The sequence below is a fragment of the Kaistia sp. UC242_56 genome, from assembly GCF_044452255.1.
GTDB lineage: Bacteria > Pseudomonadota > Alphaproteobacteria > Rhizobiales > Kaistiaceae > Kaistia > Kaistia defluvii_A.
The window spans coordinates 56,681-111,552 of sequence record NZ_JBIOAN010000001.1; the positions used below are offsets into that span (position 1 = coordinate 56,681).

At 66.2% G+C, this 54,872-nt stretch carries 55 protein-coding genes and 1 tRNA gene (1 of these 56 cut by a window edge); 23 read left to right on the forward strand and 33 right to left on the reverse strand.

Features of this window, described 5'->3' with window-relative positions; translation table 11 throughout:
• Nucleotides 1–145: 145 nt before the first annotated feature.
• From ACHMWQ_RS00260 to ACHMWQ_RS00305, 10 genes are all read right to left on the reverse strand, one after another.
• The gene (locus ACHMWQ_RS00260) at nt 146–931 is read right to left on the reverse strand and encodes a sugar isomerase domain-containing protein (RefSeq protein WP_396305939.1); all 786 of its coding nucleotides are present in this window, start codon (nt 929–931) and stop codon (nt 146–148) included.
• Nucleotides 932–991: 60 nt separating this feature from the next.
• Nucleotides 992–1,735, reverse strand: a complete 744-nt coding sequence (locus ACHMWQ_RS00265; RefSeq protein WP_396305940.1) for a GntR family transcriptional regulator — start codon at nt 1,733–1,735, stop codon at nt 992–994.
• The gene (locus tag ACHMWQ_RS00270; RefSeq protein WP_396305941.1) at nt 1,732–2,634 is read right to left on the reverse strand and encodes an ROK family protein; all 903 of its coding nucleotides are present in this window, start codon (nt 2,632–2,634) and stop codon (nt 1,732–1,734) included. Before ACHMWQ_RS00270 ends, ACHMWQ_RS00265 begins: the two co-directional genes overlap by 4 nt.
• Nucleotides 2,631–3,398: a PIG-L deacetylase family protein gene (locus tag ACHMWQ_RS00275; RefSeq protein WP_396305942.1), complete on the reverse strand. Its 768-nt coding sequence runs from the start codon at nt 3,396–3,398 to the stop codon at nt 2,631–2,633. Before ACHMWQ_RS00275 ends, ACHMWQ_RS00270 begins: the two co-directional genes overlap by 4 nt.
• Nucleotides 3,395–4,234: a carbohydrate ABC transporter permease gene (locus tag ACHMWQ_RS00280; RefSeq protein WP_396305943.1), complete on the reverse strand. Its 840-nt coding sequence runs from the start codon at nt 4,232–4,234 to the stop codon at nt 3,395–3,397. The genes ACHMWQ_RS00275 and ACHMWQ_RS00280 overlap by 4 nt, the downstream gene beginning before the upstream one ends.
• Nucleotides 4,234–4,998 (reverse strand): carbohydrate ABC transporter permease, encoded by a 765-nt coding sequence (locus ACHMWQ_RS00285; protein ID WP_396305944.1) that lies wholly within the window; start codon nt 4,996–4,998, stop codon nt 4,234–4,236. Before ACHMWQ_RS00285 ends, ACHMWQ_RS00280 begins: the two co-directional genes overlap by 1 nt.
• A 241-nt stretch (nt 4,999–5,239) precedes the next feature.
• Nucleotides 5,240–6,490 carry an extracellular solute-binding protein gene (locus ACHMWQ_RS00290; RefSeq protein WP_396305945.1) on the reverse strand — a complete coding sequence of 417 codons (1,251 nt, stop codon included), beginning with the start codon at nt 6,488–6,490 and terminating at the stop codon, nt 5,240–5,242.
• 139 nt (nt 6,491–6,629) lie between these two features.
• Complete coding sequence (locus tag ACHMWQ_RS00295) at nt 6,630–7,424, reverse strand: carbohydrate ABC transporter permease (protein ID WP_396306312.1); 795 nt, start codon at nt 7,422–7,424, stop codon at nt 6,630–6,632.
• 68 nt (nt 7,425–7,492) lie between these two features.
• The gene (locus ACHMWQ_RS00300) at nt 7,493–8,380 is read right to left on the reverse strand and encodes a carbohydrate ABC transporter permease (protein ID WP_396305946.1); all 888 of its coding nucleotides are present in this window, start codon (nt 8,378–8,380) and stop codon (nt 7,493–7,495) included.
• A gap of 296 nt (nt 8,381–8,676) precedes the next feature.
• Nucleotides 8,677–9,969: an ABC transporter substrate-binding protein gene (locus ACHMWQ_RS00305; protein ID WP_396305947.1), complete on the reverse strand. Its 1,293-nt coding sequence runs from the start codon at nt 9,967–9,969 to the stop codon at nt 8,677–8,679.
• A gap of 336 nt (nt 9,970–10,305) precedes the next feature.
• Between ACHMWQ_RS00305 and ACHMWQ_RS00310 the strand changes: the two genes are divergently transcribed.
• The 3 genes from ACHMWQ_RS00310 (at nt 10,306) to ACHMWQ_RS00320 (ending at nt 13,333) form a co-directional block, all read left to right on the forward strand.
• Nucleotides 10,306–11,742 (forward strand): pyridoxal-phosphate dependent enzyme, encoded by a 1,437-nt coding sequence (locus ACHMWQ_RS00310; protein WP_396305948.1) that lies wholly within the window; start codon nt 10,306–10,308, stop codon nt 11,740–11,742.
• On the forward strand, nt 11,739–12,908 hold the full coding sequence (locus ACHMWQ_RS00315) for a cystathionine gamma-synthase (RefSeq protein ID WP_396305949.1): 1,170 nt from the start codon (nt 11,739–11,741) through the stop codon (nt 12,906–12,908). The genes ACHMWQ_RS00310 and ACHMWQ_RS00315 overlap by 4 nt, the downstream gene beginning before the upstream one ends.
• Nucleotides 12,909–13,003: 95 nt before the next feature.
• Nucleotides 13,004–13,333, forward strand: a complete 330-nt coding sequence (locus ACHMWQ_RS00320) for a hypothetical protein (protein WP_396305950.1) — start codon at nt 13,004–13,006, stop codon at nt 13,331–13,333.
• A 113-nt stretch (nt 13,334–13,446) separates the two neighbouring features.
• Here the strand turns inward: ACHMWQ_RS00320 and ACHMWQ_RS00325 are convergent, their stop codons facing one another.
• The 6 genes from ACHMWQ_RS00325 to ACHMWQ_RS00350 all read right to left on the reverse strand — a co-directional run bounded on the left by ACHMWQ_RS00325 (nt 13,447) and on the right by ACHMWQ_RS00350 (nt 18,452).
• On the reverse strand, nt 13,447–13,818 hold the full coding sequence (locus tag ACHMWQ_RS00325; protein ID WP_396305951.1) for a cytochrome C oxidase subunit IV family protein: 372 nt from the start codon (nt 13,816–13,818) through the stop codon (nt 13,447–13,449).
• 9 nt (nt 13,819–13,827) lie between these two features.
• Nucleotides 13,828–14,559 carry a heme-copper oxidase subunit III family protein gene (locus tag ACHMWQ_RS00330; protein WP_396305952.1) on the reverse strand — a complete coding sequence of 244 codons (732 nt, stop codon included), beginning with the start codon at nt 14,557–14,559 and terminating at the stop codon, nt 13,828–13,830.
• A 9-nt stretch (nt 14,560–14,568) separates the two neighbouring features.
• Entirely contained in the window at nt 14,569–15,273 is a 705-nt protein-coding gene (locus tag ACHMWQ_RS00335; RefSeq protein WP_396305953.1) for a cytochrome c oxidase subunit 3, read from the reverse strand.
• Nucleotides 15,270–17,081, reverse strand: coding sequence for a cytochrome c oxidase subunit I (ctaD, locus tag ACHMWQ_RS00340; RefSeq protein WP_396305954.1), 1,812 nt, complete (start codon nt 17,079–17,081; stop codon nt 15,270–15,272). Before ctaD ends, ACHMWQ_RS00335 begins: the two co-directional genes overlap by 4 nt.
• Before the next feature lie 101 nt (nt 17,082–17,182).
• Nucleotides 17,183–17,998, reverse strand: coding sequence for a cytochrome c oxidase subunit II (locus tag ACHMWQ_RS00345; RefSeq protein ID WP_396305955.1), 816 nt, complete (start codon nt 17,996–17,998; stop codon nt 17,183–17,185).
• A gap of 52 nt (nt 17,999–18,050) precedes the next feature.
• Complete coding sequence (locus ACHMWQ_RS00350) at nt 18,051–18,452, reverse strand: c-type cytochrome (RefSeq protein ID WP_396305956.1); 402 nt, start codon at nt 18,450–18,452, stop codon at nt 18,051–18,053.
• Nucleotides 18,453–18,728: 276 nt separating this feature from the next.
• Here ACHMWQ_RS00350 and ACHMWQ_RS00355 point away from each other — a divergent pair, with 276 nt between their 5' ends.
• Nucleotides 18,729–19,055: an NIPSNAP family protein gene (locus ACHMWQ_RS00355; protein ID WP_354554399.1), complete on the forward strand. Its 327-nt coding sequence runs from the start codon at nt 18,729–18,731 to the stop codon at nt 19,053–19,055.
• Between the two features lie 17 nt (nt 19,056–19,072).
• On the opposite strand, the gene ACHMWQ_RS00360 is transcribed toward ACHMWQ_RS00355, so the two are convergent.
• From ACHMWQ_RS00360 to ACHMWQ_RS00375, 4 genes are all read right to left on the reverse strand, one after another.
• Nucleotides 19,073–20,671, reverse strand: a complete 1,599-nt coding sequence (locus ACHMWQ_RS00360; protein WP_396305957.1) for a copper resistance CopC/CopD family protein — start codon at nt 20,669–20,671, stop codon at nt 19,073–19,075.
• 107 nt (nt 20,672–20,778) lie between these two features.
• Nucleotides 20,779–21,324 carry a YcnI family protein gene (locus tag ACHMWQ_RS00365; protein WP_396305958.1) on the reverse strand — a complete coding sequence of 182 codons (546 nt, stop codon included), beginning with the start codon at nt 21,322–21,324 and terminating at the stop codon, nt 20,779–20,781.
• A gap of 78 nt (nt 21,325–21,402) precedes the next feature.
• Entirely contained in the window at nt 21,403–21,795 is a 393-nt protein-coding gene (locus ACHMWQ_RS00370) for a DUF2946 family protein (RefSeq protein WP_396305959.1), read from the reverse strand.
• Nucleotides 21,796–22,462: 667 nt separating this feature from the next.
• Nucleotides 22,463–22,612, reverse strand: a complete 150-nt coding sequence (locus ACHMWQ_RS00375) for a hypothetical protein (RefSeq protein ID WP_396305960.1) — start codon at nt 22,610–22,612, stop codon at nt 22,463–22,465.
• 31 nt (nt 22,613–22,643) lie between these two features.
• Between ACHMWQ_RS00375 and ACHMWQ_RS00380 the strand changes: the two genes are divergently transcribed.
• From ACHMWQ_RS00380 to ydiK, 3 genes are read left to right on the forward strand one after another with little or no spacing between them, the layout of a single operon-like run.
• Nucleotides 22,644–23,153 (forward strand): hypothetical protein, encoded by a 510-nt coding sequence (locus ACHMWQ_RS00380; protein ID WP_396305961.1) that lies wholly within the window; start codon nt 22,644–22,646, stop codon nt 23,151–23,153.
• A 3-nt stretch (nt 23,154–23,156) separates the two neighbouring features.
• A complete protein-coding gene (locus ACHMWQ_RS00385; protein WP_396305962.1) occupies nt 23,157–24,389 on the forward strand; it encodes an HlyD family secretion protein in 1,233 nt (410 codons plus the stop codon).
• 51 nt (nt 24,390–24,440) lie between these two features.
• Nucleotides 24,441–25,496 carry an AI-2E family transporter YdiK gene (ydiK, locus tag ACHMWQ_RS00390; RefSeq protein WP_396305963.1) on the forward strand — a complete coding sequence of 352 codons (1,056 nt, stop codon included), beginning with the start codon at nt 24,441–24,443 and terminating at the stop codon, nt 25,494–25,496.
• Between the two features lie 35 nt (nt 25,497–25,531).
• On the opposite strand, the gene ACHMWQ_RS00395 is transcribed toward ydiK, so the two are convergent.
• From ACHMWQ_RS00395 to ACHMWQ_RS00405, 3 genes are read right to left on the reverse strand one after another with little or no spacing between them, the layout of a single operon-like run.
• Nucleotides 25,532–25,837 (reverse strand): antibiotic biosynthesis monooxygenase, encoded by a 306-nt coding sequence (locus ACHMWQ_RS00395; protein ID WP_354553626.1) that lies wholly within the window; start codon nt 25,835–25,837, stop codon nt 25,532–25,534.
• Between the two features lie 59 nt (nt 25,838–25,896).
• Entirely contained in the window at nt 25,897–27,462 is a 1,566-nt protein-coding gene (gene lsrK / locus ACHMWQ_RS00400; RefSeq protein ID WP_396305964.1) for an autoinducer-2 kinase, read from the reverse strand.
• Nucleotides 27,463–27,472: 10 nt separating this feature from the next.
• Nucleotides 27,473–28,420, reverse strand: coding sequence for a sugar-binding transcriptional regulator (locus ACHMWQ_RS00405; protein ID WP_396305965.1), 948 nt, complete (start codon nt 28,418–28,420; stop codon nt 27,473–27,475).
• A gap of 241 nt (nt 28,421–28,661) precedes the next feature.
• Here ACHMWQ_RS00405 and lsrA point away from each other — a divergent pair, with 241 nt between their 5' ends.
• The 6 genes from lsrA (at nt 28,662) to ACHMWQ_RS00435 (ending at nt 35,504) form a co-directional block, all read left to right on the forward strand.
• Complete coding sequence (lsrA, locus tag ACHMWQ_RS00410) at nt 28,662–30,158, forward strand: autoinducer 2 ABC transporter ATP-binding protein LsrA (protein WP_396305966.1); 1,497 nt, start codon at nt 28,662–28,664, stop codon at nt 30,156–30,158.
• Nucleotides 30,151–31,194: an autoinducer 2 ABC transporter permease LsrC gene (locus ACHMWQ_RS00415; RefSeq protein ID WP_396305967.1), complete on the forward strand. Its 1,044-nt coding sequence runs from the start codon at nt 30,151–30,153 to the stop codon at nt 31,192–31,194. Before lsrA ends, ACHMWQ_RS00415 begins: the two co-directional genes overlap by 8 nt.
• Nucleotides 31,191–32,192 carry an autoinducer 2 import system permease LsrD gene (locus ACHMWQ_RS00420; RefSeq protein WP_396305968.1) on the forward strand — a complete coding sequence of 334 codons (1,002 nt, stop codon included), beginning with the start codon at nt 31,191–31,193 and terminating at the stop codon, nt 32,190–32,192. Before ACHMWQ_RS00415 ends, ACHMWQ_RS00420 begins: the two co-directional genes overlap by 4 nt.
• A 13-nt stretch (nt 32,193–32,205) precedes the next feature.
• Complete coding sequence (gene lsrB / locus ACHMWQ_RS00425) at nt 32,206–33,237, forward strand: autoinducer 2 ABC transporter substrate-binding protein LsrB (RefSeq protein WP_396305969.1); 1,032 nt, start codon at nt 32,206–32,208, stop codon at nt 33,235–33,237.
• Between the two features lie 73 nt (nt 33,238–33,310).
• Complete coding sequence (locus ACHMWQ_RS00430) at nt 33,311–34,558, forward strand: class II aldolase/adducin family protein (RefSeq protein WP_396305970.1); 1,248 nt, start codon at nt 33,311–33,313, stop codon at nt 34,556–34,558.
• Between the two features lie 154 nt (nt 34,559–34,712).
• Nucleotides 34,713–35,504: an SDR family NAD(P)-dependent oxidoreductase gene (locus tag ACHMWQ_RS00435; RefSeq protein ID WP_396305971.1), complete on the forward strand. Its 792-nt coding sequence runs from the start codon at nt 34,713–34,715 to the stop codon at nt 35,502–35,504.
• 9 nt (nt 35,505–35,513) lie between these two features.
• On the opposite strand, the gene ACHMWQ_RS00440 is transcribed toward ACHMWQ_RS00435, so the two are convergent.
• Genes ACHMWQ_RS00440 through ACHMWQ_RS00450 form a run of 3 tightly spaced genes read right to left on the reverse strand, consistent with a single transcriptional unit; the run spans nt 35,514 to nt 38,885 of the window.
• A complete protein-coding gene (locus ACHMWQ_RS00440) occupies nt 35,514–36,734 on the reverse strand; it encodes a class I SAM-dependent methyltransferase (RefSeq protein ID WP_396305972.1) in 1,221 nt (406 codons plus the stop codon).
• Complete coding sequence (locus tag ACHMWQ_RS00445; protein WP_396305973.1) at nt 36,721–37,530, reverse strand: DUF1365 domain-containing protein; 810 nt, start codon at nt 37,528–37,530, stop codon at nt 36,721–36,723. Before ACHMWQ_RS00445 ends, ACHMWQ_RS00440 begins: the two co-directional genes overlap by 14 nt.
• Complete coding sequence (locus ACHMWQ_RS00450) at nt 37,527–38,885, reverse strand: NAD(P)/FAD-dependent oxidoreductase (protein ID WP_396305974.1); 1,359 nt, start codon at nt 38,883–38,885, stop codon at nt 37,527–37,529. The genes ACHMWQ_RS00445 and ACHMWQ_RS00450 overlap by 4 nt, the downstream gene beginning before the upstream one ends.
• A gap of 233 nt (nt 38,886–39,118) precedes the next feature.
• On the opposite strand from ACHMWQ_RS00450, the gene ACHMWQ_RS00455 reads away from it, so the two are divergent.
• The 3 genes from ACHMWQ_RS00455 to ACHMWQ_RS00465 are packed head-to-tail and all read left to right on the forward strand — an operon-like array spanning nt 39,119 to nt 40,788.
• The gene (locus ACHMWQ_RS00455) at nt 39,119–39,697 is read left to right on the forward strand and encodes a sigma-70 family RNA polymerase sigma factor (protein ID WP_266331199.1); all 579 of its coding nucleotides are present in this window, start codon (nt 39,119–39,121) and stop codon (nt 39,695–39,697) included.
• The gene (locus ACHMWQ_RS00460) at nt 39,694–40,350 is read left to right on the forward strand and encodes a ChrR family anti-sigma-E factor (RefSeq protein WP_396305975.1); all 657 of its coding nucleotides are present in this window, start codon (nt 39,694–39,696) and stop codon (nt 40,348–40,350) included. Before ACHMWQ_RS00455 ends, ACHMWQ_RS00460 begins: the two co-directional genes overlap by 4 nt.
• Nucleotides 40,351–40,371: 21 nt before the next feature.
• Nucleotides 40,372–40,788, forward strand: coding sequence for a DUF2177 family protein (locus ACHMWQ_RS00465; protein WP_396305976.1), 417 nt, complete (start codon nt 40,372–40,374; stop codon nt 40,786–40,788).
• Here ACHMWQ_RS00465 and ACHMWQ_RS00470 read toward each other — a convergent pair whose 3' ends face one another.
• The 3 genes from ACHMWQ_RS00470 to ACHMWQ_RS00480 are packed head-to-tail and all read right to left on the reverse strand — an operon-like array spanning nt 40,789 to nt 43,100.
• On the reverse strand, nt 40,789–42,150 hold the full coding sequence (locus ACHMWQ_RS00470) for an MFS transporter (RefSeq protein ID WP_396305977.1): 1,362 nt from the start codon (nt 42,148–42,150) through the stop codon (nt 40,789–40,791).
• A complete protein-coding gene (locus tag ACHMWQ_RS00475; RefSeq protein WP_396305978.1) occupies nt 42,150–42,548 on the reverse strand; it encodes a hypothetical protein in 399 nt (132 codons plus the stop codon). Before ACHMWQ_RS00475 ends, ACHMWQ_RS00470 begins: the two co-directional genes overlap by 1 nt.
• Nucleotides 42,549–42,596: 48 nt before the next feature.
• Nucleotides 42,597–43,100, reverse strand: coding sequence for a DUF3833 family protein (locus tag ACHMWQ_RS00480; protein ID WP_396305979.1), 504 nt, complete (start codon nt 43,098–43,100; stop codon nt 42,597–42,599).
• A gap of 197 nt (nt 43,101–43,297) precedes the next feature.
• On the opposite strand from ACHMWQ_RS00480, the gene greA reads away from it, so the two are divergent.
• Nucleotides 43,298–43,780, forward strand: a complete 483-nt coding sequence (gene greA, locus ACHMWQ_RS00485) for a transcription elongation factor GreA (protein WP_396305980.1) — start codon at nt 43,298–43,300, stop codon at nt 43,778–43,780.
• A 43-nt stretch (nt 43,781–43,823) separates the two neighbouring features.
• Here greA and ACHMWQ_RS00490 read toward each other — a convergent pair.
• A tRNA-Arg gene (locus ACHMWQ_RS00490) sits at nt 43,824–43,900 on the reverse strand.
• A 419-nt stretch (nt 43,901–44,319) separates the two neighbouring features.
• Between ACHMWQ_RS00490 and ACHMWQ_RS00495 the strand changes: the two genes are divergently transcribed.
• Entirely contained in the window at nt 44,320–45,063 is a 744-nt protein-coding gene (locus ACHMWQ_RS00495) for a thermonuclease family protein (RefSeq protein ID WP_396305981.1), read from the forward strand.
• A 3-nt stretch (nt 45,064–45,066) separates the two neighbouring features.
• Complete coding sequence (locus ACHMWQ_RS00500) at nt 45,067–46,569, forward strand: M48 family metalloprotease (protein ID WP_396305982.1); 1,503 nt, start codon at nt 45,067–45,069, stop codon at nt 46,567–46,569.
• Between the two features lie 110 nt (nt 46,570–46,679).
• Here ACHMWQ_RS00500 and ilvD read toward each other — a convergent pair whose 3' ends face one another.
• Nucleotides 46,680–48,536 carry a dihydroxy-acid dehydratase gene (gene ilvD, locus ACHMWQ_RS00505; RefSeq protein WP_396306313.1) on the reverse strand — a complete coding sequence of 619 codons (1,857 nt, stop codon included), beginning with the start codon at nt 48,534–48,536 and terminating at the stop codon, nt 46,680–46,682.
• A gap of 260 nt (nt 48,537–48,796) precedes the next feature.
• Here ilvD and ACHMWQ_RS00510 point away from each other — a divergent pair, with 260 nt between their 5' ends.
• Complete coding sequence (locus tag ACHMWQ_RS00510; protein WP_396305983.1) at nt 48,797–49,816, forward strand: TerC family protein; 1,020 nt, start codon at nt 48,797–48,799, stop codon at nt 49,814–49,816.
• On the opposite strand, the gene ACHMWQ_RS00515 is transcribed toward ACHMWQ_RS00510, so the two are convergent.
• The gene (locus ACHMWQ_RS00515) at nt 49,774–50,943 is read right to left on the reverse strand and encodes a M20 aminoacylase family protein (protein ID WP_354553654.1); all 1,170 of its coding nucleotides are present in this window, start codon (nt 50,941–50,943) and stop codon (nt 49,774–49,776) included. The genes ACHMWQ_RS00510 and ACHMWQ_RS00515 overlap by 43 nt on opposite strands.
• An 87-nt stretch (nt 50,944–51,030) precedes the next feature.
• Nucleotides 51,031–51,738 (reverse strand): urease accessory protein UreE, encoded by a 708-nt coding sequence (locus ACHMWQ_RS00520; RefSeq protein WP_396305984.1) that lies wholly within the window; start codon nt 51,736–51,738, stop codon nt 51,031–51,033.
• Nucleotides 51,739–52,109: 371 nt separating this feature from the next.
• Here ACHMWQ_RS00520 and ACHMWQ_RS00525 point away from each other — a divergent pair, with 371 nt between their 5' ends.
• From ACHMWQ_RS00525 to ACHMWQ_RS00535, 3 genes are all read left to right on the forward strand, one after another.
• Nucleotides 52,110–53,429: a D-alanyl-D-alanine carboxypeptidase family protein gene (locus ACHMWQ_RS00525; RefSeq protein WP_396305985.1), complete on the forward strand. Its 1,320-nt coding sequence runs from the start codon at nt 52,110–52,112 to the stop codon at nt 53,427–53,429.
• Between the two features lie 5 nt (nt 53,430–53,434).
• Nucleotides 53,435–54,616 carry a CobW family GTP-binding protein gene (locus ACHMWQ_RS00530; RefSeq protein WP_396305986.1) on the forward strand — a complete coding sequence of 394 codons (1,182 nt, stop codon included), beginning with the start codon at nt 53,435–53,437 and terminating at the stop codon, nt 54,614–54,616.
• 123 nt (nt 54,617–54,739) lie between these two features.
• Nucleotides 54,740–54,872, forward strand: the 5' end (the start) of a protein-coding gene (locus ACHMWQ_RS00535) for a hypothetical protein (protein WP_354553658.1). It continues 134 nt past the right edge of the window; the window shows 133 of its 267 coding nt (coding positions 1–133); it begins with the start codon at nt 54,740–54,742; its stop codon lies off the right edge, out of view.

The window sequence follows — 54,872 nt, forward strand, 5'->3', positions numbered from 1 at the left end:
AGGCTTCGCTGGCGCGAAGCGCCTCAGGATGAGGGGTAGAGACTTTTAGAACCGCATGCGACCCCGGATCGCGCCGCCGCATAAAAAACGCCGCGAACCCTGGGGCTCGCGGCGTCCATAGACAGACTCGATGAAGCGGCCGAAATCAGCCCTTCATCGTGTCCTGGAACGTCTTGAGGTGCTTCTGCTGCGCTTCCAGCATCTTCTCGCGGTAGATGCCGTAGATGATGTCGGTGTCGTGCAGCGTCACGCCTTCGATCGTCGGCGAGGCGAAGACCGGCAGCTCGACGCCCTGCTTCGACAGCGCGTCGGCGGTGCGGGCGATCAGCTCATGCGTCAGGATCATCGCCAGCACGGTCGAGGAACCCGAGACCGGACGGCTCCAGCCCTCGATCGGGACGATGGCGTCCTCGACCGGCGAGTTGGTGTCGATGACGATGTCGGCGACGTCCTTCAGGCGCTTGCCGGACGAATGCTTCGCCGGCTTGTCGTTGGCCTTCGAGGTGACGGCCACGACGAACAGGCCGCGCTTCTTGGCGTAGAGCGCGGTCTCGATGCCGGCCGAATTGGTGCCGGAATGCGAGTAGATGATGATCGAATCGCCGGCATTGAGCGGCTGGTGGTCGAGGAACTTGTCGATGTAGTTCTCGGTCCGCTCCAGCCAGAGCAGCTCGCGCACGCCGCCGGCGCCAAGCACGTTGTGCCACATGACGCGCGGGTCGGTCAGCGGGTTGAAGCCGACGAACGAACCGTATCGCGGAAAAGCTTCCTGCGTCGGCAGGACCGAATGGCCCGAGCCGAACAGGTGGATCAGGCCGCCCTTCGCAAGCGATTCCGAAAAGCGCTTGGCCGCTTCGGTGAGCGCGGCGTCATTGGCGCTGCCGGCGGTCTCGATCAGCTTGATCAGCCTGTGCAGGTAGAAATCGGACATGGGTCGTCTCCTTGAGGGATGGTGTGGGGGAAAGGGGATGGGAGCTGCGGCTGCCGGCCGTCAGATCCGCAAGGTGGAACGGATCTCGTAGCGGTCGCCCCGCATGATCGAGAGGGTGAACTCGAAGGGCCCGCGCGGATCGATCGCGAGGCGCTCGACGATGAAGGCGGGGCTGCCGACGGCGATTTCCAGCAGCTCGGCATCTTCCGGGCCGACGGCGCCGACGCGGTAGATTTCCGTCGCCTCAGATGGCTTGATGCCGTAGCGCCGCTCGAGCTGGCCATAGAGCGAGCCGCCCGAGAGGTCCTCGTCGAGCAGGCCGGGGACGCGGTCGAGCCGCAGATGCGCGGTCTGCACGCCGATCGGCGAACCATTGCCGAGCCGGAGCCGGCGGACCAGCGCGACCGGCTCGCCTTCCTCGATCTCCAGCGCCGCCGAGACCCGGGCGTTGGCCGGCACGATCTGCTGCTCCAGCATGCGCGAGCCGACGGTCAGGCCCAGCGCCGCCATTTCGTCGGAGAAGCTGGTGAGGCCGCGCGCGCCCGCCACCACGGTGGCGCTGCGCACGAAGGTGCCGCGGCCATGCTCGCGTCGCAGCAGGCCGAGTGCTTCAAGATTGCGAAGAGCGTGCCGCACCGTGATGCGGCTGACGCCGAGCAGGTCGCAGAGCCGGTCCTCGGCCGGGATCTGCGAGCCGGCCGGCCATTCGCCGGCTTCGATCCGGGCGCGGATGGCGCGCTCGGCCTGGTGCCAGAGCGGCTCCGGGCGGCGGCGGTCCAGCGATGTCATCGCAGATTCGGTCATCGCACTCTCCACCATTCCGCACCGAGGCCGGCGGCCACGGCAGCACCCACAAGACCGGCGCGCGGGCCGAAATGGCCGGGCCGGATTTCGATTGACCGCAGATGCGGCGGCAGGTTTCGCGTCAGCGCCGCGCGAAGCGGCGGCCCGAGCACGTCGATCGCCTCGGAGACGCCGCCGGCGAGCAGCACCGCCTGCGGGTCGAGCAAAGCCACGGCGCCGGCAAGCGTCGTGCCGAGCGCCGCGCCGACCTGATGGATCGCGAGGCTCGCGACCTGGTCGCCGGCCCGCGCCGCCTCGATCAGCGTCGCGCCATCGGCAAGGCCGGCGTCGCGGCCAAGCCGGTCGAGCGCCCGTCCCGCCGCCTGCCGCTCCAGCCAGCCGGAACGGTCCTCGCCGGGATCGGACGGGTCGGCCGAGGCCCAGCCGAACGAGCAGGCAGCGCCACGCCCGCCGCGCACGATGCGGCCACCGGCGAGCACGGAGGAACCGATGCCGGTGCCGATGGCGAGCAGGATGGCGTCGTCGAGCCCGTTCGCTGCACCGAGCGTCGCCTCGGCGAGCATCGCCATCTGCGCGTCATTGCCGGCGGCGACGGGCACGCCCGCCTCGCCCAGGAGTTCGGCGAGATCGATGCCGTCGAGGAAGGGCAGGTTCGGCACCCAACGCGACACGGTGCCGTCGACGAGGCCTGGAATGGTGATGCCGATGCCGGCGAGCGCCGCGGATTGGCGGCGCGCGGCGACCAGCGCGAGCACCTTGTCGCGCAGCGCACCGGCGCTTTCCGGCGCCGCCCAGCGCTCGACGGCATCCAACCCGGCCGGCGCATCGAGCGGCGCAAACCCGGCGCGCAGGCTGGTGCCGCCAAGATCGAGCGCGAGGACGTGGGCTGCTGCGCTCATTCATGCGCTCCGCAGCCGCAGCCGGAAAGGCGCGGCTTGGTCGAGGATTTGGCATTGAACATGCCGCCGCCGGCATTGAAGGAATGCGATGTCGTGGAGAAGGCTTGCGCGTACATGGACCCGTTCAGGCAGCCGCGCATCCGGTAGAGCGCGGAATAGTAGTCGACATAGGGGAAGGACGAGAGGCCACGGGCCAGCTCATATTCGGTGATCGCTTCGCGCCAGGCGTCAAAGCCCTCGCTGACATCGACCAGCTCGGACGGCGCAAAACCCTCGTCGTCTTCCCAGTTCTCGCCGAACAGAAGCAAGCTGGGGCTGAAGGCCGGGTGGGCACGCTCCAGCGTCGGCAGCGCGGCATAGAGCACGGCGGATTTCGTCGCGTTGGCGGCGGCGCGGTGGTCCTTGTGCCAGCTGCCCTGCCAATGCGTCACGATCGTATCGGGGCGAAGCTCGCGGATCACATCAGCGATCTTCAGCGCCACCTCGTCATCGTCGGGCAGGAAGGCGTCGGGATAGCCGAGCTCGCGCCAGGAGATTCCGAGCTTCGCGCAGAAGCGGCTCGCCTCATCGCGCTTCTGCTCGGCATAGGCGGCCGGCGACAGCGAGGTGTGGCCCTGCTCGCCCATGGTCAGGTGCAGGAAGGTGACGTCGAGGCCGCGCTTCGCCGCTGTCGCGGCCAGCGGCCCGGCGATCACCTCGGCGTCGAAGGCGTGCGCCCCGATGACCAGCAGGCTACGGCCGCCATAGATGCGTTCGTCGATCATTTCAGTCCTCCGGTGGCGCCCACGCCTTCGCGAATCTGGCGGGCCAGCAGGAGATACATGACAAGCACCGGCATCATCGAGATCGCGAGGGCTGCGAACACCATGCCCCAGTCGGTGCGGAACTGGCCGATGAAGGTGGTGATGGCGAGCGGCACGGTCTTGTAGGCGTCGTCGAAGATGAAGATCAGCGGGAAGAAGAAGTCGTTCCAGACGGCGATCGCCGTGAAGATGGCGACGATCGCCACCGCCGGCTTGATCGTCGGCAGGATGATGCGGAACAGGATGCGCCATTCCTTGGCCCCGTCGAGCCGGGCCGCCTCTTCCAGCTCGCGCGGCAGCACGCGCATGAAATTGGCCAGGATGAAGACGGCGAAGGGAATGCGGATCGCCGAATAGACGAGGATTAGGCCGAGCCGGCTGTCGAGCAGGTCGAGCGTTTTCATCAGCGAGAACAGCTCGACCGAGGCGAGGCGGATCGGAAGCATGACGCCGGCGAGGAAGAAGGCCAGCACCGGCGACGACCAGCCGAGCTGGTAGCGGGAGAGCGGAAACGCCGCCATCGCCGAGACGACCAGCGTCAGGACCACCGCGCCGCCCGTGACGGCGAAGGAGTTCCACATGTAGCGGGCGAATTGTGCCTGGGTCCACGCATTGGCGAAATTGTCGAATGTCCAATTCGTCGGCAGGCCGAAGCGATCACCATAGATCTCGGCCGTCGTCTTGAAACAGGAGACGACCAAGATGTAGAGCGGGACGGCGACGACCAGCGCCCAGAGCGCCAGCACGATCCAGCCCGGCAATTGCCGGATGCGTTGCGAGATGTCGAGATTGGTCATCAGAACCGCACCGTCCGGCGTTCGAAGAAGCGCAACAGGCCGATGGTCACGACCGTGAGCAACAGGAAGAGCAAGGTGCCAAGCGCGAGCGCCAGTCCGATATCGGTGATGCCGACCGCGCCCTCCGCGCCAAAGGCGAGGCGGAAGAAGTAGGTCACCAGTGTATCGGTGGCGAAGTTCGGGTTCCCCTGCACGCCCTGCATCACATAGACGAGGTCGAACTGGTTGAAGGTGTTGATGAAGGTCAGCGTCGTCAGTGACGAGATCGAGGGCATGAGTTGCGGCAGCGCGATCGACCAGAGGATGCGGCCATTGCCGGCGCCATCGAGCCGCGCCGCCTCGAACACTTCCGGCTGGATCTGGCGGAGGCCGGCGGTGAAAATCAGCACCGGCAGCCCCATCCAGTTCCAGGCGTCGACGGCGACGAGAACCCAGAGCGCCCAGGTGGAATCGCCGAGAATGGTGAGCCGGCCTTCGAGCAGGCCGAGATTGTGCAGCAGCGTCTCGACCGCGCCGTCCGGCGTCAGCAGCAGCCGCCAGAGTGCACCGACGATGACCGGCGAAAGCACGGCCGGGAAGAAGAACACCGATTGCAGGAAGGCCGTGCCGCGCCGACGCAGGAACAGCAGATAGGCGAAGATCAGGCCGAGGCCGTTCTGCAGCACCATGATGCCGCAGAACCAGAAGACGTTGTGCGTGAAGGCGCCAGAAAGCTTTCCTCCAGCTCGGGTCGACGAACAGGCGGGCGAAATTGTCGAGCCCAACGAAGCCGCGCATGCGGAAGCCGCGCCATTCGAACAGCGAGCCCCATAGCGAGCTTGCCAGCGGATAGACGACGAACAGGCAGTAGATGACCAGCGCCGGCAGCACGAACAGGATCGCGGCGCGGTGCTTTTGCCACTCGATGGGCGCACGCCGAAGGCGGCTTGCAGACATGGTCGCCTCCTTCGGCGCGGGGAGAATATCGGGAGGAATGCGCCCGGGCGCTGCCCCCGGGCCTTGCGACTACGGCTTCGGCTTGAACCAGGTCGACACGGCCGCATCGACGTCGGCGGCGAGCTTTTCCGGCGCGATCTTGCCTTCGACCATGTCGATGATCTCGGCCTGGACGACCGAGGAAGCCGTCGGCGTCTGCCAACGGAAACCGACCAGCGTCAGATAGGGCGTGGCGTTGGCCTGCATTTCCAGCATCGACTTCAGCACGGGATCGTTGGCGGTGGCGCCGGAACGGGCCGGCGGCCAGCCGAGATTGTCGGCGAAGAGCTGGGCGAATTCGGGCGAGGCGATGAAGGAGAGAACCTTGGTCGCTTCTTCCTTGTTCTCGCTGTCGGATACGAGGCCGTAGGAACCGTCCGAGAAGGCGGACACCGCCGGCTGCGCTTCGGCCTTGTCGCCCGGGAACGGGAAGATCGAAAACTTCAGGTTCGGATTCTGGGCCTTGAAGCTGCCGTTCTCCCAGGCGCCGCCGAAGAACATCGCAGCCTTGCCGGAGATGAACTGCTGGGTCGCCGTGGTGTAGTCGACGCCGGCAAAGCCATCCGAGTAGTAGGGCTGCAGCGCCTTGATCTTCTCCAGCGCCTTGACGTAGCGCGCATCTGTGAACTTGGCCTTGCCACTCATCATCTCGTCATAGAAGCCCGCGCCATAGACGGACGGGCCCACGACGCCGGCATTGATCTCGAGCGCCCAGCCGGAACCGTTGGCGCCGCCGGCGGCGATCGGCAGCACACCGGCCGCCTTCAGCTTCTCGCAGGCGGCGACGAATTCGTCATAGGTCTTCGGGACGGCGATGCCGTTCTTCTCGAAGATCTCGGTGTTGTAGAATACTCCCATCACCGGCGTCGAATAAGGGACGCCATAGATCTTGCCGTCGGCGATGCCGACCGAGCCGCCAAGCGCCGCGGGCGTGAAGTCCTTCAGTTCCGGCACGCTTTCGTTCAGCGCATCGAGATAGCCGCCATCGACCAGCGGCTGAAGCTCGCCATAGGCCTTGAGCTGGGCGATATCGGGCCCCTTTCCGCCGCGCAGCGCCGTCGACAGCCGGTTCTGGTAATCGGCGTCGGGCGTGAACTGCAGCTTGACGGTGATGTCAGGGTTCTTCGCGGTAAAGGCGGCGAAGATCTTCTCCATCGCGGCCTGGTCCTCGGTGCGCCAGCTCCAGAGCGTGACCTCGCCGGCCGAGGCCGAAAGCGCGGTGGCGGTCAGGGCAAGCACGCCGATGGCGGCGGATTTCAAACGACTGCGTACGTTCAACATAACCGGTCTTTCCCTCTGCGACAGTGCTTATGTCGTTATAACGTCGTAATCACTTTAGCTGGATGCGATAGGCTGACAAGTGGGTTTCTGTGGCGGCGCGGCGGAATTTCAGGCCGTTCCCGCCGGTGGAATGGCGTGCTCATTGGCCCGTCATTCCCGAGGCGGTGATGGTGCGGACGAAGAAGCGCTGCAGGAGCACGAACAGGATCAGCGGCGGCAGCACGGCGAGCGTCGCGCCGGCCATGACGAGGCCCGTGTTCACCGCCGACCGATTGTAGGAGAGCAGGCGTGAGAGGCTGATGACGATCGGATACTGGCTCGAATTGCCCTGCAGAACGGTCAGCGGCCAGAGATAGCTGTTCCAGTGATAGACAAAGGCGAACAGCGCCAACGCCGCCAGCGCCGGGGCGACGGCCGGCGCCACGATCGTGAACACGATGCGGAATTCCGACGCGCCGTCGAGCCGCGCCGCCTCAACCAGTTCGTCCGGCACGCCGGCGATGAACTGGCGCATCAGGAAGATGCCGAAGGCGTTGGCGAGGTTCGGCACGATGACGCCGGCGAGGCTCGCATTGAGGCCGATCGAGCCGACCAGCCGGTAGAGCGGGATCAGCGTCACGATCGGCGGCAGGAACATCGTCGCGATGGTGATCGCGAACAGCACCTCGCGGTAGCGGAAGCGGTATTTGGCGAAGGCGTAGCCCGCCATCAGCGAGGTGACGAGGATGCCGGCCGTGGTGATGCCGGCGATCAGGGCCGAGTTGGCGAAGGAGCGGCCGACGCTGATCAGCTCCGACACCTTGCTATAGGCGTCGAGGCTGGGCGTGCCGGGAATCCAGACCGGCGGGGTCTGCATCGCCTCGGCCGGGGTCTTCAGGCTGGAGAGCACCATCCAGACCAGCGGGAAGGCCGAGACAACGGCGATCGCGATCATCAGCAGATAGAGGATGCCGCGCCAGGCGGGCGAGGCGGCGCCGGGCGCCGGCGTGGTGGCGGGAAGGCTCATCGCCGGTCCTCCCTGCGCGCCAGGGCGAAGACGGCGGTCACCGTGACGACCAGCGCCAGCAGCAGCGTCACCGACATGGCCGAGCCGAGCCCGCCCTGGGCCCGCTCGATGCCGACGCGGCGGATGTGATAGGTCATGACGTTGGTCGAGCCGACGGGGCCGCCCTGGGTGACCAGCGCCACCGGCTCGAACACCTGCACGGCGTTGATCAGCGCGATGACGGCGGAGAACAGCAGCGTGCGCTTCAGGAGTGGCAGGGTGATGAAGCCGAACAGGGCCGGGCCGCGAGCGCCATCCATCTTCGCCGCCTCGTAGATCGATTGGGGGATCTGGGTCAGGCCGGCGATGATCAGGATGGTGAAATAGCCGACCTGCTGCCAGACGTTGAGCAGCACCACGGAAACCAGCGCCGTATCGGGCGAGGAAAGCCAGGGCAGCGGGCCGATGCCGACCCAGCCGAGGATCTGGTTGATGGGGCCTTCCGACGGCGAATAGAGCTTTGAGAACACCAGCGCCACGGCGATCATCGGCACCATGTAGGTGGCGAACAGGATGGTGCGCAGGATGTTGGCGCCCTTGAGATCCGCCTGGTGGATCAACATGCCGAACAGCACCGAAAGCGGCAGGATCAGCGCGATCGACATCAACGAATAGAGCGCCGTGTTAGCGAGCGCGCCCTTGAAGTCGCGCCCCACGGAACCCGCGCCGAAGATCTCGCGAAAATTGTCGAGGCCGATGAAAGTCGCGGTCGAGAACGGCGTTTGCGACGACCATTTGGTGAAGGCGAGCCAGACCGTGAGCGCGATCGGCACCAGGATGAAGATCGCGATCAGCCCCAGGCTGGGCGCCAGCATGGCCACGATCGATTTTCGGAAGCCGCTCATCGGTATGCGTGTTCTCTGTTCATGGCCGTCTGGGGGCGTGGCTCGACCGGCTCCCTCTCCCGGTCACGGGAGAGGGTTGGGGTGAGGGTCTTCGGATGGCGCTCGGTCGGGCTTGGGCGCTGCAAGCAAGGCCCTCACCCCAGCCCTCTCCCGCTTGCGCGGGCGAGGGAGCAGGAGGCAGCCCGCTGCCACCTCCCGCGTCATCCCCGCGAAGGCGGGGATCCATTCAGCTCCCCAAGGCCGTCGGCTGGATGGATCCCGGGTCAAGCCGGGATGACGACGGAGGGGGGCGGCTTTTACTGCGCAGCCTTTTCGAGGATGGCCGCGGCGTCGGCCTGGGCAGCGGCGGCGGCCTCGGCGGCCGTTTCCTTGCCGAACTGCACCGCTTCGATATGGCCCTGCAGCGATTCCGTGAATTCCTGGCCGCCCAGCACGGTCGGGAACGGACGCGCCTCGGACAGGGCCGAGACATAGCCGGCCAGGAACGGCGTCTTCAGCCGCTCGGAGAAGGCCGCGACGTCGGAGGTGCGCGACGGCAGGATGCCCATGGACTGCAGCAGATCGCCCATGGCGGAAGCGCCGTTCTCGCCCGAGGTCGGGCCGTTGAACCAGGCGAGGAAGTCCCAGGCCGCCTTCTTCTCCGCATCCGTGGCGCCGTCCGAGACGACGGTCATCCAGGAATAGGAGATCGAGTGCGGTCCGTCGCCCTTCGGGCCGACCGGGATCGGCGCGGTGGCGATGTCGGCGAAGCGGTCGCCCATGCCGGCCTTCAGCGCCGATTCCCACCAGTTCGCCATGATGATCATGCCGGTCTTGCCGGAGACGAAATTATCGAGGAACGGGCCGGTGGTGTTCGCGTCGGCGGTGCCCATGGTGGCGACCGAGGCGCCGGATTTAATCAGCTTCTCATAGAGCTCGAAGGTCGCCTTGGCATTCTCGCTGTCGAGCTGCGGCTTGCCATCGACCACCAGCGCGCCGCCATTCGAGGCGAGCAGCGAGGCGAAGGGATGGACGACGCCCGCCGCCCAGGAGTTGATCATGCCGAAGCCCTGCTGGCCCTTGTCCTTGTTGGTCAGCTTTTCGGCAGCGGCGTAAAACTCGTCCCAGGTCTTCGGCGCTTCCTGGATGCCGGCTTCCTCGAACAGCTTCTTGTTGTAGTTCAGCGCGTAGACGTCGATCTCGTTGGGATAGCCATAGACCGTGCCGCCGACGCTGGCGGCGGTCGCCACGCCTTTCGGCCAGTTGGTCGTCACGTCGCTGGCATTGGTCTCCGGCGCCGCGTTGACGAGCTTGTCGCGCGCCAGTTCCGGCAGCCAGAGATCATAGATGCCGGTGATCGTCGGTCCGCCCGACTGGCCGGCCTGCGAGCGCAAGGTCGTCAGCAGGTCCCCGAACGGCACGGCGCGAACCTCCACCTTCACGCCCGGATGATCCTTGGCGTAGGTGGCGGCGGCGGCCTCCAGCTTGGCGACCGTCTCCGGCGGCCAATGCGTCAGGAACGATACGGTCACGTCCTCGGCCCAGGCGACACTCGAGAAAGCGGCCAGGGCGGAACCCAGGAACAAGCCCATCAAAGGTCTGATCGTCACGGAACCCCTCCGTTCAATGCCGACGGTCCGATGGTGTCTCGGCCGCCTTTCTTCATTATGACGTAAGGACGTTATAATGACTTTTTCGGATCGGCAAGCCGCCTTTTGCGTCGTTGGATAAAACGCACTGCCCAAACGGGCGGCATTCCAGGCGATGGAATGCGCAGGCCTGCCAAACGGCCCCTTCTCGGGCTTGGCAGGGGCGAAGCCGGCCCGGCTGTGGCAAGGCAGGATTTTGCCGGGAACCGGGCGGCGGGGGAACGGACAGCCTTGTTGCGGCCCGTCACAAGCTTACATGCTGTTGGCCGCATCGCGACCCGCGCGTGGAGATCTTCGATGACCGACCCAGCTTCGACCCGGAACGACAAGGCAAGCGAAGCCTGCGCCAAGGCGCCCCTGCCCCGTCCGGTCCGCTCGAGCCTCGACCTGATCGGCCGCACGCCGATCGTCGAGCTGACGACCTTCGACACCGGTCCCTGCCGGCTTTTCGTCAAGCTGGAGAGCCAGAATCCCGGCGGCTCGATCAAGGACCGCATCGCGCTGTCGATGATCGCCGCCGCCGAAGCCGACGGCCGGCTGCAGCCGGGCGGCACCATCGTCGAGGCGACGGCCGGCAATACCGGGCTCGGCCTGGCGCAGGTGGCGCTGCCCAAGGGCTACAAGCTGATCCTGATCGTTCCCGACAAGATGTCGCGAGAGAAGGTGCAGCATCTGCGCGCCATCGGCGCCGACGTGCGCACGACCCGCTCCGATGTCGGCAAGGGCCACCCGGACTATTACCAGGACATGGGCGCCCGCATCGCCGAGGAAACTGGCGGCTTCTTCGTCAACCAGTTCGCAAACCCGGCCAATCCGCGCGCGCATGAGACCACGACAGGCCCGGAGATCTTCGAGCAACTGGACGGCGACGTCGACGCGGTGGTGGTCGGCGTCGGCTCGGGCGGCACGCTGACCGGCATCGGCCGCTATTTGCAGCGCGTCTCGCCCAAGACGAAGATGGTGCTGGCCGACCCGAAGGGCTCGATCCTGGCGCCGCTGGTCAATACCGGCGAAACGATCGAGCCGGGAAGCTGGGCCGTCGAAGGCATTGGCGAGGATTTCGTGCCGCCCAATGCCGACCTTTCGCTGGTGTCGCGCGCCTATACGATTACCGATCGCGAGAGCATCGCCGCCGCCCGCGCCCTGCTGGCGCAGGAAGGCATTCTCGCCGGCTCGTCCTCGGGCACGCTGCTGGCCGCGGCGCTGCGCTATTGCCGCGAGCAAAAGGAGCCGCAGCGCATCGTCACGCTGGTCTGCGACAGCGGCAACAAATATCTCTCCAAGGTGTTCAACGATGTCTGGGTCGCCGAACAGGGCCTGATCGAGAAGATCCGGCACGGCAATCTGCGCGATCTCGTCGCCCGCAGCTTCGCCGAGGGCGGCACGGTCACGGTCGCCCCGGACGACACGCTCTCCACCGCCTATGCGCGGATGCGCTCGGCCGACGTCTCGCAATTGCCGGTGATCGAGCATGGCGAACTGATCGGCCTGATCGACGAGAGCGACGTGCTGGGCGGCCTCCGCCCGCAGGCCCGCGACGGGCGCAGCGATTTCGGCGCCTCGGTGCGCGATGCCATGGTGACCGCGCTCAACACGCTGCAGGCGGACGAGCCGGTCGAGGCGCTGCTGCCGGTGTTCGAGCGCAACGAGGTGGCGATCGTCATGGACGGCGACGAATTCGTAGGCCTCATCACCCGGATGGACCTGATCAATCATGAGAGGTTAGCGTTTTGAACAAGCCCGTGAAGCCGAACCGCCTCGCCTTCGAGACGCGCACCATACATGGCGGCCAGAGCCACGACCCGCTGACCGGGGCGGTGATGGTGCCGATCTACGCCACCTCGACCTTCGCGCAGGAAAGCCCCGGCGTGCACAAGGGCTTCGAATATGGCCGGTCGCAGAACCCGACCCGCTTCGCCTTCGAGCGCGCCATCGCCGATCTCGAAAGCGGCACGGCCGGCTTCGCCTTCGCCTCGGGCCTGGCGGCGATCGCCACCACGCTGGAGTTGCTTTCGGTCGGCGACCACATCATCGCGACCGACGATCTCTATGGCGGCACGTTCCGCCTGCTCGACAAGGTGCGCAAGCGCACGGCCGGACTCGAGGTGAGCTTCGTCGATTTCACCGACCTCGCCGCCGTCGAGGCCGCGATCCGGCCGGAGACCAAGCTGCTCTGGGTCGAGACGCCGACCAACCCCTTGCTGCGCATCATCGATCTCGAAGCCGTGGCGGCGCTCGCCAAGCGGCGCGGCCTGATCACGGTCGCCGACAACACCTTTGCCAGCCCCTACATCCAACGCCCGCTGGAGCTTGGCATCGACATCGTCGTGCACTCGACGACCAAATATCTGAACGGCCATTCCGACATGATCGGCGGCACGGTGGTGGTCGGGCCCAAGCAGGAGATCGTCGACCAGATCCGTTTCCTGCAGAATGCGGTCGGCGCCATTTCCGGCCCGTTCGACAGCTTCCTGGCGCTGCGCGGGCTGAAGACGCTGGCGCTGCGGATGCAGCGGCATTCGGAGAATGGCCTTGCCATCGCCCGCTGGCTGGAGGCGCGCCCGGAAGTTCGGCGCGTCATCTATCCCGGCCTCGAAAGCCATCCGCAGCACGCCATCGCGAAGCGGCAGATGCATGCCTTTGGCGGCATGATCAGCGTCGAGTTCGATCGCGATCTCGCGGGCACCAAGCGCTTCCTCGAACGAGTGCGGCTGTTTACGCTCGCCGAGAGCCTGGGCGGCGTCGAAAGCCTGATCGAACATCCGGCCACGATGACCCATGCCTCGATCCCGCTGGCGCAGCGCCAGGCGATCGGCATTTCGGACGGGCTGGTGCGGTTCTCGGCCGGCATCGAGGCGGCGGAGGACCTGATCGCCGATATCGAGCAGGCACTGCTCTAGCTGAAACTGTTCGCTCTGTGATCTAGATCACTGTGCGGAACATGACGTTACGTTATCTTTGGTGTAGAAGAAGAAACTTCGACACCAGGATGATCATGTCCAGTTCGACAAAATCCTCAGACTTCGAGACCGTTCCGGCCCCTGATGGAGCCGGAACGGACCTGTTCCCCCTCCCGAATGGCGAGGCCATCCCCGCCCGGCGGCGCAAGGCCGCTGCGGAAGCGGAGATCGTCACCGTGGTGACGCTGCCGCTCAGCAATCGGGTGATCGACTATTTCGGCTCGGATGGCGGCGACTGGCGGGCGCGCGTCAACGAATCGCTGAACCTGATCGTCAACCGCCACCAGGCGCGCGAAGCCAAGAAGCGGGCCCGCCTGCGCGCCCGGAATTCGGTCCGCCGCCGGCCGCCCGGCGCCCGCACCTGACCGGTTCACGTGAAACAATGCCGAACGGAGGATGGCTGCCAAAAGGCGCCACCACCGGCGCTGTCACGGGGGCGCCTTTCCGGCACGTACCGAATTCCCCGCTCCAGGCAGCTCTAATTGCCGCCGCCATAATAGAGCACCCGCGTCAGCAGCGTGTAGTTCGCTTCCGACGCCATGATGCCGACGAAGACCATCACCAGCAGCGGCGGCAGCAGGATGGCGTAGATCAGCGTCAGCCGCTCCCACGCCATGTGCATGAAGATGGCGACGATCAGGCCCGCCTTCAGCAGCATGAACAGCACGATCAGCGTCCAGCGCAGCCAGCCGTGCAGGCCGATATAATCGACCAGGTAGGAACAGGCGCTGAGCACGAACAGCCAGCCCCAGACGGCGAGATAGAGTTTTATCGGGTGATGCGGCGTGTCGGCATGCCCCGGCGCGGCGGCGGGGGCGCCGACCTCGGCATGAGCGGTCGTATCGGCCATGCGAACCTCCTACCAAAGGTAGAAAAACGCGAAGATGAAGACCCACACCAGATCGACGAAGTGCCAGTACAGGCCCATGATCTCGATCGCTTCGTAGCGGCCGCGGCGGCTGGTGAAGAAGCCGCGCCGGCCGGTCTCGTAGTCGCCGCGCAGCACCTTTCGCGCCAGCACCAGCAGGAAGATCACGCCGATCGTGACATGGGTGCCGTGAAAGCCGGTGATCATGAAGAAGGTCGAGCCGAACTGCGGCGCGCCCCATGGATTGGCCCAGGGCCGGACGCCCTCGCGGATGAGCTTCGTCCACTCAAACGCCTGCATGCCGACGAAGCACGCGCCGAACAGCGCCGTCACCAGCATCAGCCGGCCCGCCTTGCGGCGGTCGCGCAGATAGCCGTAGTGGACGGCCAGCGCCATCGTGCCGCTGCTCGAGATCAGCACGAAGGTCATGATGGCGATCAGGATCAGTGGCACCTCGGTGCCGCCAATCTCGAGCGCGAACACCTCGCTCGGATTGGGCCAGGGCACGGTGGTCGACATGCGCGCCGTCATGTAGGCGACCAGGAAACAGCCGAAGACGAAGGTGTCGGAAAGCAGGAACACCCACATCATGGCCTTCCCCCAGGAGACGCCCTTGAAGGAGGTCTGGTCGGAAGCCCAGTCGGCGACGAAACGGCGCCAGCCGGTGCTGGGCATCGCTTCGGCAGACGGGGCGGCGGCGGGATGGAGCGACGGTTCGGTCATGCGCGCCTCCTAGGTCAGCAGTTGGCGGCAGATGGCGACGAAATCGCCGACCCAATTGGTGAGCAGGCCGAGCAGCACCAGCCAGATCAGCAGCAGCGCGTGCCAGTAGGTGGCGCAAAGATCGATGCCGAGCCGTAGCTGCGCGATGCCGGCGCCGCGCTCCATCCGCCAGCCGACGCGTCCCAGCACCGCCAGCCCGCCCGCGACATGCAGCCCATGCAGCCCGGTGACGAGATAGAAAAAGGCCGTTGCCGGATTGCCGGCAAGGAAATAGCCCTCGGCATGCAATTGCCGCCAGGCGAGCAACTGGCCTACGAGGAACAGCAGCGCGGTGAACCCTCCCGCCCGCACGCCGGCGCGTACTCCCTCCATGTCGTCGCGCCGGGCGGCCAGCCGTGCGGTCTCCAACGCGATGCTGCTCAGCGCCAGCACGCCGGTATTGACCCAGAGGATGCCCGGCATGCGCACGGCTTCCCAATCCCCGAGGCCGGCGCGCATGAGATAGGCGCTGACGGTGAGCGCGAACAGCGAACCCACCACCGCCAGGAACACGGCGAGCCCGACCCTGGCGCCCAGCGCCGCGGAGCGATCGGGCGGCGCCGACGGGCCGACGACGCCGACCTCGAGCCAGGGCTTCGTCAGGATGCCCTGGCGCCAGAGCCAGCCAAAGGCGATGGCAAGGATCACCACGAGGAAAACGAGGATGGCGCTCATCGCGCGCCCTCCGCGACCGGTTCGCCTGATGTGGCGAGATCCGTCCCTGGATCGTTCTGCGGCAGGAAGTCCTGGCGGGCGCCCGGCACGGAATAATCATAGGCCCAGCGATAGACCACCGGCCGCTCGGCGCCCCAATTGCCATGCGCGGGCGGTGTCTCCGGCGTCTGCCATTCCAGCGTCGTCGCCCGCCACGGATTGCCGCCGGCCTCGCGGCCATGCCGCAGGCTCCAGGCGAGATTGAACAGGAACAGCATCTGCGTCGCGCCGACCACCAGCGCGGCGATGGTGATGAAGATGTTCAGCGTCGTCGCCGAATGCGGCACGAAGGCCGTCTCGCCCATCTCGTAATAGCGGCGCGGCACGCCGAGCAGGCCGAGATAGTGCATCGGGAAGAAGATCAGATAGGCGCCGAGGAAGGTGACCCAGAAATGGATCTTGCCCAGAGTCGTGTTCAGCATCCGGCCCGTGATCTTCGGATACCAGTGATAGATCGCGCCCAAGATGACGAGGATCGGCGCGACGCCCATCACCATGTGGAAATGCGCCACCACGAACATCGTGTCGGAGAGCGGCACGTCGACCACGACATTGCCGAGGAAGAGGCCGGTCAGCCCGCCATTCAGGAAGGTGACGATGAAACCGAGCGCGAACAGCATCGGCACGGTGAAATGGATGTCGCCGCGCCAGAGCGTCAGCACCCAGTTGTAGACCTTGAGCGCGGTCGGGATGGCGATGATCAGCGTCGTCGTGGCGAAGAAGAAGCCGAAGCCCGGATTCATGCCGCTCACATACATGTGGTGCGCCCAGACCACGAAGGAGAGCGCGCCGATGCCGACAATCGCCCAGACCATCATGCGGTAGCCGAAGATGTTCTTGCGGGCATGGGTGCTGATGAGGTCGGAGACGATGCCGAAGGCCGGCAGCGCGACGATGTAGACCTCGGGATGGCCGAAGAACCAGAACAGGTGCTGGAACAGGATCGGGCTGCCACCGCCATAGGGCGCCTGTTCACCCGTGACGACAATCGCCGGCATGAAGAAACTGGTGCCGAGCAGCCGGTCGAACAGCATCATCACGGCGCCGACGAACAGCGCCGGGAAGGCAAGCAGCGCCATCACCGTGGCGGTGAAGATGCCCCAGATCGTGAGGGGCATGCGCATCAGCGTCATGCCGCGCGTGCGCCCCTGCAGCACGGTGACGACATAATTGAGCCCGCCCATGGTGAAGCCGATGATGAACAGCATCAGCGAGGCGAGCATCACGACGATGCCCCAGGACTGGCCCGGCGTGTTGGCGAGGATCGCCTGCGGCGGATAGAGCGTCCAGCCCGCGCCGGTCGGCCCGCCCGGCACGAAGAAGCCGGCGACCAGCAGCAGCACGGCGGCGAGATAGATCCAGTAGCTCAGCATGTTGAGATAGGGAAACATCATGTCCCGCGCGCCGAGCATCAGCGGGATCAGGTAGTTGCCGAAGCCGCCGAGGAAGAGCGCGGTCAGCAGGTACACCACCATGATCATGCCGTGCATGGTGATGAACTGGTAGTAATGGTCGGCGTCGATGAAGGGCAGCAGCCCCGGAAAGGCGAGTTGCATCCGCATCAGCCAGGACAGCACCAGCGCCACGAGGCCGATCGCCATCGCCGTCAGCCCGTACTGGATGGCGATGACTTTGGCGTCCTGCGAGAAGACGTATTTCGTCACCCAGCTCCTGGGGTGGTAGAGGTCCGGCTCGCCGATCTCGAAGGCCGGCGCCGCGCCGGAAGCCGTTCCGTCCGATATGGATCCGCCATGCGTGACATCGACCATGAGCCGCCACCCGCTGCGTTGCGGGGCGGCGCCGCGCGCCGTCCCGGCCTAGCTTGCCTCGTCCCTGCCTGCGCCGACCGTCCGGCCGCCGGAAGAATCCTCTAGTTCAGGGCGCCGGTCTGGGCCGGCGCCCGCATCTGTTCGAAGGTCTGCTGCTGCGCGAGCCAGGCCTGGTAGTCGGCCTCCGCCTCGATCACGACCGTGCCGCGCATATAGGGATGGCCGACGCCGCAAAGTTCGGCGCACAGCACCTCGAAACTGCCGGTACGGGTCGGCGTCAGCCAGTAATAGGTGACCGAGCCCGGGATCATGTCCATCTTGGCGCGGAACTCCGGCACGAAGAAATCATGCACGACGTCGAGCGAGCGCAGCAGCAGAGCCACCAGCTTTCCGACCGGCAGATGCAGTTCGCCGCCCTGCACGATGACGTCGTCGCGGCCGTTCGGGTCATTCGGATCGATGCCGAGCGGATTGGTGTCGTTGACCTCGCGCGTATCGGCGGCGCCGAGCTTGCCGTCCTTGCCGGGCAGCCGATAGGCCCATTGCCATTGCTGGCCCACCACCTCGACCGAGGTGGCCCCGGCCGGCACGCGGATGAAATGCGCCCAGACGACCAGCCCCGGCGCCAGCATCGCGGCGACGCCGACCGCGGTGCCGATCGCCAGCCAGCTTTCCAGCCGGCGGTTCTCCGGCTCGTAGGCGGCGCGGCTTCCGGGCTTGTGCCGGAAGCGCAGCAGGCAATAGGCCATGAACAGCACGACGGCGGCGAAGACCGCACCGGTGATCCAGAAGGTGATGTTGATGGTGTCGTCGATATAGCCCCAGTTCGAGGCGATGGGCGTGAACCACCACGGGCTCAGAAAGTGAAACAGCACCGAGCCGACGACCACCAGAGCCAGGACTATCGCAATCGGCATGCCTTTTTATCCCTGCCACGACGATGGGCGCGAGCGCCCCTGTCCTCCGCGCCTACATCTTTTTGCCGTCCGGACCGAACTGCTTGAGATAGGCGACGATGTTGTCGATATCCTTCGGGTTCTTGAGCCCCGGGAAAGTCATCTTGGTGCCGGGAATCTTGCCCTTCGGATTCTGGATGTATTCGCGGAAGATCGTCTCGTCCCAGACGATGCCCGAATTCTTGTTGGCCGCCGAATAGGTGTAGCCCGGCACCGAGCCGGTCTTGCGCCCGAACAGGCCGTTCAGCTCCGGCCCGACGGCGTTCTTGGCGCCCTCGCCGATCTGGTGGCAGGACTTGCACTTCAGGAAGACTTTTTCACCCAGGGCCGGGTCGCCATCCGCCAGCGCCGCCACCGGCAGCAGGACGAACATCGCACCGGCACCAAGCCACGCTGCACAGCCCCGCAAGATCATGGAAACCTCCCAACAATCGCCGGAATCGCAACCAGACGGCATCGCGCGGCGGCGTTTTGGCCTCATGACGGGACCAAAGCGCCCGACGCGGGGTCAGTTTAGCACATTTACGTCGCGTCATCTCACTTTAGAATGACTATGATAAAGCGCAGCATACAACAGCGCGCGAGCCCGGATGGGCAAACCGCCCTTGCCTTGGCCGAGCGAACAGGCTTGTCTTCGGACAACCGCCTTCCGCCCCACAAGACAACGCCAACCCAACCGGTCGAGACGCGAATGATCTATGAACTGCGAGTCTATTCCTGCCTGCCCGGCCGCATGGCCGCCCTTCAGAACCGTTTCCAGAACCACACGCTGCGGATCTGGGAAAAGCACGGCATCCGGCAGGCCGGATTCTGGACCACGCTGATCGGTCCGGCCAACAACGACCTGACCTACATGATCGCCTGGGACAGCCTGGCCGACCGCGAAGCGCGCTGGAACGCCTTCATGGCCGACCCGGAATGGATCGCCGCCCGCGCCGACAGCGAAAAGGATGGCCTGATCGTCGCCAATGTCGCGAGCTCGTTCCTGCAGCCGACCGCCTTCTCCTCGGTTCGCTGAGGCAGCACCGCCCCTCTTCAGGGGCGGATCTCGATGACGTCCTCGAGCTTCACCAGTTCGAAGTCGGAGACGAGGATATCGATCCGCGCATGCCAGCGGCCGGCGACCGGCAGGGTCAGGTCGTCGATGCGCCAGGTTCCGTCGCCGGGCTTCTTCGCCTCGCGACGGATCGCCTCGATGCCGGCATCGGGATTTGACAGGACCAACGTCACGCTCTGGGCGTCGAGCGGGCCGAAATCGCCCGTCATGACGGAAATGGTGGCGCTGGCGACGCCGGCGCGGCCCGGCGCGATTTCCAGATCGGCCATCGCCTGGGCGGCATGGATATGGATCGCGGCCGGCGCGGCAGCCGCCCCCGCCAGCGCGCGCGGCGGCGGCGTGAAGCGCCAGAGCGCGGCGACCGCGAAGATCACGACGACCAGCAGCAACTCGGCGGCGATCGACCGGCGCAGATGCGCGATCGCCCACGCGTCCCCCTTGCCGGCGGGCTCGGTCAGGCGGAGGCGATTGAACAGGGCCAGCCCGAACAGCGGGATCAGCAAGGCGAGCTTGGCGAGGAGAACGAGACCGTAGTTCGTGGTCCAGAGCGCCTCCGGCACCCGCACCTGCACCAGCGCCAGCAGCAGCCCGGCACCGACCAGCGGCAGGACGAACCAGGGCGCGAGCTTCGAAAATCGGCGGAGCGCCTGCGCGGCTTCAGGCGATGCGAGCGCCAGGCCAAGCGGAAACAGAGCCCCAGCCCAGAACGCGATGCCCACGCCATGCAGGAACACCGCCGGCCGCGTCAGCCAGCCCGGATAAGCGGCGCTGGCATGGCCGCTGGAGGCCAGCGCGACGCCGGTGAGCGCGAGCGCGACGATTGAGAGGAGCCTCGCGACAACCCCACCTGTCGAAAGAGCCGCGAAGGCTGCGATCAGCGCCGCCAGCGCCAGGCAGGCGAGCGTGCCCAGGCTGGTGCCGAACCCGGTTTTCCAGACGACCGGCTGCAGGATGCTGCCAATCGGGAGGCCCAGCGCATCCAGCCCCTGGAAACCCAGCGAAAGCGGCACCGCGACGAAGCCCGCCAGGATCCATCCGGCGCAGAACCGGCGAGATCGGGCCTCACCGCCGGCAAGGCTGACAAAGAAGGCGCCGCCGACGCCGAGGAAGAGTCCGGCATAGGTAACGAGCTTACCAAGCCAGATCGCCCCGCGGACCGGCACGTCGATGGCCTCTAGGGCGGCCTTCGATCCCCCCGCGCTCGGCGCGCCGATCGAAAACACGGCGGAGCCGCCGATTGGGTGGCCATCCTCCGAGACGACGCGCCAGCTCAGCACATAGGTGCCGTCGCCAAGCCCGGCCGGCGCCGGGATCTCGACGGTCGCGTCCCGCAGCGTGAAGCGATCGAGCGCGACGGTCGAGCCATCCGGACGAACCAGTTTGAGGGAAAGCGGCGAGGTGGGCTCGCTGAAGGTGAGCGAGAAAGCCGGCGGCGCCGTCGCCACGACCGAGCCATCGACCGGGCTGGCGCGGATCAGCGAGGCATGCGCCAGGGCTTCACCGGCCGCCAGCAAGCCCGACACCAGCACCAGCACCGTCAGCAAAACGCGTGTCCATCCGGTCGCGATGGTGACCATCGTCCCGCTCCTGTCCGGCGATCCCATGCGACGGATCCGGCACGCCCACATGGGCGGACCGGATCCGTGTAGGAAATCGCGATTCTTCTATCTTGCGGAAACGCGCTTTATTTCTTCGGCAACAGCGTCACGCCGGGCGCCGGCTGCTCATAGTCGTCGGCGCTCTTGCCGGCGGCGGGGATCTCGATCCAGCGTTCGACGGCGCCGTCCGGGCATTCCTGGACGACCGGGAAGTAGAGCGTCGTATCGGCCTTCAGATCGCCAGTCAGATAGGCGCGCAGGACGAACTCGTCATATTCGTCATCCGGCAGGCTGCCGCCGCTCCAGACGATCTCCTTCACGCCTTCGGTCGTCGGCGTGCCGTAATAGTCATAGGCCTTGTCATAGGCGCCCTTGACCTTCTCGATCTTCCAGCCCGCCTTGGGCTGCGGCTTGACGGCGATGACGCCATCCGGGATCCGGACGCGGACCTTGATGGTCGGCTTGCCTTCGCAGCCATGGCCGACGCGGAACACGGCCTTGTAGGTCGAGGCGACCGGCGCCTGCTGGGTTTCCAGCGTGATGTGGGCGGAGGCGGCGGAAGCGCCGAGCGCCACCAGCGCGGCGGTGGAAACCAGGGTCGAAAGGCGCGTCGAGAAACGGTGAACAAACATGGGTTCGCTCCAAAAGGGCAGATCCACCCGAAAGGGCGGAAAGGATCGGATGAGCCGGCTCGGCGAGCCGGAAACAGATCAGACCTGCCCGGGAGGCGCCCTTGGATTTTGCGGTTTGCGTTCGACATGCGCGACCAGCCGGGGCGATGCCGGCGCGGGCTTGGTCACGAAGCGCAGCCGGTTGATCAGCGCGGCGCTTTCGTCCGGCGCCGTCGGCACGGCGCCGCCGACCATGCTGCAGCCGAAGGTGCAGCAATCGATGGCGTGGGCGATGGGCGCGTCATCGGTTGAGGAGCCGGCTGCGACCGTGCGACCCTCGCTGGTGCAGAGGACGTGGCTGAGCGCGCCGGAATCGAGCGTTGCCGCCCTGGCGCCGAGAGAAAGCCCGCTGAACAGCAGCTGGATGACGAGCATGAAGGCGACGAACAGCGTCACCTCAGCCGACAATCCCTGGCGCAAGCGGAGCTTCAATGCGGTTTCCCCCTGCCGGCAGCGATAGCACGAGAGTCGGCGCCGCGAAAATTACCTTCGACCCCAGAACGTCGCGACAAAACATCCCGTGCCGAGAGCAGATCGTTCGCCTGCCCCACGGGTACCCCCTTGCCGCGCTGGCTGCCTTCAGCGCAGAAGGGAGACGACAATCGCGATGGAGAGGCAATGCGAACGGCGCCATCCTTCCCAAGGGGAAGGCTCCGTACGAATCAGTTTTGCGAAGCCTTTGCGGCCGGCCAGGTCCGCCGCGAACGGGAGACAGGCGCCATGCGACTTCGACGCCGGGCGATGCGAGCCGCCGTCGTGCTGCTGCTCTCGGCGGCCTTTGCCGCCCCGGCCGCCGCCCGCATCTTCGAAGTCAGCAAGACCGCCCTTCTCTGCTGATGCCTATTCTGGCGAGGATATCGATGCTGCTGATAGGACCAGCCAGGCGGCCGGTCCTATTCCTATGACGAGCCGGGGCCATGTCATCGACAAGAGCCATGCCGCTCTCGCCGGCGCCCGGCTGAGAATCCGAACTGACGCGACCGGTCGGACGTCGCGCACCAAACGTCCGTGCGGCATCTGTGCCGGCTGGGTCCGGATGCGCCGCCATCCGTCGTCGAACTTGCGTCGCCACTTTCCAACGGCCGGAAAACAAGTAACATCATTCCGGCAGGCGTAACGCTCTTGGGAAGCGGGGCCACTCTTTGGAATAGTTCACCTTGGCGGCCGGAAACGGGTCGGGCGAAGACACGCCCGCCCTTGCGAACGACTGGCCGTGCGATGGTCGGATGGCCCGCAGCAGCAGCGTCATCCAGGATCCATATCTTGGGAGTGGGGGATAGATGGACGATAAAATTCACCCGGTGGCGATCGAACACCTGCCGTTTTTCATAACCGCGCCGGGCCAGACGGACATCCTCTTCAACGTGATGGTCGTCTTCATGCTGGTGGCGATCCTTGTCGTCGGCAATTTGTACTTTCAGCTGCATGCCTTTCCCGAGCGCATGGCGCATCGCACCAATGTGGTGCAGATGGAAATCGTAGCCGTACTGGCGCTGATCTCGCTCTTCACCCACAACCACCTGTTCTGGATCGCCGGCCTGCTGCTGGCGCTGGTCCGCTTCCCGGATTTCTCCAGCCCGCTGGGATCGATCGCCGGTTCGCTCGAGCGCATCGCCGGACAGCGCAACAGCGGCATGGATGAACCCACCCTGGCGGCCGGGCCGCACAGCACCCAGACACTGCCATCGGCCCCACCTCCCGGCAGGCCCGCAGAATCCGTCGTTTCCGACCTGGACGAACAGATACCCGGCCCAACCCCAGACGCCAACACGCCGAACGAGGGACACTGAGCGATGCTCGAGTTGCTGCTCTGCTCGATGCTCACCATCCTTCCCGACTACCTCATTCGCCGTTACGGCCAGGGGAAGCGGATCGGTCGCGAGATCACCCTCTATTCGGTCTGGTATGAACTGCGCTGGGGCATCACCGCCTGCCTCATCCTGACGGTTTCGCTGATCACGCTGATCTTCTACTTCCACCCCTCGACCAAGAATGTCACCGCCGTCTTCCGCACCATCTCGATCCTGCCGGAGACGGCTGGCCGGGTCGCCAAGGTGTTCGTCGGCGTCAATGAGAAGGTCGAGGCCGGCGCCCCGCTGTTCCAGCTCGACGATTCCGAACAGCAGGCCGCGCGCGAATCGGCCCAGCGCCGCATCGCCGAGATCGATGCCGAGGTGAAGGTCGCGGAAACCGAGCTCGCCTCCGCCGATGGCGCCATCCGCCAGGCGGAGGGCGCCTATCAGCAGGCCCTGAACGAGCTGGAAACCAAGCAGGAGCTGATGCGCCGCAACGCGAATGTCGTCGCCACGCGCGAGATCGAGCGATTGCAGGTCGCCGCCGATGGCCGCCAGGGCGCGGTCGACGCGGCGATCGGCAACAAGCGCACGCTGCAGTCGCGGCTCACCTCGCTGCTTCCGGCCCAGCGCGCCAGCGCCGAAGCCGCCCTCGCCCAGGCGCAGGTCGAACTGGACAAGATGCTGGTGCGGGCGGGCGTCGCCGGCACGCTGCAGCAGTTCACGCTGCGGCCGGGCGACGTCGTCAACCCGATGCTTCGGCCCGCCGGCATCCTGGTTCCGGCCGAGGCCGGGCGGGTCGCCCTGATCGCCGGCTTCGGCCAGATCGAGACCCAGGTGATGAAGGTCGGCATGATCGCCGAGGCGACCTGCATCGGCAAACCCTTCACCATCCTCCCCATGGTCGTCACCCAGGTTCAGGATGTCGTGGCATCGGGCCAGTTCCGTCCGACCGACCTGCTGGTCGACGTCCAGAAGCTGGGCCAGCCGGGCTCGATCACCGTCTATCTGGAGCCGCTCTATCCCGGCGAGCTGGAAGGCGTCCCGCCGGGCGGAAGCTGCATCGCCAACGCCTATACCAACAACCATGATGCGCTGGCGGACAAGAACATCAGCGGGCCGCGCTGGCTGTTCCTGCATGTCGTCGACGCCGTCGGTCTCGTGCATGCCATGATCCTACGCATGCAGGCCATCCTGCTACCCGTGCAGACGCTGGTCTTCAGCGGACATTGATGGGACGACGCCGCGCGGTGCCGTAAAAGCAAGGTCAAGGGGCGGAAAGCGATGATCCGGGAACACCAGGACCTAACGCGGATCACGCTTGCGGTTCTGTTCATCGGCGGCATCCTGGTCACCTGCATCTGGGTGATGCTGCCCTTCCTGCCTGCCATCATCTGGGCCACCACCCTGGTGATCGCCACCTGGCCCCTGATGCTGTGGGTCCAGCGCCATACCGGCAACCGACGCGGCCTGGCCGCGCTGATCATGACGTTCGTCTTGCTGCTGATCCTGATCGTGCCGTTCTGGCTCGCCCTCAGCGCCGTCGTCGCCAACACGGACGAGATTCGCGAGCTGATCCGAACTGTCCTGTCCCTGCGCCTGCCGCCGCCACCGGCCTGGCTGGCCGAGCTTCCGCTCCTTGGCGCGCGCGCGAGCGAGGCCTGGGCGACCCTGTCGTCCGACCGGCTGGAGGCTCTGGCACCCAAACTGGCTCCCTATACCGGTGCGATAACCCAGTGGGTCGCATCCACGGCGGGAAGCCTGGGCTCGATGTTCGTCCACTTCCTGCTCACCACGGTGATCGCCGCCCTGATGTATCTGAGCGGGGAAAAGGCGGCCTGGCAGGTCATTCGCTTCGGCCGCCGCCTGGCGGGCGACCGCGGCGAGATGGCGGTGCGGCTCGGCGCCCAGGCGATCCGGAGCGTGGCGCTGGGCGTCGTCGTGACCGCGATTGCCCAGAGTGCCATCGCCTGCATCGGGCTTCTGGTCGTGGGCATCCCCTTCGCCGCCATCCTGACGGCGATGATCTTCCTGCTATGCCTGATCCAGCTCGGCCCCGCGCTCGTCATGGTGCCCGCCGTGGCGTGGATGTACTATTCCGGCGATGCCGTCTGGGCGACAGTGCTGCTGGCCTTCACCTTGATCGCAGGAACCATCGATCAGCTGGTGCGCCCGATCCTGATCCGTCGCGGCGCCGACCTGCCGGTCCTGCTGATCCTCGCCGGCGTGATCGGCGGCCTGATTGCGTTCGGCATGCTCGGCATCTTCATCGGGCCGACGGTCCTGGGCGTCGGCTACACGCTGCTCAACGCCTGGATCAGCGAGAGCGAGCCTGGCTGACGGCGCAGCCAGGAAGAGGCTTGCAGCCCCCGATGCTAGTCCGCAAGAAAGTCCGCCATTTCGGCGTTGTAGAAGACCTTGGTGCGGGGGCCGGTCTGGATCGGCTCGAGCAGGCTGACGCACTTCTGATAGTGCGGCGTGCGGCGGTGTTCCTCGAGGGCGGCTTCCGACTTGAAGACCTCGTAGATCAGGAACTTGTTGCCATCGTCAGGGTCGCGCAGCACGTCGAAGCGGAGATTGCCCGGCTCCTGGCGCGTACCTTCATAATTGATGCGGAAGGCCTCGATGAAATCGTCGGCATGGCCGGGCTTGACCCTGATGGTCACCATCTGGATGAGCATAATCACTCCTTTGCAAAGAGATTGGCGCGGCGCCGGAAGCGCGGCGAAATATTGGAAGCTCAGAGGCCGGGGGCCTTCCACATCGAGGTGGTGACGTCCTCGTCGACGAGCTGGAGCTGCAAGGCATAGGCGCGCGCCCAGCGTTCACCGGCCTCGTCGTAGATTGCCTTGTGGCCGAGATCCGGCTCGAAATGCCGGTCCCAGCGCACCCAGGTCTCGGCGGTCGAAACGAAGTCGCGCTGCAGGCCGGCGCCGATCGCGGCGGCGGCGGCGCAGCCGAGCGCGGTCGCTTCCTTCACCACCGGCGTCACCACCGGAAGGCCGGTAGCGCTCGACAGGATCTGCGCCCAATGGGCCGATTTGGCCGCACCGGCGGCGAAGACGATCTGCTTCGGCGTCACGCCGGAGAGCTTGAAGATCGCGGAGAGATTGCGCGCCGCGACGATCGCCGCGTTTTCCTGCAGGGCACGGAAGATCGCGGCCTTGCCGGACTTTTCCGGGTCGATCGAGAGGTTCAGCAGCGACGGCGCGGCGTGGTACCACTTGCCGTAATGCATCACGTCGGAGAACACCGGGATGATGCCATAGGCGCCGGGCGGGATATGCGCCGATTGCGCCTCCAGCATTGTATAGGCATCGCCACCCGTCGCGGCCGCCTCCGCCATCTCCGCCGCGCCAAAACTGTCGCGGAACCAGCGCATCACGATGCCGACGAAGAAGCTGATCGCCTCGGCCTGGTTGAGCCCGGCGACGACATGCGGGTTGATGCGCAGATCCATGGACGGGTCGGTCAGCGTCTGGTCGACATTGACGATCTGCTGCCAGAAGGTGCCGCCCAGCACCGCGCAGTCGCCCTTGTTGACGACGCCGAGCCCGGCCGTGCCGATTTGGCAGTCGCCGCCACCGGCAACGACCTTCGTGCCGGCCTGCAGGCCCGTCGCCTCGGCCGCCGCGGCCGTGACATGGCCGATCACCGTGCCGGACTCGACCGTCTCCGGGAAGATGTCGTCACGCATGCCGGCCCAGCGCATCGCCTCCGGCATCCAGTTGCGCGCGCGCAGATCGAGCAGGCCCGTCGTGCCGGCATTGGAGGGCTCGCTGACGAGCACGCCCGACAGCCGGGCAAGGACCCAATCCGACAGCATGCTGATCCGGTGCATGCGATCATAGACGTCCGGCAGGTTGCGCTTCAGCCAGAGCAGGCGCGGCAGCGCGCCGAGCGCGAAGGTCTGGCCGGAATGCTGATAGAGCCGGCCCTCGAGCTCGGGGAAAGCCAGCTTCAGCTCGCGCACTTCGCTGTTGGAGCGGCTGTCGACATTGGCGCAGGCCCAGATCTCCCGGCCTTCGGAATCATAGACCACCAGCGCCTCGCGCATGCTGGTAGCGCTGACGGCGGCGATGTCGGCGGCCGAAATGCCGGCGCTGGCGATCGCCTGGCGGATGGCGCGGGCGAGATGAGCCCAGTTGCCCTCGACATCGAAATCCATCGACCCTTCGAAGCGCGGATCGGGCTTGTGCCACCACTCGTGCTGGGCGGCCGCGATCTGGTTGCCGGCCGCGTCGAAGACGACCGCGCGGCCGCTTCCCGTCCCGGCGTCGACCGCCAGAAGATATGTTCCCGCCATAGCCCTCTCCCTAATCCTTCAGGTCCATCAGACCCAGCGCCGTCGTTTCATCCGTGATCAGGATGCCGACGAACTTCCCCTTGAGCGCGGCATGGATGGCCGGCACCTTTTCCAGCCCGCCGGCGGCGGCCACGACCTTCTCGGCCCGTGAAAGCGCGGCGAGCTTCACGCCGATGACGCGGTCGTGCAGCTGCAGGTCGAGCACCTCGCCCTTGTCGTTGAAGAACTGGCAGAGGATGTCGCCGACCGCGCCCTTGCGGCGCAGCGGCTCGATCTCGTCCGGCGTCACATAGCCGGAGCGCACCACGGTCGAGGTGCCGGAGAGCTCGCCGATGCCGACCAGCTGGTAGGAAGCGTTCAGCGCCATATCGAGCAGATTGGCGACCGCCGGCTCCGAGGACAGGTTCTTCGCGACGTCCGGGTCGCGCACCACCAGCGGAGCGGGCACCAGATGGACGCTGCTGCCCCAGTTCGCGGTGCGCATGCCGTCGACATAGGTGCCGACGCCGCCGGTCAGACTGACCAGGCCGATATTGCGCTCATTGGCGAGATGGCCGAGGCGCTGGATCGCGTTGCTGACCGTGGCGCCCCAGCCGACCGCGAGCAGATCGTCGGGCTGCAGCCGCTGCATCAGGAACTGCGCCGCCGCCTGGCCCAGCCGGTCGCTGGCGCTCTGCTCGGGAAGTTCCGGCACGACATAGGCCTCGAGCAGGCCATAGCGGGCCTTGATCTCGCGCTCCAACGACAGGCAGCCCTGATAGCGCGAATTGATCCGGACCTGGATGATGCCGGACCGTCGGCCGCTTTCCAGCAGGCGCGACACCTTGATCCGCGACATGGCGAGCTTTTCGCCGATCTCGTTCTGCGTCAGGCCGTCATTGTAATAGTACCAGGCAATGCGCGTGAGGATCTCCTCGTCGGCATCGCCATAGCTCCACTCGTTGCTTTCCAAGGCCATGCGCCGAGCACCCTCCCCGCGATTTGTGATCATATCGATATCGTAAAAACATTTGATCCGTCAACAGGACAGGCTCCGCTTGTCCCGAGGATCGAGTGCAACCGTGAGAACTCCACCGAAATCGCTATATTGCGGCGCAATATCGCCTGCTGCTTTCCCGCCACTCCAATCTGACCATATTGACGCCCTTTGAATCTTGTGATCACTTGCGAGACACAAGAGACATCTGAACAGGTGCGGAATGACTGCGGACATAGCGGCCGGGAGGGCTGCACAGCTCACCGGCATATGGAAATCCTACGGTCCCGTTCCGGTCCTGAAGGGGGCTTCGCTCGCCTTGCAAAAGGGCGAGGTGCACGCGCTGCTGGGCGGCAACGGCGCCGGCAAGTCCACGCTGATGAAGATCATGTCCGGCCTGGTCCCGGCCAATGCCGGTTCGATCGAGATCAACGGCGAGACGCTGACGCATGCGTCCCCCGCCCTCGCCCAGCAGCTCGGCCTGTATCTGGTGCCGCAGGAAGCGCATATCCTCGGCAACCAGTCCGTGCTCGAGAACATCTGCCTGGGCTTGCGTCCCTCGCCGCGCGCCCTTCGCAAGCGGGTCGAGCAGCTGATCTCCGAGCTTTCCGTCACGCTCGACCTCGACGCGCAGGCAGCGACGCTGGAGATCGCCGAGCGGCAGATCGTCGAGATCCTGCGCGGCCTGATCCGCGATGCCCGCGTGCTGATCCTCGACGAGCCGACCTCCGCGCTGACGCCGTTCGAGGTGCACGCCCTTTTCCAGCGCGTCCGCAAGCTTCAGGCCCAGGGCGTCGGCATCTTCTTCATCTCGCACAAGCTGCGCGAGATCCGCGAGATCTGCGGCACGATCAGCGTGCTGCGCGACGGCGCGGTCGTGCTCAGCGGGCCGCTCGACGGCTATAGCGACGCCGAGATCATCGATGCGATGAGCCGGGTTGCCACTGGCGCCGCCCCTCTCGCGGCCACCCGATCCAGCAGCGATCGCGGCCCGGTTCGCCTCGCGGTGCGCAAGCTGAGCGGCGAAGGGTTTCGCGACATCAGCCTCGAGGTCCGCGCCGGCGAAGTGCTGGGCCTTGCCGGCGTGGTCGGCGCCGGCCGCACGGAATTTTCCGAGACGCTGTTTGGCCTCCGCCGCCAGAGCGCTGGCTCCGTCACGCTGGACGGCGCCGAGCTCGTCCGCCGCTCGCCGCGTCGTTGTATCGATGCCGGGCTGGTCTATCTGCCGGAAGACCGGCAGCAGAACGGCCTGTTCCTGGAGGCGCCGCTCTACTGGAACGCCTCGTCCTATCTGATCCACCGCCTGCCCTTCCTGCTTCAGCCCGGCCGTGAGCGCAGCCTCTTCAATGGTTTTCGCCAGAGCATGGGCATCAAGTGCACCGGGCCCGGCCAATCGGCCAAGGCGCTCTCGGGCGGCAACCAGCAAAAGGTGCTGATGGCAAAGTGCCTGTCGGCCAAGCCGAAGGTGCTCGTCCTGGACGAGCCCACCCGCGGCGTCGACGTGGCGGCGCGCAACGACATCTACGCCCTGATCCGCAAGCTCGCGGCTGAGGGCGTCGCCGTCATCCTGATCTCGTCCGATTTTGACGAGATCGAACTCTTGGCCGATCGGGTGGTCGTCATGGCCTTCGGCCAGCTCGGCGGCGAATTGACCGAAAACATCAGCGTCGACGCGATTGCCCGCCTGGCATTCGGCGCGGGGGAACAGGCCCATGCTTAATCTCGTCGCCCGCAACCGCGTCCTCATGCTGCTGGCGGTCATGGCGACGGCTTGCCTCGCCCTCGGCTTCGCCGCGCCCGGCTATCTCTCGGCCGCCACCGCCTCGGTGATCCTGTCGAACAGTCTCGTGCTGCTGCTGATCTCGCTCGGCACCATGCTGGTGATCCTGACCCGCAACATCGACGTTTCCAGCGGCTCGATCCTCGGCCTCAGCGCCGCGACGCTCGGCCTGTCGCTCAATGCCGGCGCCAGCCTGCCGCTGGCGATCGCGCTCTGCATCCTGACCGGCGTCGTCGCGGGCGCCGTCAACGGCCTGCTCGTCGCCTATCTCCGCATCCCCTCGATCGTCGCAACGCTCGGCACGCTCGGCCTCTATCGCGGCATTATGCTGATCCAGACCGGCGGCCGCTGGATCGAGGACCTGCCGCAGGGGCTGAAGGCGCTGGCGGGCGGCATCGGCTTCGGCGTCTCGATCCTGACCGTCACCGTGCTCGCCCTCTTCGCGCTCGCCTGGATTTTCCTCCGCCGCACCCGCTTTGGCCGCTATTTCTATGCGGTCGGCGACAACCGCGACGCCGCCCACCATCTGGGTGTGCCGGTCCGGCGCGTGCAGTTCACCGCCTTCGTTGCCTCGGGCGGCTGCGCGGCCATCGCCGGGCTGATCTTCGCGGCGCAGATCGGCTTCATCCCCAATCAGGCCGGCAATGGCGTCGAACTGAAGGCGATCGCCGTCAACGTGCTGGGCGGCGTCAGCCTGCTCGGCGGCAGCGGCTCGGTCGCCGGCGTCTTCACCGCCGCGATCTTCCTGACCTCGATCGACAGCGCGCTGGTATTCCTGAAGATCCCGGCTTTCTGGAACGACTTCATCGCCGGCGCAATCCTTCTGACCGTGCTGCTGCTCGACGGGCGCATCCGCCTGCTGATCGACCGGCGTATCCGCGCCCGACGCTACGCCGTGCATGACCGCACGCCGCCAATCGGCGAGGCGCCCGGCACCCATGCCGACAAGACCCTGCTGGCGGAGGCAAGCCGATGAAAAACGTACTCTTCCGCTGGGAAGCGGCGCTCTTCCTGATGCTCGTCGTCGAGCTCGCCATTTTCGGCTTCGTCAATCCGCGCTTCCTCAATGTCGGCAACCTGATCTACGGCACGTCGGATTTCGTCCAGATCGGCATCGTCGCGCTGCCGCTGACCCTCGTCATCATCGCCGGCGGCATCGACGTCTCGTTCGCCTCGACCATCGGCCTCTGCGCCATCGTCTTCGGCGTCTCGAACTTCTTCGGCGTGCCGCTGCCGCTGGCGATCGGGCTGGCGCTGGTCGCCGGCGCGCTGGCCGGGCTTCTCAACGCCACCGTCATCCATCTGTCGAAGATCCAGCCGCTCGTCGTCACGCTGGGCAGCCTCTATCTGTTCCAGGGCGCCGCCACGGTGCTGTCGGGCGTCGTCGGCGCCGGCGGCTATGAGGGCATCGGCAACTTCCCGGCCAGCTTCACCTCCTTCGGCTATGCCGAGATCCTGGGCCTGCCGGCGCCGCTCGCGGTCTTCCTTGCGCTCGCCGCGATGCTGATCGTGCTGCTGCATTTCACCCGCTTCGGCCGCGCCGTGTTCCTGATCGGCCAGTCGGCAGAGGCCGCGCGCTATTCCGGCCTGTCGGTCGGGACGACCCAGACCATCACCTACGTCATCACCGGCGTCTGCGCGGCGATCGCGGGCCTCGTCATGTCGGCCTATTTCGGCTCGGCGCGCGTCGATCTCGGCGCTGCGACGCTGCTGCCGGCCGTCACCGCGGCGGTGCTCGGCGGCGCCTCGATCTATGGCGGCCAGGGCTCGATCCTCGGCACGCTGCTCGCGACATTCGTCATCGGCTACCTGCAGCAGGGTCTGCAGGCGAGCGGTGTCCCAAGCCAGATATCCAGCGCGCTTTCGGGAGGTTTGCTGGTTGCAGCGGTCGCATTGCGCCACGGAAGCGCGCTGCTGGCCGATTTTATCGCTGTCGCCCGACAGAAACGAAGCGATCGGGCGACGGCCTTTTGAGGAGGAAACGAAAATGACGATGAAATTCCTGAAGTCCGGACTGATGGCGGCAACGCTGCTCGCAGGCACCCTGCTCGCCTCGGGCGCGGCGCAGGCCGAATCCCAGATCGCCTTCATTCCGAAGCTGGTCGGCGTCGGCTTCTTCACCAGCGGCGGCGCCGGTGCGGTGAAGGCCGGCGAGGAAGTCGGCGCCAAGGTCACCTATGACGGCCCGACCGAGCCCAGCGTCTCGGCGCAGGTGCAGTTCATCAACAACTACGTCAACCAGGGCTACAACGCGATCATCGTGTCGTCGGTCTCGCCGGATGGTCTCTGCCCGGCCCTGAAGCGCGCCATGGAGCGCGACGTGCTGGTCATGACATGGGACAGCGACGTCAATCCGGATTGCCGCAGCTACTACATCAACCAGGGTACCCCGGATCAGCTCGGCGGCCTGCTGGTCGACATGGCGGCGGAAGGCGTGACCAAGGAGAAGGCCAAGGTCGCGTTCTTCTATTCGAGCCCGACCGTGACCGACCAGAACGCCTGGGCGGAAGCTGCCAAGGCCAAGATCGCCAAGGAACATCCGGGCTGGGAGATCGTCACCACCCAGTACGGCTACAATGATGCGCAGAAGTCGCTGCAGACCGCCGAGAGCATCCTGCAGACCTATCCCGACCTCGACATCATCATCGCGCCGGACGCCAACGCCCTGCCGGCTGCCGCCCAGGCCGCCGAAAACCTGAAGCGCGCCGATGGCGTCAACATCGTCGGCTTCTCGACGCCCAACGTCATGCGCCCCTATGTCGAGCGCGGCACGATCAAGCGCTTCGGCCTCTGGGACGTCACCCAGCAGGGCAAGATCTCGGTCCATGTCGCCGAGCACGTGCTGAAGAACGGCAAGATGAAGGTCGGCGACAAGCTCGAAATCCCGGGCGTCGGCACCATCGAAGTCTCGCCGAACAGCGTCCAGGGCTATGACTACGAAGCCGAAGGCAATGGCATCATCCTGCTGCCGGAGCGGACCGTGTTCACCAAGGAAAACATCGGCAAGTTCGACTTCTAATTCACGACACCCCTGCGGGCGGCTCCATCCGGGGCCGCCCGCTCCATTTCTCCAGAACAACGGATCCAGACCCATGCAAAGCCGCTGGAACGGCGACGAGGCCAATCGTTTCATCCAGGCAGCGCTTGACGCCGGCCAGAGCCAGGCCCTCGGCCTTCGCATCTACACCTCGCGCATCATCGGCCAGGATCCCGATCTCGTCCTGCATGGCGGCGGCAACACCTCGGCCAAAGTAACCGACGCCGACGGCAACGAGATCATGCACATCAAGGGCAGCGGCTGGGATCTCGACACGATCGAAGCACCGGGTCTGCCGGCGGTTCGGATGGAGCCGCTGATCGCGGCGCGCGATGGCGGCAAGCTCTCCGACCCCGAAATGGTCGCGCTGCTGCGCTCCGCTTTGCTCGACCCGGCCTCGCCCAACCCCTCGGTGGAAGCGCTGCTGCACGCCTTTCTGCCCTTCCGCTTCGTTGACCATACGCACGCGACCGCGGCGCTCGCTTTGGCCAACCAGCCCGACATGCGCGAGACCGTGCAGCGCGTCTATGGCGACCGGCTCGCCTGGGTCCCCTATGTCATGCCCGGCTTCGACCTCTCGATCGAGGGCGACAAGGTCTATCGCGACCACCCGGGCTGCGAGGGCCTCTGGCTCGAGAACCACGGCCTGTTCAGCTTCGCCGACACGGCCGAAGCCTCCTATGAGCTGATGATCGAGTTCGCGACGATGGCCGAGCAAGAACTGGCCCGTGCCGGCGTCACGCTGGAAGGCCCGCAGCAGAGCGACCGCGACGCCGACCCGGCGCTGGTCGAGCGGCTGCAGGCCGCCCTCACCCGTCCCGGCTCGCCCTTCGCCAAGGGGCTTTCTCTCGACTACCGTTCGACGCCGGCGATCCGCCGTCACGTCTCCAAGCCGGAGGTCGAGGACATCGCCCTGCGCGGCACGGTCACGCCCGACCACGTCATCCGCATCAAGCCGTTCCCGCTGATCCTCGATGCCGGCGCCTCGGAGGCCGAGATCGACCAGGCGTTGGCCGGCTATATCGAGCGCTACACCGCCTATTTCGAGCGCAACGCCGCCAAGGCGTCGGAACCGAAGACGATGCTCGACGCCTATCCGCGCGTCGTGCTGGTCCGGGGCGAAGGCATGTTCGGTCTCGGCAACAATGCCAAGTCGGCGAAGATCGCCGGCGACCTGATCGAGCAGTCGACGCGCGTCATGAACGCCGCCGAGGCCTATGGCCGCTTCACGCCGATCTCCGAGCCTGACTTGTTCGACATGGAATACTGGTCGCTGGAACAGGCGAAGCTGAAGTCGGCCTGACCGGCGCGGGCGGGGTCCGCCCCGCCCGGCTCACCAAGGCGAGTTCGCTCGGAAGGCGCGCAAGAGTGGCAATTCTTGTCGATCCGAAAACCAGTTATCGACTTGGTCCGTAAGAAGCGAAGGGGGCTGAAGCTGACCTCGCGAGGAAACGACCATGCCGATCACGACGACGCCTGACCACCCGAGCGCGACTCGGGCCCCATCTGGCCGCGTCGCCTGGGTCACCGGCGCCGGCTCCGGCATCGGCCGGGCTCTGGCGCTTCGCCTCGCGCAGGAAGGCTGGAACGTCGCCATCAGCGCCCGGACCGTTCAGGACCTGGAGACGCTGGCTGACGAAATGCCGGACCGGCTGCACCCCTTTCCGCTCGACGTCACCGACGCGGCGGCCAGCGACGATACGGTGGCCCGGATCGAGGATCGCCTGGGTCCGATCGATCTCGCCGTGCTCAATGCCGGCACCTATCGCCGGGACGCCGTCGACTCCTTCGATGTCGCGGCATTTCGCCGGACTGTCGACGTCAACCTGATGGGCACCGTGCATTGCCTGGCGCCGCTGATGCGGGGAATGGTGGCACGGCAGGCGGGGCACATCGCCGTCGTGTCCTCTGTTGTCGGCTATGTCGGCCTACCAGGCGCGATGGCCTATGGCGCCACCAAGGCGGCTCTCATCAACATGTGCGAAGCGCTCTATCCGCAATTGGCCGGCCGCCAGGTCCGCCTCAGCGTCATCAATCCGGGCTTTGTCGACACCCCACTCACGCAGCAGAACGACTTTCCCATGCCGTTCCTGATCTCCGTCGACGCGGCAGTCGATCACATCATGGCCGGGCTGAAGTCCCGGCGCTTCGAGATCGCCTTCCCGTGGAAGATGGTGCTGTCGCTAAAACTGCTCGCCCTGCTGCCGTCGCGGCTATTCTTCGCCATCACGCGCAAGATGGTCCGCTGAAGCGCCCTGCTATTGCGGGCGCTGCAGCAGGAACTGGCCGACATCGATCTTGCCGCAGCGGAAGCCGACGGCGCAGTACTGCAGATAATAGCGCCACATCCGCTTGAATGGCGCGTCGAAGCCTTGGGACTCGATGCGGTGCCAGGCCGCCGAAAAGGCCTGGTCCCAGATCAGCAGCGTTTTCTCATAGTCGCGGCCGAAGAATTCCGAGTCCACGAGGTCGAGCTTCGCGGCGGAGACGCCGGCCGCGAAAGCGGTCCGCGACGGCAACATGCCGCCGGGAAAGATGTAGGTCTGGATGAAGTCGGCGTTGCGCCGGTAATCGTCGAAGCTGGCCTCGGCGATGGTGATGACCTGCAGCATCGCACGGCCGCCGGGCTTGAGCAGCGTCCGCACCGCGTCGAAATAGGTGGGCCAGTTTTCCTCGCCCACCGCCTCGAACATCTCGATCGAGACGATCTTGTCGAACTGGCCGGCGCAATCGCGATAGTCCTCGAGCCGGATCTCGACCCGATCGGCAAGCCCCGCCGACACAATTCGTTCGCGGGCAAATTTCGCCTGCTCCTGCGACAGCGTCAGGCAGGTGATGCGGCATCCGGCTTCGCGCGCCGCGAACTCGGCGAAGCCGCCCCAGCCGCAGCCGATTTCCAGCACATGGTCGCTTTCGCCAAGAGCGAGTTCGCGAACGACGCGGGCATATTTTGCGCGCTGGGCATCCGCCAGCGATTGCTCGGGGCTGGTGAAGATTGCCGAGGAATAGGTCATCGTCTCGTCGAGCCACTGGCGATAGAAATCATTGCCGAGGTCGTAGTGGAAGGCGATGTTGCGCCGGCTGCCGGCGCGGGTATTGGCGCGAAGCCGGTGACGGAGATAGGCGAGGATCCGGCCAAGCCCCGGCGCATGCAGCACCGATTGCAGCGCCTGCTCGTTGACGAGGCCAAGCTCCAGCAGAGCGCCGAGATCCGCCGTGTCCCAATCGCCGTCGATATAACCGCGCGCGAGCCCCAGATCGCCGCCGCTGGCGATCCGCCACAACAGCCGGCCCCGGCGAACATGGAGGTTGGCGGAGGGCCCGGGCAGAACGCCCCGGACCGTATGGCTGGCGCCGTCGGGAAAGCGGATGGTCAATTCGCCCGCGACGATCCGGTCGGCCCAGCCCCGAAGGACGCGCGACCAGAGCGGCGTGAGGAAGCCCCCGGCCGGGAATGCCTTGTCTTCAACGTGGCTCATGGGCTGTCGCATCCTCGAAGCGGGTCGTAACGATGGTGCTGGCAACGGGCCGGTCGGCGGCCTGGTGACGGTGAATGGGAACGCCCTTCCACCAGAGGCGCAGCGCCTCCCAATGGATCCCGGCCGTTACCTTGAGGGTCATCAGCGGGTAGCGCAGCAGCGCGCCGAGCAGCGACCGGTCGGTCATAGGCTGGCGCTTTCCGGCAAAGGAGGCGACGAGCAAGGGGCCATCGGCATCCGACTCGTCGATCCGCACCAGGATGGCGTCGCCCGGTGGCTCGATGTGGAAGCGATAGAAGCAGGCCATCGGCAGGAAGGGCGAGACGTAGAGCTCCTTCGGGCAACCATGCCGGATCGGACCGAACTCGTCCCCCGTGACGGCGATGACATAGGTATGGCGCTCGCCGAAGGTGTTGCAGACCTCGTAGAGAATGGCGCGCAAGGCGCCGTCGGGCGCATAGCAGAAATAGACGGTCAGCGGATTGAACACGTAGCCGAGGATGCGCGGATAGCAGAGCACCCGAAGGCTCATGCCCGCCTCGAAGCATCCGGCTTCGACCAGCCGCGCCTCGACCCAGGCGCGCAGCCCCCCGGTCTCGCCATCGCCATGGTCCTTGTCCCAGAAGCTGAGCACGGCGCGACGGTTATAGCCAAACAGCCGCGACGTCGCGGTGAACGTCGGCAGTTCATCTAGATCGAGCAGCAGCGAAAAGACGCGGTAGTGCAGCTTGTGCCGGCGCGGTCGGAAGCGGGCATGCATCACGTCGCCGAGATAGAGGGCGGAATGGCCGCTCATTCGGCCGCCTCGCGTTGCGGCGCCAGCACGATCCGTCCGGATTCGTCTCCGACCGTCCAGGGCCGGCGAAAGCCCGAGAGATCCTCGGCCGCGGCGAGACCCGCCTGCAGGCCATCCTCGTGGAAGCCGTAACCAAAATAGGCGCCGCAGAACCAGGTGTTGCGCTGCCCTTGCAGCCGCCAAAGCTGCTGCTGCGCGTCGAGCGCCGGCTGGTCGAACAGCGGGTGGGTATATTGGAAGCTCTGGATGACCTTTGCCGGATCGATCGCGCGTGTCGGGTTGAGCGTCACGAACAGGGGATGCCGGCTATCGAGATTTTGCAGGCGGTTCATCCAGTAGGTGACGCAGAGCGGCTGCGCGCCCTCCTGCTGTCGCTCGCCGATATAGTTCCAGCTCGACCAGACGCGCCGGCGCTTCGGCATCAGCGTTTCGTCCGAATGCAGCACGGCCAGATTGTCGGTGTAGCGGAAGGCGCCGAGTACGGAGCGTTCCTGCGCGTCGGCATCGCCCAGCAGGCTCAAGGCCTGATCGGCGTGGGTCGCGACCACGACGTCGCTGAAGCTCTCGGTATAGCCCGAGGCATTGGTGATGAGGACGCGGTCGTTCTCGCGCATGATCCGGCTGACCGGGGTATTCAGGCGGATTCCATCGGCGAACGCCGCGCTCAGCCGCTCGACATAGGCACGGCTGCCACCCTGAACGGTGCGCCAGAGCGGGCGGTCGACGAGGTTCAGCAGACCATGGCTGGCGAAGAAGCGGACGAAGGCCAGCAGCGGATAATCGCGCATCTCGCGCGCCGTCATCGACCAGATCGCGGCCCCCATCGGCAGCAGGTGATCTTCGATGAAAGCCGGCGAATAATGGTGGTCGTCGAGATAGTCGCCAAGCGTCAGCCCGTCGAGGTCAGTGCGCGGCAACATGAGCGGCGCCTCGCGGTAGAAGCGCAGGATGTCGCGCATCATCCGCCAGAAGCGCGGCCGCACGACATTGCCGCGCTGGCCGATCAGCCCGTTGAGGCCCGAGCCCGAATATTCGAGCCGGCCGCCATCGAGCGACGCCGCGAACGACATTTCCGACGCTGCCGTCTCGACGCCGATCTCCTGAAACAGGGCGACGAGGTTCGGATAGTTGCGCTCATTATAGACGATGAAGCCGGTATCGACGGGGATCGGACCATTCGCGGTGGGGACCACCACCGTGTTGGAATGGCCGCCGAGCCTGGCGTCGCTTTCGTAAAGCGTGACGCGCATGGTCCGGCTGAGCAGCCAGGCGGCGGACAGGCCGGAAATTCCCGAACCGACCACGGCGACGTGGCGCGCGGCATCCGGCTGGTGGCCCTTGGCTTCAATATGCACGTTCTACCTTCCCGCGCCGATCTGGTTCCTGCTTGCTGATACGGGCCGAAAGACGTTCTGGATCCATCGGCGGCAAAAAATCGCCGGCGGGTGATCCGCTCGCCGGAGCCGCGCGTAGAAGCTGCATGAACGCGCTCATTTCCATTGCCGCTTCGCCATGGCAGAAACGATCCAGGACGGTGGTGCCCCGGCACCGCGTCGGATCGCTAGATCGCAGGTTGGGAATGGTTGAAATGCGCCGTCCGACGGAAAGCGACGCGACGCCGAGCATGGCGGCTCTGCTGGTCGCGGTCGGCGCGCGCCGTGATGTCGAGGCGTTCGAGGCGCTGTTCCGGCATTTCGCGCCGCGCGTGAAGGCCTATATGGCGCGCCTGGCCGGCGACAGTCACCTGGCCGAGGAACTGATGCAGGAAACCATGGTCGCGGTCTGGAACAAGGCGGATCGTTTCGATCCGGCCAAGGGCGCCGCCTCGACCTGGATCTTCACCATCGCGCGCAATCTGCGCATCGACGCGTTCCGGCGCGACAATCGCCCGGATTTCGACCCGAACGACCCGGCCTTCGTGCAGGACGATGTCGCGCCCGCCGACGAGATGTTCGAGTCGCAGGAAGTCTCGGCCCAGTTGCACCTGGCGATGGCCTCGCTGCCGGAGGAGCAGGTGGCACTGCTCAAGCTCGCTTTCTTCGAGGACCGCTCGCACAGCGCCATCGCGACCAGCCTCAACATGCCGCTCGGCACGGTCAAATCGCGACTGCGCCTTGCCTTTGCCAAGCTGCGCGCCGCGCTCGATCGCAATGGAGACGCGTCGTGACCATCCGCCATCATCTAAGCGACGACCTCCTCGTCAGCTACGCCGCCGGCAGCCTCGCCGAAGGCTGGAGCCTGGCCGTCGCGACCCATCTGGCGCTCTGCCCCCAATGCCGGAAACGCCTGACCCTGGCCGAGGACATAGGCGGCGAATTGCTGGATGCGACGGAAACGTCTGAGGACGTCACGTCGTCCTGGGAAGCGGTCCGCCGTCGCCTGGCCGAGCCGGTGGTGATCGAAGCCCCGCGCCCCACGCCCGGCGGACGGCGCGAAGGCGGATTGCCGGAGCCGCTGCGCTCCTATCTCGGCGGCGATATCGACACGCTGCGCTGGCGCTCGCTCGGGCGCGGCGCCTACCAGATCCGCATCCCGACCGCCGACAGCGAGACCCAGGTCCGCCTGTTGCGGATCCCGGCCGGCAAGCCGGTGCCGGAACATGGCCATGGCGGCCGCGAATTGACCCTCGTGCTGACGGGTAGCTTCGCCGATGGCGACGACCTTTTCGCGCGGGGTGACATCGAGGATGCGGATGCCAGCCTGACGCACCAGCCGATCGCGACACCCGGCCAGGACTGCATCTGCCTTGCCGTTACCGACGCGCCGCTGCGCTTCCGCAGCTGGATCGTCCGCGCCATCCAGCCCATCCTGGGCATCTGATCCAACCTGAGAGCATCCCCCATGCTAAACTTCGCCATTGCCTATGCCGGCACCGCGCTGGTGTTCTTCGGGCTGGATTTCGTCTGGCTCTCCAGCGTAGCCTCGAGCTTCTACAAGAGCCGGATCGGCGAGCTTCTGCTGGCGCAGCCCAATCTCGGCGTCGCCGGATTGTTCTATCTCGTCTATGTCGCCGGCCTCGTGCATTTCGCGGTCATGCCCGCGGTCCAGACGGGAAGCTGGGTCACGGCTCTGCTGAACGGCGCGCTGCTCGGTCTGGTCGCCTATGGCACCTACGACATGACCAATCTCTCGACGCTAAAGAACTGGTCGGTCTCGGTCAGCATCGTCGACATGGCCTGGGGCGTGACGCTGAGCGCCGTCGCCGCCACATGTGGCTATATGGTCACCACCTGGATGGCGACACGCAGCGGCGGCTGATCAGACGAGCGGCCCCACCGGCGCGCTCGCCTCGATGCGGGCGCGCAACTCTGACTGCGCCGTCTCGCCGAGCGGAAAGTTCCACATGATGGCGATCGCCGCCAGCTTCGGCAGGATCGGCAGCCACGCATAGAGCATCGTCAGAGTGTCGAGCGCGAAGGCGGGCACCACGGCGTCACTTCCCGGTACGAAGCCCGACCAGGCGAGGATCGGAAAGACGAGACCGACGCCCAGCGCCAGCGACAGCTTGGTCGCCAGCCCCCAGGCGGCGAAATAGACACCGGTTCGCTGCTCGCCCGAAAGCGCCGTATCGCAATCGATGACATCGGCCTGGATCGCCGGCGGCAGGGCCAGATCAAAGCCGAGCAGCACGCCGGTCAGCGCACAGATCACGGCGAAGGCGGCGATGTCGCCGGTCCCCAGAAATCCCGAAAAGAAGAATACCACGCAGGCAAGCAGCATGGCGCCACACCAGCTGCGGTGCTTGCCGAACCGCGCCGCCACCCAGACGGCGATCGGCACGCCGAGGATGCCGCAGAGAAAATAGCCGAACAGCAAGGGGCCGCGCAGCGCCTCGGCGCCGAGACGCTCGGACACGAAATAGAGGAACAGCGTCGCGGGAATCGCATTGGCGAAGCCGTTGAGCAGGAAGGCGGCGACCAGCCGAAGGAAGGGCCGGTTGCGGCCGAGATAGCGCAGGCTGTCGAGCAGTGAAAGCCGCGATCGCGATCGGTTGGCTGGCTCGGGAACCACGCCCACCGCGAGAAACCCGAAGGCCGGCAGCGCAAGGAGCGTCAGCACCGCGACGGCGGCCATGCCGTGGAACCCGTCAATCGCCTCCATGCCAACGGCGAAGGGCAGCACGATGGCCACCAGCGTGCCAAGCAGCGTCGCGCCTTCGCGAAACGCCGAGACGACGGAACGGCCGCGATAATCGGTCGAGAGCTCCGCGCCCCAGGCGGTATAGGGCAGCAGCGTCGCGGTATAGCCGATCGAAAGCAGGATGCCCCAGAAGGCGAGGTATCCGGTTCCGGCCGTGCTGGGCGGCCAGAACACCATGAAGGCCGAGAGCGCGGTCAGGGGCAGCGAAAGGACGAACACCGTGCGCCGGCGCCCGAAGGTCGGCGACAGCCTGTCCGACAGCCAGCCGATCACCGGATCGCTCGCAGCGTCGAACAGGCGGATCAGGAGGAGCACCGTGCCGATCGCCGCCAGCGACAGGCCGAGATGGTCCGCATAGAAGGTCGGCACGATGACATAGAGCGGCAGCGCGATCGCCGCGAGCGGCACGGCCGGCAAGGCATAGGCGAGAAGCGTCGCGCGTCCGGGGGTTTTGTCCTGCGCTTCCGGAGCCGGCGCCACTAGGGTCCGATCCGCGCGGTTCCCGACGCGCCATCGTCGCGCAGCCAGGTGATCTTGCCGCCGCCGAGCGAATTGATCTTGAAGCAGAACTGCCGGCCGTCATACCAGCTCGGCCATTTCTGGCAGAGCGAATTGCCGGCGATCCACCAGCGCCCTTCCTCGCGCGGCGCCAGCATCCGGGCCGCCGATATCCCCGAGACATCGCCGACAACGATGCCATTCTCGCGATAGTGAAGCGGCAGGGCGATGCCGAACGGCGTGCTGAGGCGAACCTTCTCGCCGCCGATCAGTTGCCGGATTTCCGGACCGCTGAGTTCGGCCGCCTTGGCCGGCATGGCCGCCGCGCATCCGGCAAGAACGATGGCAAGCGAGAGCTTTCGGGTGGAGGGAACGGGCATGATGAGATCGTCTCCCCTATGCGTTGGTGAGCGTCGCGCGGCGACGCGTCAGCGGCTGAATTCGACGCGCGTCTTGGCGACGGGCAGGCCGAACTTGGTGATCGTGGCGTTGTTGATCAGCCGGCCATCGTCCTGCAGCACCATCGTGTCGTGGAAGCGGACGCGATTGCGCTTCCGCGCCGCGTCGAGATCGACCAGATAGGTGAAGCGCGCCGTATTGCCGGTGACGGTCACCAGCGTGTCGCCGACGACGTCCTCGCGGGTGCCGCGATATTGGTTCGGCGCGATCTTGCGGAAGCGCCAGGTCTTGCGGTCGCGTTCGCCATCGGAATAAACGAAGTCTTCGACCAGCGTCAGGGTCTGACCATTCCACTTACCCCGGAGGTCGACGGTGAAGTCGCGCTTCACGCCGTTGATCGCCTTGAAGCTGCCGACCGCCGAAGTCTTGCCGGCGAAATAGCGCTCCAGGGAAAGATCGCGGGCCGCCGCGGGCAGGATGCCCAGGAGCGTCACAAGTGCCATGGCCGCCAGGCCTGCCGTTCTGCTGTTCATTCCACCCTCCTCCGATGCCGTCCGTGCTGCTTATACGGGGCGGAGCGACAGCTGGATCAGCGCCTGGCGAGCTGACCTTTCGGAGCGTCAGCGAAGGTCCGCCGCGGCGGCTGGGACGGGCCTTTCGATTTATTGCAGCTTTGTCGATCGCTGTGGGTTATCCGACTGTCCGGCTTTCGACAGGGAGATTCCGTCCGTTGAGCGTTGCATTCACCAAGGAGGAAAGTGCCGAGACGGCGTCGGAAACGATCCTGCCGGCTCGCCCCATCTCCGATCGCATCAACCTGGTTACCGAAGCCGGCCTCGCCAGGCTGCAGGAAGAGCTGGCCCTCGCCCGGCAGGCGCTCGACGCCGCCAACCTCTTGGAGGACGTGAACGAGAGGCGGCGGCAATCGGCGGTTCCGCTCCGGGACATCCGCTATTTTGCCGAACGAGTCCGCACGGCCCGGCTGATGCCACAGCCGTCATCGAGCGACGTCGTCGCCTTCGGCCACACCATCACGTTCGAGCGCGACGACGGCCGCACGCAGACCTTCCGCATCGTGGGCGAGGACGAGGCCGACCCGTCGCGAGCCACCCTCTCGCACGGCTCCCCGGTCGCGCTCGCCCTGATGGGCAAGGCCGTCGGCGACGTCGTCCGCCTCGGCCCGAGCGAACTGGAGATACTGGCGATAGTGTAGCGGCGAGCCAACCTGGCCAAGCGCTTCTGTCAGTCAGGAAAATTGGTGTCCCGGAAGGGATTCGAACCCCTGACCTACGGTTTAGGAAACCGTTGCTCTATCCTGCTGAGCTACCGGGACATCGGCCGCCGAAGGGGCGGCGCGGGCCTGACCGGGGTTGCCGGACGGGCGAAATGCTTATGGTCCGATTGCGGCCCTGTTTTCAAGAGCGCGCCGCAGAAATCTGGGAGGCAATCCGCTCGCCTGGGTCGCAGTCGGTACTTCGACGAGCCACACGCCCGCCTTGCGGATTTCCGGATGCGCAGCGGGAGCCTGCATGAGACGATGTCGTCGCGTCGCCATGACGCTGACACAAGGGCGGGGGAATCAGGACGCGGATGGGCACGAAGCGCCGCAGCTTATGGGCGCCAGCTCCTCCAGGGGGCGCCGGCAGGCGCGGATGGGCGCTAGCGGCGAGCGGGCTCGGGCTTGTCATGGCCATGTTGGGAGCGATGATGGCGGAAGCGACGGGGGCCGAACGGTCCGAAAGGACGGCGGGCTTGCACGAATGCCGTCTCGTCGAGGGCGAGACCGGCCTGGTTGCCAGCGTCGTCGACGGCGACACGCTGGTGCTCGATTCCGGCTTGGAAGTGCGGCTGGTCGGCATGCAGGCGCCGAAACTGCCGCTCGGACGGCCGGATTTCACGGCATGGCCGCTGGCGGAGGAAGCGAAGACGGCGCTGGAGCGCTTGGCGCTCGGCCAGGCGGCGCAGCTGCGCTATGGCGGCGCCCGGCGCGACCGCTACGGCCGCGCGCTCGCCCATGTCGAGATCCTTCCGGAAGGCGGAGAACCGCTCTGGCTGCAGCAGGCGATGGTCGCCGGCGGCCTGGCCCGCGTCTATTCCTTTGCCGACAACCGCCAGTGTGTCGACGCTTTGATGAATGTTGAACGGCAGGCGCGCAAATCAGGGCTTGGCCTCTGGCCCGATCCATACTACGCCATCCGCCCTGCGACCGATCCCGCACTTGCAACCCGACACGATGTATATGATCTGGTTGAGGGAAGAGTCGTTTCCGTCGGGGAGCGCGGTCCGATCGCCTATCTGGATTTCGGGCGCGACTGGTCGACGGATTTCACGGCGGTGCTGACGGCCGAAGCCCTCGCGGCTTTGGCGGAAGACGGCATCGACGTGAAGGCGTTGAGGGGGAAACGGGTAAGACTGAGGGGCTGGATCGAGAGTCACGACGGGCCGAGCTTGCGGATCACGCATCCCGAGCAGCTCGAACTGTTGGACCAATGGTGAAGAATGACGGCATTCGGTGCCACACGGGATAGGGAGCGGTCGCGCTCCCGCGGCGCGCTTCTCTGGAAGGCGGCCATCATCACGGCGAGCCTGCTGCTCGCCGGCTGCACAACCGTGCTTGAACAGACCTACGGCCCGCCGCAGACAACGGCCGGCGCCGCCATCCCTCCCCCTGTCGATCCCGAGCAGGCGCGCATCGGCGCGCAGGAGCACCCGCGCATCGTCGCGAGCTTCGGCGGCGTCTATCACGACGACAAGCTCGAGAAGACCGTGGCGCGGATCGTCGGCCGCATCGTCGCCGCCTCGGACGATCCGTCGCAATCCTACCGGATCACGATCCTCAACACGCCTTCGGTCAACGCCTTCGCGCTGCCGGGTGGCTATCTCTACGTGACGCGCGGCCTGCTGGCGCTGGCGAATGATTCCTCCGAGGTCGCGGCGGTGATCGCGCACGAGATGGGCCACGTCACCGCCAACCACGCCATGCAGCGCCAGAACAAGGCGCGCGCGGCGATGATCGTCAGCCGGGTCGTCACCGACGTGCTGCAGGACGGCGACGCCGGACAGCTGGCGCTCGCCTCGAGCCAGCGCACGCTCGCCGCCTTCTCGCAGCAGCAGGAGCTGGAGGCCGACGCGATCGGCGTGCGCACCATCGGCAAGGCGGGCTACGACCCCTTCGCCGCCGCCCGGTTCCTCGACCTGATGGGCCGGTTCGCCGCCTACAAGTCGGCCGGCAGCGTGCAGGACAAGCGGCCCGATTTCCTCGCCTCGCATCCGGCGACGCCGCAGCGCGTGGATTTCGCGGTGCGCGCCGCGCGTCAGTTCGGCGCGCCGGGCATCGGCGAGGTCGACCGCGAGCGCTATCTGCAGGGCATTGACGGCATGCTGTTCGGCGACGACCGCTCGCAGGGCTTCGTGCGCGGCAAGAATTTCTACCATCCGACGCTCGGCGTGGCCTTCACGGTGCCGAGCGGCTTCATCCTCGACAACACGACGGATGCGGTGCTGGCGACGGCGCCGGATGGCACGGCCCTTCGCTTCGACGGCGCCAACCTGCCGGTCGGCACCGCGCTGGCCGATTATATCGCGTCGGGCTGGGTCAACGGGCTGGACCGCAACTCGATCAAGAGCTTCTCGGTCAACGGGCTGGAGGCCGCCTCGGCGCGCGCCGAAGCCAAGGGCTGGGTGTTCCGCATCGCCGTGATCCGCGTCGGGCCCAGCGCGACCTATCGCTTCATCTTCGCCAACGAGACCGACACGCCGGGCCTCGAGCAATCGACGAACGAAACGGTGCAGAGCTTCCGCAAGCTGTCGCCGCAGGAAGCCGCCGCGCTCAAGCCTCTGCGGGTGCAACTGGTGACGGTGAAGTCGGGCGATACGGTGGACAGCCTCGCGCGGCGCATGAACGGCGTCGACCGGCCGGGAGACCTCTTCCGCGTGCTGAACGACATCAAGGGCAATACGCTGCCGCCCGCCGGCGACAAGGTCAAGATCATCGGCGATTGAGCGCCAGGCGGCGGCACCGGAGCCATCCTGGCGCCGCCGTTCTACCGAACAGCCAGACAACAAAAAAGGGCGCCCGAAGGCGCCCTTTTGCGTTTCAGCCGATCGGCCGGTCAGACGTCGAAGCGGCTGACGTCGCGGACCGCGCCCTTGTCGGCGCTGGTCGCCATCGCGGCATAGGCCTTGAGCGCCGTCGTCACATTGCGCTTGCGCGGCTTGACCGGCTTCCAGCCATCTCGTCCGCGCGCGTCCATGGCAGCACGGCGGGCGGCAAGCTCCTCGTCGGAGATCTTGATGCGCAGGATGCGGTTCGGGATATCGATCTCGATCGTATCGCCTTCCTCGACCAAGCCGATGGCGCCGCCGGCCGCGGCTTCCGGCGCCACATGGCCGATGGAGAGACCCGAGGTGCCACCGGAGAAGCGGCCATCCGTGACCAGCGCGCAGGCCTTGCCCAGGCCGCGCGACTTCAGATAGCTGGTCGGATAGAGCATTTCCTGCATACCGGGGCCGCCGCGCGGTCCCTCGTAGCGGATGATGACGACGTCGCCTTCCTTGACCTTCTTGTTCAGGATGCCGAGCACGGCGTCGTCCTGGCTTTCGAAGATCACGGCCGGGCCGGTGAACTTGAGGATCGACTCGTCGACGCCGGCGGTCTTCACCACCGAGCCGTTGAGCGCGATGTTGCCCTTCAGGACCGCGAGGCCGCCATCCTTCGAGAAGGCATGCGGGACGTCGCGGATCGCGCCCTTCTCTCGGTCGAGATCGAGCTCGCTCCAGCGCTGGTTCTGGCTGAAGGCCACCTGGGTCGGAACGCCGCCGGGAGCCGCTCGATAGAATTCGCGAACGCTCTCGCTGTTGGTCTGGCGGATGTCCCAGCGGGCGATCGCCTCGGCGAGCGTCGAGGAGTGCACGGTCGGCAGGTCAAGGTTGAGCAGATCGCCGCGCGCCAGCTCGCCCAGGATCGCCATGATGCCGCCGGCGCGGTGGACGTCTTCCATATGCACGTCCTGCTTGGCCGGGGCGACCTTGCAGAGCACCGGGACATGACGGGACAGGCGGTCGATGTCGTCGAGGTCGAAGTCGATCTCGCCCTCATGCGCCGCCGCCAGGATGTGCAGCACGGTATTGGTCGAGCCGCCCATGGCGATATCGAGCGTCATGGCGTTTTCGAAGGCGCCGAAGGAGGCGACGTTGCGCGGCAGCACGCTCTCGTCGTCCTGCTCGTAATAGCGGCGGGTGATGTCGACGATCTGGTGGCCGGCTTCGACGAACAGGCGCTTGCGGTCGGCGTGGGTTGCCAGCGTGGAGCCGTTGCCCGGCAGAGACAGGCCGAGCGCCTCGGTCAGGCAGTTCATCGAATTGGCGGTGAACATGCCGGAGCAGGAGCCGCAGGTCGGGCAGGCATTCTGCTCGATCAGCTTGACGTCGGCATCGGACATCGACTCGTCAGCGGCGGCGACCATGGCGTCGACGAGGTCGAGCGCATGCATCTTGCCATCGGACAGCACGACCTTGCCGGCTTCCATCGGGCCACCGGACACGAAGATCGTCGGGATGTTGAGGCGCAGCGACGCCATCAGCATGCCCGGGGTGATCTTGTCGCAGTTCGAGATGCAGACCATGGCATCGGCGCAGTGGCCGTTGACCATGTACTCGACCGAGTCGGCGATGATTTCGCGCGAAGGCAGCGAGTAGAGCATGCCGTCATGGCCCATCGCGATGCCGTCATCGACGGCGATCGTGTTGAACTCCTTGGCGACGCCGCCGGCCTTCTCGATCTCGCGCGCCACCAGTTGGCCCAGATCCTTCAGGTGGACATGGCCGGGGACGAACTGCGTGAACGAGTTTACCACCGCGATGATCGGCTTGCCGAAATCACCGTCCTTCATGCCGGTGGCGCGCCAAAGGCCGCGCGCGCCGGCCATGTTGCGGCCGTGGGTGGTAGTACGGGAACGATAGGCGGGCATGTTGACCTCGATCTGCATCGTTTTCCCCCATATAGGGCACCGGCGATCGAGCGGAGCGTTCCGGGGGAAGTGGTAAGGGGTTTTGGTTGCACCAAAGCAACCGGGATGTCGAGAAAATTTCGCGTTTCGGACCTTGCGCGGGCATGGGCAGAGTGCCATCTCCTGCAAACGAGCGGGGTCCGGGCCCCTCTGGCGGTGCGTCGCCCACCGTGATGTCGGACCCTTAAATAGTTTGGCCCGGCGACCTGTGCTCGTGATCCATGGATATTGTTTCGTTCTTCGGGGCCGAATTTTTCGGCCAGCCGGCTGCCGTCTGGTTGCTGTTTGCCGGCATCGTCGTTTTGCTGCTGGTCCTTGACCTCGGCGTGCTCAATCGTGGTGACCACGAGATCGGCATCCGCCGCAGCCTTCTGCTCTCCAGCTTCTACATCGGCGTCGCCCTGCTGTTCGGCGCCTGGGTCTGGTACGATCTCGGCGCGGATGCCGGCATGCTCTACCTGACCGGCTTCGTCGTCGAGAAGAGCCTCGCCCTCGACAACATCTTCGTCATCTCATTGATCTTCGGCGCCTTCGCGATCCCGCGTGCCTACCAGCACCGCGTGCTGTTCTGGGGCATTCTCGGCGTGCTGGTGCTGCGTGCCATCATGATCGGCCTCGGCGCGGCGCTGATCTCGTCCTTCGGCTGGATCCTGTACATCTTCGGCGCCTTCCTGATCATCACCGGCATCAAGATGCTGTTTGCCGGCGACGAGCCGATGGACCTGGAGAAGAGCCGGATCCTCAAGCTGGTGCGGCGGATGATTCCCGTCTCGCCCAATCTGGATGGCCACCGCTTCTTCACCCGCGTCCAGCAGGCCGGCGGCAAGGCGCATCTGGTGGCGACGCCGCTGTTCCTGGCGCTGGTTTCGATCGAGATCGCCGACATCGTGTTCGCGGTCGACAGCGTGCCCGCCGTCTTCGCGATCACGACCGACCCCTACATCGTCTACACCTCGAACATCTTCGCCATTCTCGGCCTGCGCGCTCTCTATTTCGCGCTGGCCGCCATGGTGCACCGCTTCCACTACCTGAAATACGCGCTGGCTCTGGTGCTGGTGCTGGTCGGCGGCAAGATCTTCTGGACGCACCTGATCGGCCCGGTGAACACCTTCGTGTCGCTGGGCTCGACCATCGGCATCCTCGCCGCCGGCGTCATCCTCTCGCTGTGGAAGACGCGCAACGACGTGGAGCCGATCGCTCAGGCCGGAGAGAGCGACGTCTCGATCAAGCGCACCCAGTAGGATGCGCCGATCGGCAGGGCCTCGTCGTTGAAATCATAGGCCGGGTTGTGCAGCCCGGCCGTGTCGCCATTGCCGATGAAGATGAAGGCGCCGGGGCGCTTCTCCAGCATGTAGGAGAAGTCCTCGCCGCCCATCATCGGCGCGACCTCGCGATCGACGCGGTCGCCGCCGACGATCTCCGAAGCCACGTCCCCGGCAAAAATGGTGTTGGCGACGTGGTTCACAGTCACGGGATAATTCCGGTCGTAGTCGACCTCGATCCGGGCGCCATAGGTGGCGCCGATGCCGGCGGCGATCTCGCGGATCCGCTTCTCGGCGAGATCGCGCATCTCCGGCGTCAGCGTGCGCACGGTGCCGCCCAGAAAGGCGGTCTGCGGGATGATGTTGTGCGCTTCGCCGGCGTGGAACTTGGTCACCGAGACGACCACGGAGTCGAGCGGATCGACCGAGCGCGACACGATGGTCTGCATGGCCTGCACGAGATGCGAGCCAATGACGATCGGATCCAGGCTCAGATGCGGCTTGGCCGCATGGGCACCCCGGCCGGCAATGGTGAAATTGAACTCGTCGGTCGCCGCCATGATCGGGCCGGGCCGGATCGCGAACTTGCCGATGTCGAGCCCGGGCATGTTGTGCATGCCATAGATCTCGTCGATGCCGAACCGCTCCATCAGCCCGTCCTCGACCATCGCCTTGCCACCGGCGCCACCCTCTTCGGCAGGCTGGAACACGACCACGGCGGTGCCGTCAAAATTGCGCGTCTCGGCCAAATACTTGGCCGCGCCCAGCAGCATGGCCGTATGGCCGTCATGACCGCAGGCATGCATCTTGCCGGGGATCGTCGAGGCATAGGGCTTGCCCGTGATCTCGGTCAGAGGCAGCGCGTCCATGTCGGCGCGCAGCGCCACGGTCCGGCCGCCGGCGCCGCGCTTGCCGCGGATGACGCCGACCACGCCGGTGCGGCCAAGGCCCGTCACCACTTCGTCGACGCCGAATTCCTGCAGCCGCTCCGCGACCTTGGCCGCCGTGCGATGCACGTCGTAGAGGATTTCCGGATGCTGGTGCAGATCATGCCGCCAGGCGGCGACCTCGTCCTGATACTCGGCCAGACGATTGATGATCGGCATTCCGGAACTCCGCGGGGTTTACAGCACGAAGCTCCACTCTAGCTGCGGCGCAGCAAAAAATCACGATCCGGTTTGCTTTTCCTTGCCTTAGCCGTGCCGGGCCGATGGATCGTCCGGATCGGGTTCGCGCGTCTCGCCGGGATCGCGACGCTGATGGCCGGGACTGCGCGCATGGCTCTCGGACCAGCTGTGCGACTGCCGCGATCGGCCGGCCGAGAAGGCATGGCCATGCGCCTCGGCGAAAGTCGGCCCATGGCGGTGGAAAAATCCACGCCCCTCGGAGTGACTGTGGCCATCGGCCTGTTCGAAGCCGGGCGAGAAGGGCTGGCCAGAAAAGCTCTGCCAGAAACCTGCCCAAGGATTGTCGTCATCCTGCGGCGCGCTCTCGGGATCGAACGGCGCCTCGATGCGATGCAGGATCGCGCCGAGTTCGGTCAGTTTGGCCTCAACGAGCGGATCGGGGCGGATCCGAAGATGGTCGCCCATCATCTGCGTCGGCAACTGGCGATTGCCGATATGCCAGGCGATGCGAACCAGTTTCGGCAGGCTGCCGGCCGAGACCTCGATCAGCGGCTCCCTCGCCGCCTCAACCGCGATGATGCGGCCATCCTCCAGCAACAGCGCGTCGCCATCGCGCAGCCCGACCGGCATCGGCAGATCCAGCAGGAACGACACGCCGCCCTTCGCCGACATGGCCAGGCGCCCTCGTCGGCGGGCTTCATAGTCGAGCAGCACAGTATCGGCGACGTCCCCAGTCCAGGAGCCGGCGGGAAGAATGGTGGTTGCGCGGATCATGCAGCGCCTCCTCACAATCGTGGTACGTCGCCAGACCGCATGCCGGTCCGGCGACCTCTCGCATGCCGCCCCCAGAACGACCCATGCCCCTAATCTAGGCCATAACGTTGCGTCATGCCATGGTCTCCGCAGCGGCACGGGCTGCGCGAAATCGTGAATCGGTCGTCAAAAATCAGCCGATCGCCTCGCGGACGCCGTTTGAAGCGCCCCGCGGACCGAGAGAAATTTTCGCTCTCATTCCAAGGACTTCCGGATCGTCCGCCAAGTCGGCGGTTTGGTCGCTTTGCCAAGCCTGCCCCAGATCGGTTATTCAGGTCCGACGCGCCGGCCTCGTCGGTCCCGCCACCTTCCCGACACGGACAAAGCCTGACATGCACTTCGTGACCCGATCGATCGCCCGGTTCCTCGCACTCATCCTGCTGGTAGGCCTTGGCGTGAACGCGGCTTCCGCGGTGGAGACGCCCTACATCGTCGCCGACATCGACAGCGGCAAGGTCCTTGCGGCGCGCAATGCGCACCAGGACTGGTACCCCGCCTCGGTGACCAAGCTGATGAGCGCCTATGTCGTGTTCAAGGCAATCCGCGACAACAGGATCTCGCTGGCGAGCCAGATCGTCGTCTCTCGCCACGCGCTCAACGAGCAGCCGAGCAAGATGGGCTTCAAGGTCGGAACGGTCATCGATCTCGACAATGCGCTGAAGATGATGCTGGTGCATTCGGCCAATGACATCGCCATGGCGATCGCCGAGACGGTGGGCGGCAGCGAGGCCGGCTTCGTGGCGATGATGAATGCCGAGGCGGCCCGGCTCGGCATGACGAACACCCATTTCATCAATCCGAACGGCCTGCCCGGCGAGGGCCAGTTCACCTCGGCGCGCGATCTCGCCGTGCTGGCGCGCGCGCTCTGGATCGAGTTTCCCGAACGGCGTCAGCTCTATGGCATCACTGCGATCCGCTCCGGCAAGCGCGTGCTGAAATCCGCCAACTCGCTGCTCGAGCGCTATCCCGGCTCCAGCGGCATGAAGACCGGCTTCATCTGCGCCTCCGGATTCAACGTCGTGGCGACCGCCTCGCGCGACGGCCATACGCTGGTCGCCGTGGTGCTTGGTTCCAGCACCGCCAAGGAACGCGCCGAGCTGACGGCCCGCCTGATGAACCAGAGCTTCGGTAGCCTGGCGCTAACCGGCAACCGGCCCACGCTGGCCAGCTTCCGCGGCGCCTCGCCAGTCGACGGCGCGATCAACATGCGCGACGACATCTGCAACCGCAAGGAACGCGGCGAGCACGAGGCGGAGACCGCCGCCGCGCCAAACCTGCCCAGCGCGCTGGAGCCGCGCGTCAAGCTGATGGAGCCCGTCGTCGTCTCGACGATCGGCGTGCGCAACCCGGACGGCTCGATCAAGCCGGCCGCCGTCGCCGAAGCCGAGGACGAAGCCGCCGCCATCGCAGCGGCCGCCGCCAAGCAGGAAAAGAAGCAGAAGGGCAAGGCCGCCCGGAACGGCAAGAAGGACGGCGACAAGAAGTCGGCGGCAAAGCCCGTCGCCAAGCCTTCCAAGGCCATCGCCAAGAAAGAGGGCGACAAGCCGGTGAAGGCCAAGGCGCCCGCCAAGCCCAAGATCGAGCTCGGCGTCCCCTTCGACTCGACCGATGTCGCCCCCCTGCCGGATTCGGCGCTCGCCATCTCGCAGTGACGCGCTTGTCTCAGGAAGCCGCCCAGAGCCCCGCCCGCCAACGCCCGAAGCCGATCCCGCTGACCGTGCTGACCGGCTTTCTCGGCGCCGGCAAGACGACGCTGCTGAACCGGCTGCTGCGCGATCCAGCGCTCGCCGGCACCGCCGTCATCGTCAACGAGTTCGGCGAGATCGGGCTCGACCATCTGCTGGTCGGCGAGTCCGAGGACGGCATCATCGAGCTTTCCTCCGGCTGCCTCTGCTGCACCATTCGCGGCGAGTTGGTCACCACGCTCGAGAACCTGCTGCGCGCGCTCGACAATCACCGCATCGAACGGCTCGACCGGGTTGTCATCGAGACGACCGGGCTGGCCGATCCCGCGCCGGTGCTGCAGAGCGTGCTGCTCCACCCCTATCTGGCGATGCGCTACCGGCTCGACGGCGTCGTCACCGTGGTCGATGCCGTCAACGGGGCGCGCACGCTCGACATGTCGGACGAGGCCAACCGGCAGGTCGCTGTGGCCGACCGCATCGTGCTGACCAAGACCGATCTCGCCCAAGCCGATCCTGCGATCCGCGACCGCATCCGCGCCCTCAACCCCAGCGCCGTCATCCTCGAAGCGTCGGGCGACGACGTGCAGCCCGCCAGCCTGTTCGACACGCAGCCTTTCAGCACCGAGGGCAAGATCGCCGACGTCGTCGGCTGGCTGGCGGCCGAAGCCCATGCCGGTCATGATCACGACCACGGCCATCACCATCACGACCATGGTCACGGCCATGCGGCGCATGCGCACCAGCACGTGCATGACGTGAACCGGCACGACGCGCGTATCCGCTCCTTCGTCGCGACCCGCGCGACGCCGATCTCGCGCCATGCGCTGGATGATTTTCTGGACCGGCTGGCCCGCGAACACGGCGCGAGCCTGCTGCGGCTGAAGGGGCTGGTGCAGACGGCGGACGCACCCGAGCGGCCGCTTGTCATCCAGGCGGCGCAGACGATCTTCCATCCGCCCGCCCGGCTTCCCGCCTGGCCGAGCGATGACCGCCGCTCGCGGCTGGTGCTGATCGTGCGCGACATGCCGGAAGCGGCCGAACGCGCTTTGGTCGGCGCCTTCTCCGACCTGCCGCAGACCGATATCGCCGACGCGGCGACGGTGGCCGACAACCCCCTCGCCATCTCCGGCTTTTCCGGCGTTTTCCGGCCCTGACCACGCCCGTAGCCTCCGCCCTCGGCGGTTGCAGATGGCTCCGGAACAATTGCGCTTGTCGGGACGGAACCGAATGGGAAAGGCGTCGTTAAGGCATCAGAGGCAACCCTGAGGAGAGCCAAGATGTCGATGAAGATTGCCGTCGCCGCAGCCGTGTCGATCGCCGCCTGCCTGCCGATGATGCCGACCCAGGCCCTGGCCGTTTCGCAGAACGCGGCGAAGAACATCTGCATCAACAAGGCCGCCATCAAGCACA

Coding starts and splice junctions, on each gene's coding strand:
- ACHMWQ_RS00260 (WP_396305939.1), bottom strand. CDS start 931: ATGTCCGATTTCTACCTGCACAGGCTGATCAAGCTGATCGAGACCGCC.
- ACHMWQ_RS00265 (WP_396305940.1), bottom strand. CDS start 1,735: ATGACCGAATCTGCGATGACATCGCTGGACCGCCGCCGCCCGGAGCCG.
- ACHMWQ_RS00270 (WP_396305941.1), bottom strand. CDS start 2,634: ATGAGCGCAGCAGCCCACGTCCTCGCGCTCGATCTTGGCGGCACCAGC.
- ACHMWQ_RS00275 (WP_396305942.1), bottom strand. CDS start 3,398: ATGATCGACGAACGCATCTATGGCGGCCGTAGCCTGCTGGTCATCGGG.
- ACHMWQ_RS00280 (WP_396305943.1), bottom strand. CDS start 4,234: ATGACCAATCTCGACATCTCGCAACGCATCCGGCAATTGCCGGGCTGG.
- ACHMWQ_RS00290 (WP_396305945.1), bottom strand. CDS start 6,490: ATGTTGAACGTACGCAGTCGTTTGAAATCCGCCGCCATCGGCGTGCTT.
- ACHMWQ_RS00295 (WP_396306312.1), bottom strand. CDS start 7,424: ATGATCGCGATCGCCGTTGTCTCGGCCTTCCCGCTGGTCTGGATGGTG.
- ACHMWQ_RS00300 (WP_396305946.1), bottom strand. CDS start 8,380: ATGAGCGGCTTCCGAAAATCGATCGTGGCCATGCTGGCGCCCAGCCTG.
- ACHMWQ_RS00310 (WP_396305948.1), top strand. CDS start 10,306: ATGACCGACCCAGCTTCGACCCGGAACGACAAGGCAAGCGAAGCCTGC.
- ACHMWQ_RS00320 (WP_396305950.1), top strand. CDS start 13,004: ATGTCCAGTTCGACAAAATCCTCAGACTTCGAGACCGTTCCGGCCCCT.
- ACHMWQ_RS00325 (WP_396305951.1), bottom strand. CDS start 13,818: ATGGCCGATACGACCGCTCATGCCGAGGTCGGCGCCCCCGCCGCCGCG.
- ACHMWQ_RS00330 (WP_396305952.1), bottom strand. CDS start 14,559: ATGACCGAACCGTCGCTCCATCCCGCCGCCGCCCCGTCTGCCGAAGCG.
- ACHMWQ_RS00335 (WP_396305953.1), bottom strand. CDS start 15,273: ATGAGCGCCATCCTCGTTTTCCTCGTGGTGATCCTTGCCATCGCCTTT.
- ctaD (WP_396305954.1), bottom strand. CDS start 17,081: ATGGTCGATGTCACGCATGGCGGATCCATATCGGACGGAACGGCTTCC.
- ACHMWQ_RS00345 (WP_396305955.1), bottom strand. CDS start 17,998: ATGCCGATTGCGATAGTCCTGGCTCTGGTGGTCGTCGGCTCGGTGCTG.
- ACHMWQ_RS00350 (WP_396305956.1), bottom strand. CDS start 18,452: ATGATCTTGCGGGGCTGTGCAGCGTGGCTTGGTGCCGGTGCGATGTTC.
- ACHMWQ_RS00355 (WP_354554399.1), top strand. CDS start 18,729: ATGATCTATGAACTGCGAGTCTATTCCTGCCTGCCCGGCCGCATGGCC.
- ACHMWQ_RS00360 (WP_396305957.1), bottom strand. CDS start 20,671: ATGGTCACCATCGCGACCGGATGGACACGCGTTTTGCTGACGGTGCTG.
- ACHMWQ_RS00365 (WP_396305958.1), bottom strand. CDS start 21,324: ATGTTTGTTCACCGTTTCTCGACGCGCCTTTCGACCCTGGTTTCCACC.
- ACHMWQ_RS00375 (WP_396305960.1), bottom strand. CDS start 22,612: ATGACGCTGCTGCTGCGGGCCATCCGACCATCGCACGGCCAGTCGTTC.
- ACHMWQ_RS00380 (WP_396305961.1), top strand. CDS start 22,644: ATGGACGATAAAATTCACCCGGTGGCGATCGAACACCTGCCGTTTTTC.
- ACHMWQ_RS00385 (WP_396305962.1), top strand. CDS start 23,157: ATGCTCGAGTTGCTGCTCTGCTCGATGCTCACCATCCTTCCCGACTAC.
- ydiK (WP_396305963.1), top strand. CDS start 24,441: ATGATCCGGGAACACCAGGACCTAACGCGGATCACGCTTGCGGTTCTG.
- ACHMWQ_RS00395 (WP_354553626.1), bottom strand. CDS start 25,837: ATGCTCATCCAGATGGTGACCATCAGGGTCAAGCCCGGCCATGCCGAC.
- lsrK (WP_396305964.1), bottom strand. CDS start 27,462: ATGGCGGGAACATATCTTCTGGCGGTCGACGCCGGGACGGGAAGCGGC.
- ACHMWQ_RS00405 (WP_396305965.1), bottom strand. CDS start 28,420: ATGGCCTTGGAAAGCAACGAGTGGAGCTATGGCGATGCCGACGAGGAG.
- lsrA (WP_396305966.1), top strand. CDS start 28,662: ATGACTGCGGACATAGCGGCCGGGAGGGCTGCACAGCTCACCGGCATA.
- ACHMWQ_RS00415 (WP_396305967.1), top strand. CDS start 30,151: ATGCTTAATCTCGTCGCCCGCAACCGCGTCCTCATGCTGCTGGCGGTC.
- ACHMWQ_RS00420 (WP_396305968.1), top strand. CDS start 31,191: ATGAAAAACGTACTCTTCCGCTGGGAAGCGGCGCTCTTCCTGATGCTC.
- lsrB (WP_396305969.1), top strand. CDS start 32,206: ATGACGATGAAATTCCTGAAGTCCGGACTGATGGCGGCAACGCTGCTC.
- ACHMWQ_RS00430 (WP_396305970.1), top strand. CDS start 33,311: ATGCAAAGCCGCTGGAACGGCGACGAGGCCAATCGTTTCATCCAGGCA.
- ACHMWQ_RS00435 (WP_396305971.1), top strand. CDS start 34,713: ATGCCGATCACGACGACGCCTGACCACCCGAGCGCGACTCGGGCCCCA.
- ACHMWQ_RS00440 (WP_396305972.1), bottom strand. CDS start 36,734: ATGAGCCACGTTGAAGACAAGGCATTCCCGGCCGGGGGCTTCCTCACG.
- ACHMWQ_RS00445 (WP_396305973.1), bottom strand. CDS start 37,530: ATGAGCGGCCATTCCGCCCTCTATCTCGGCGACGTGATGCATGCCCGC.
- ACHMWQ_RS00455 (WP_266331199.1), top strand. CDS start 39,119: ATGCGCCGTCCGACGGAAAGCGACGCGACGCCGAGCATGGCGGCTCTG.
- ACHMWQ_RS00465 (WP_396305976.1), top strand. CDS start 40,372: ATGCTAAACTTCGCCATTGCCTATGCCGGCACCGCGCTGGTGTTCTTC.
- ACHMWQ_RS00475 (WP_396305978.1), bottom strand. CDS start 42,548: ATGCCCGTTCCCTCCACCCGAAAGCTCTCGCTTGCCATCGTTCTTGCC.
- ACHMWQ_RS00480 (WP_396305979.1), bottom strand. CDS start 43,100: ATGAACAGCAGAACGGCAGGCCTGGCGGCCATGGCACTTGTGACGCTC.
- ACHMWQ_RS00500 (WP_396305982.1), top strand. CDS start 45,067: ATGACGGCATTCGGTGCCACACGGGATAGGGAGCGGTCGCGCTCCCGC.
- ilvD (WP_396306313.1), bottom strand. CDS start 48,536: ATGCCCGCCTATCGTTCCCGTACTACCACCCACGGCCGCAACATGGCC.
- ACHMWQ_RS00510 (WP_396305983.1), top strand. CDS start 48,797: ATGGATATTGTTTCGTTCTTCGGGGCCGAATTTTTCGGCCAGCCGGCT.
- ACHMWQ_RS00515 (WP_354553654.1), bottom strand. CDS start 50,943: ATGCCGATCATCAATCGTCTGGCCGAGTATCAGGACGAGGTCGCCGCC.
- ACHMWQ_RS00520 (WP_396305984.1), bottom strand. CDS start 51,738: ATGATCCGCGCAACCACCATTCTTCCCGCCGGCTCCTGGACTGGGGAC.
- ACHMWQ_RS00525 (WP_396305985.1), top strand. CDS start 52,110: ATGCACTTCGTGACCCGATCGATCGCCCGGTTCCTCGCACTCATCCTG.